The 57,671-nt window shown below is 58.0% G+C and carries 47 protein-coding genes (2 of these 47 only partly in view); 38 read left to right on the top strand and 9 right to left on the bottom strand.

Annotated features, from left to right (window positions below; translation table 11 throughout):
• The 8 genes from smc to rpsP form a co-directional block, all read left to right on the top strand.
• On the top strand, nucleotides 1–2,343 hold the 3' portion of the coding sequence (gene smc / locus IEU99_RS01865; RefSeq protein WP_128889590.1) for a chromosome segregation protein SMC. The gene continues 1,110 nt to the left of window position 1, outside the view; only the last 2,343 of its 3,453 coding nucleotides appear in the window; the start codon falls outside the window, past its left edge; its stop codon occupies nucleotides 2,341–2,343.
• A gap of 17 nt (nucleotides 2,344–2,360) precedes the next feature.
• Nucleotides 2,361–5,702: a hypothetical protein gene (locus tag IEU99_RS01860; protein ID WP_128889591.1), complete on the top strand. Its 3,342-nt coding sequence runs from the start codon at nucleotides 2,361–2,363 to the stop codon at nucleotides 5,700–5,702.
• 49 nt (nucleotides 5,703–5,751) lie between these two features.
• Entirely contained in the window at nucleotides 5,752–7,305 is a 1,554-nt protein-coding gene (gene ftsY, locus IEU99_RS01855) for a signal recognition particle-docking protein FtsY (protein ID WP_371869460.1), read from the top strand.
• A 176-nt stretch (nucleotides 7,306–7,481) separates the two neighbouring features.
• On the top strand, nucleotides 7,482–8,765 hold the full coding sequence (locus IEU99_RS01850) for an ammonium transporter (RefSeq protein ID WP_128889592.1): 1,284 nt from the start codon (nucleotides 7,482–7,484) through the stop codon (nucleotides 8,763–8,765).
• A gap of 54 nt (nucleotides 8,766–8,819) precedes the next feature.
• On the top strand, nucleotides 8,820–9,158 hold the full coding sequence (locus IEU99_RS01845) for a P-II family nitrogen regulator (protein ID WP_128889593.1): 339 nt from the start codon (nucleotides 8,820–8,822) through the stop codon (nucleotides 9,156–9,158).
• Complete coding sequence (locus tag IEU99_RS01840; protein ID WP_128889594.1) at nucleotides 9,155–11,260, top strand: [protein-PII] uridylyltransferase; 2,106 nt, start codon at nucleotides 9,155–9,157, stop codon at nucleotides 11,258–11,260. The genes IEU99_RS01845 and IEU99_RS01840 overlap by 4 nt, the downstream gene beginning before the upstream one ends.
• 39 nt (nucleotides 11,261–11,299) lie before the next feature.
• A complete protein-coding gene (gene ffh, locus IEU99_RS01835) occupies nucleotides 11,300–12,889 on the top strand; it encodes a signal recognition particle protein (protein WP_128889595.1) in 1,590 nt (529 codons plus the stop codon).
• 239 nt (nucleotides 12,890–13,128) lie between these two features.
• A complete protein-coding gene (rpsP, locus tag IEU99_RS01830) occupies nucleotides 13,129–13,620 on the top strand; it encodes a 30S ribosomal protein S16 (protein WP_128889596.1) in 492 nt (163 codons plus the stop codon).
• 53 nt (nucleotides 13,621–13,673) lie between these two features.
• Here the strand turns inward: rpsP and IEU99_RS01825 are convergent, their stop codons facing one another.
• Nucleotides 13,674–14,036, bottom strand: a complete 363-nt coding sequence (locus IEU99_RS01825) for a cupin domain-containing protein (RefSeq protein WP_123959974.1) — start codon at nucleotides 14,034–14,036, stop codon at nucleotides 13,674–13,676.
• Between the two features lie 108 nt (nucleotides 14,037–14,144).
• Between IEU99_RS01825 and rimM the strand changes: the two genes are divergently transcribed.
• The 12 genes from rimM to IEU99_RS01765 all read left to right on the top strand — a co-directional run bounded on the left by rimM (nucleotide 14,145) and on the right by IEU99_RS01765 (nucleotide 24,988).
• The gene (gene rimM, locus IEU99_RS01820) at nucleotides 14,145–14,711 is read left to right on the top strand and encodes a ribosome maturation factor RimM (RefSeq protein ID WP_128889597.1); all 567 of its coding nucleotides are present in this window, start codon (nucleotides 14,145–14,147) and stop codon (nucleotides 14,709–14,711) included.
• A gap of 3 nt (nucleotides 14,712–14,714) precedes the next feature.
• The gene (trmD, locus tag IEU99_RS01815; protein ID WP_128889598.1) at nucleotides 14,715–15,587 is read left to right on the top strand and encodes a tRNA (guanosine(37)-N1)-methyltransferase TrmD; all 873 of its coding nucleotides are present in this window, start codon (nucleotides 14,715–14,717) and stop codon (nucleotides 15,585–15,587) included.
• Entirely contained in the window at nucleotides 15,584–15,952 is a 369-nt protein-coding gene (locus tag IEU99_RS01810) for a hypothetical protein (protein ID WP_308488190.1), read from the top strand. The genes trmD and IEU99_RS01810 overlap by 4 nt, the downstream gene beginning before the upstream one ends.
• 54 nt (nucleotides 15,953–16,006) lie before the next feature.
• Nucleotides 16,007–18,331, top strand: a complete 2,325-nt coding sequence (locus tag IEU99_RS01805; RefSeq protein WP_128889599.1) for a Tex family protein — start codon at nucleotides 16,007–16,009, stop codon at nucleotides 18,329–18,331.
• Between the two features lie 177 nt (nucleotides 18,332–18,508).
• Nucleotides 18,509–18,850, top strand: a complete 342-nt coding sequence (gene rplS / locus IEU99_RS01800) for a 50S ribosomal protein L19 (RefSeq protein ID WP_123934483.1) — start codon at nucleotides 18,509–18,511, stop codon at nucleotides 18,848–18,850.
• Between the two features lie 188 nt (nucleotides 18,851–19,038).
• The gene (gene lepB, locus IEU99_RS01795) at nucleotides 19,039–19,779 is read left to right on the top strand and encodes a signal peptidase I (protein WP_229718335.1); all 741 of its coding nucleotides are present in this window, start codon (nucleotides 19,039–19,041) and stop codon (nucleotides 19,777–19,779) included.
• Entirely contained in the window at nucleotides 19,780–20,424 is a 645-nt protein-coding gene (locus IEU99_RS01790) for a ribonuclease HII (protein ID WP_128889600.1), read from the top strand.
• 13 nt (nucleotides 20,425–20,437) lie between these two features.
• Nucleotides 20,438–20,743 carry a DUF2469 domain-containing protein gene (locus tag IEU99_RS01785; RefSeq protein ID WP_128889601.1) on the top strand — a complete coding sequence of 102 codons (306 nt, stop codon included), beginning with the start codon at nucleotides 20,438–20,440 and terminating at the stop codon, nucleotides 20,741–20,743.
• A 346-nt stretch (nucleotides 20,744–21,089) separates the two neighbouring features.
• On the top strand, nucleotides 21,090–21,440 hold the full coding sequence (locus IEU99_RS01780; protein WP_128889602.1) for a YraN family protein: 351 nt from the start codon (nucleotides 21,090–21,092) through the stop codon (nucleotides 21,438–21,440).
• Nucleotides 21,427–22,923, top strand: coding sequence for a YifB family Mg chelatase-like AAA ATPase (locus IEU99_RS01775; protein WP_128889603.1), 1,497 nt, complete (start codon nucleotides 21,427–21,429; stop codon nucleotides 22,921–22,923). Before IEU99_RS01780 ends, IEU99_RS01775 begins: the two co-directional genes overlap by 14 nt.
• Nucleotides 22,920–24,074 carry a DNA-processing protein DprA gene (gene dprA, locus IEU99_RS01770; RefSeq protein ID WP_128889604.1) on the top strand — a complete coding sequence of 385 codons (1,155 nt, stop codon included), beginning with the start codon at nucleotides 22,920–22,922 and terminating at the stop codon, nucleotides 24,072–24,074. The genes IEU99_RS01775 and dprA overlap by 4 nt, the downstream gene beginning before the upstream one ends.
• Nucleotides 24,075–24,085: 11 nt before the next feature.
• Nucleotides 24,086–24,988 (top strand): tyrosine recombinase XerC, encoded by a 903-nt coding sequence (locus tag IEU99_RS01765; RefSeq protein WP_128889605.1) that lies wholly within the window; start codon nucleotides 24,086–24,088, stop codon nucleotides 24,986–24,988.
• Nucleotides 24,989–25,023: 35 nt separating this feature from the next.
• Here IEU99_RS01765 and IEU99_RS01760 read toward each other — a convergent pair whose 3' ends face one another.
• Nucleotides 25,024–25,533: a murein hydrolase activator EnvC family protein gene (locus IEU99_RS01760; protein ID WP_128889606.1), complete on the bottom strand. Its 510-nt coding sequence runs from the start codon at nucleotides 25,531–25,533 to the stop codon at nucleotides 25,024–25,026.
• Nucleotides 25,534–25,904: 371 nt separating this feature from the next.
• On the opposite strand from IEU99_RS01760, the gene rpsB reads away from it, so the two are divergent.
• Both rpsB and tsf read left to right on the top strand, forming a co-directional pair.
• Nucleotides 25,905–26,735: a 30S ribosomal protein S2 gene (gene rpsB, locus IEU99_RS01755; protein ID WP_128889607.1), complete on the top strand. Its 831-nt coding sequence runs from the start codon at nucleotides 25,905–25,907 to the stop codon at nucleotides 26,733–26,735.
• Between the two features lie 254 nt (nucleotides 26,736–26,989).
• Nucleotides 26,990–27,817, top strand: coding sequence for a translation elongation factor Ts (gene tsf / locus IEU99_RS01750; protein ID WP_128889608.1), 828 nt, complete (start codon nucleotides 26,990–26,992; stop codon nucleotides 27,815–27,817).
• 53 nt (nucleotides 27,818–27,870) lie between these two features.
• Here the strand turns inward: tsf and IEU99_RS01745 are convergent, their stop codons facing one another.
• Together IEU99_RS01745 and IEU99_RS01740 are read right to left on the bottom strand one after the other, a co-directional pair.
• A complete protein-coding gene (locus tag IEU99_RS01745) occupies nucleotides 27,871–31,284 on the bottom strand; it encodes a UvrD-helicase domain-containing protein (RefSeq protein ID WP_164931149.1) in 3,414 nt (1,137 codons plus the stop codon).
• A 1-nt stretch (nucleotide 31,285) separates the two neighbouring features.
• The gene (locus IEU99_RS01740) at nucleotides 31,286–34,087 is read right to left on the bottom strand and encodes a PD-(D/E)XK nuclease family protein (protein ID WP_128889610.1); all 2,802 of its coding nucleotides are present in this window, start codon (nucleotides 34,085–34,087) and stop codon (nucleotides 31,286–31,288) included.
• A gap of 296 nt (nucleotides 34,088–34,383) precedes the next feature.
• On the opposite strand from IEU99_RS01740, the gene pyrH reads away from it, so the two are divergent.
• From pyrH to IEU99_RS01725, 3 genes are all read left to right on the top strand, one after another.
• Nucleotides 34,384–35,070 (top strand): UMP kinase, encoded by a 687-nt coding sequence (pyrH, locus tag IEU99_RS01735; protein ID WP_229718370.1) that lies wholly within the window; start codon nucleotides 34,384–34,386, stop codon nucleotides 35,068–35,070.
• A 230-nt stretch (nucleotides 35,071–35,300) separates the two neighbouring features.
• On the top strand, nucleotides 35,301–35,858 hold the full coding sequence (frr, locus tag IEU99_RS01730) for a ribosome recycling factor (RefSeq protein ID WP_123959988.1): 558 nt from the start codon (nucleotides 35,301–35,303) through the stop codon (nucleotides 35,856–35,858).
• Between the two features lie 157 nt (nucleotides 35,859–36,015).
• Nucleotides 36,016–36,894 (top strand): phosphatidate cytidylyltransferase, encoded by an 879-nt coding sequence (locus IEU99_RS01725; RefSeq protein WP_128889612.1) that lies wholly within the window; start codon nucleotides 36,016–36,018, stop codon nucleotides 36,892–36,894.
• Between the two features lie 62 nt (nucleotides 36,895–36,956).
• On the opposite strand, the gene IEU99_RS01720 is transcribed toward IEU99_RS01725, so the two are convergent.
• Complete coding sequence (locus IEU99_RS01720; RefSeq protein ID WP_128889613.1) at nucleotides 36,957–37,322, bottom strand: LapA family protein; 366 nt, start codon at nucleotides 37,320–37,322, stop codon at nucleotides 36,957–36,959.
• 144 nt (nucleotides 37,323–37,466) lie between these two features.
• Between IEU99_RS01720 and rlmN the strand changes: the two genes are divergently transcribed.
• Entirely contained in the window at nucleotides 37,467–38,564 is a 1,098-nt protein-coding gene (gene rlmN, locus IEU99_RS01715) for a dual-specificity RNA methyltransferase RlmN (protein ID WP_128889614.1), read from the top strand.
• A gap of 101 nt (nucleotides 38,565–38,665) precedes the next feature.
• Here rlmN and IEU99_RS01710 read toward each other — a convergent pair whose 3' ends face one another.
• Nucleotides 38,666–39,109 (bottom strand): DUF2631 domain-containing protein, encoded by a 444-nt coding sequence (locus tag IEU99_RS01710; protein WP_128889615.1) that lies wholly within the window; start codon nucleotides 39,107–39,109, stop codon nucleotides 38,666–38,668.
• A 323-nt stretch (nucleotides 39,110–39,432) separates the two neighbouring features.
• On the opposite strand from IEU99_RS01710, the gene dxr reads away from it, so the two are divergent.
• From dxr to IEU99_RS01680, 6 genes are all read left to right on the top strand, one after another.
• The gene (gene dxr, locus IEU99_RS01705; protein WP_164931150.1) at nucleotides 39,433–40,596 is read left to right on the top strand and encodes a 1-deoxy-D-xylulose-5-phosphate reductoisomerase; all 1,164 of its coding nucleotides are present in this window, start codon (nucleotides 39,433–39,435) and stop codon (nucleotides 40,594–40,596) included.
• Between the two features lie 31 nt (nucleotides 40,597–40,627).
• Entirely contained in the window at nucleotides 40,628–41,842 is a 1,215-nt protein-coding gene (locus tag IEU99_RS01700; RefSeq protein ID WP_128889617.1) for a M50 family metallopeptidase, read from the top strand.
• A 239-nt stretch (nucleotides 41,843–42,081) separates the two neighbouring features.
• A complete protein-coding gene (ispG, locus tag IEU99_RS01695; RefSeq protein WP_128889618.1) occupies nucleotides 42,082–43,257 on the top strand; it encodes a flavodoxin-dependent (E)-4-hydroxy-3-methylbut-2-enyl-diphosphate synthase in 1,176 nt (391 codons plus the stop codon).
• A gap of 62 nt (nucleotides 43,258–43,319) precedes the next feature.
• Entirely contained in the window at nucleotides 43,320–45,182 is a 1,863-nt protein-coding gene (locus IEU99_RS01690) for a penicillin-binding transpeptidase domain-containing protein (RefSeq protein ID WP_128889619.1), read from the top strand.
• 37 nt (nucleotides 45,183–45,219) lie between these two features.
• Complete coding sequence (map, locus tag IEU99_RS01685) at nucleotides 45,220–46,092, top strand: type I methionyl aminopeptidase (RefSeq protein ID WP_371869459.1); 873 nt, start codon at nucleotides 45,220–45,222, stop codon at nucleotides 46,090–46,092.
• Between the two features lie 3 nt (nucleotides 46,093–46,095).
• Nucleotides 46,096–47,535, top strand: a complete 1,440-nt coding sequence (locus IEU99_RS01680; RefSeq protein ID WP_128889620.1) for a cobyric acid synthase — start codon at nucleotides 46,096–46,098, stop codon at nucleotides 47,533–47,535.
• On the opposite strand, the gene mtr is transcribed toward IEU99_RS01680, so the two are convergent.
• Nucleotides 47,532–48,914: a mycothione reductase gene (gene mtr, locus IEU99_RS01675; RefSeq protein ID WP_128889621.1), complete on the bottom strand. Its 1,383-nt coding sequence runs from the start codon at nucleotides 48,912–48,914 to the stop codon at nucleotides 47,532–47,534. The genes IEU99_RS01680 and mtr overlap by 4 nt on opposite strands.
• 6 nt (nucleotides 48,915–48,920) lie before the next feature.
• Nucleotides 48,921–50,099 carry an alpha/beta hydrolase gene (locus IEU99_RS01670; protein WP_128889622.1) on the bottom strand — a complete coding sequence of 393 codons (1,179 nt, stop codon included), beginning with the start codon at nucleotides 50,097–50,099 and terminating at the stop codon, nucleotides 48,921–48,923.
• 352 nt (nucleotides 50,100–50,451) lie between these two features.
• Here IEU99_RS01670 and mqo point away from each other — a divergent pair, with 352 nt between their 5' ends.
• The 6 genes from mqo (at nucleotide 50,452) to IEU99_RS01640 (ending at nucleotide 56,740) form a co-directional block, all read left to right on the top strand.
• Nucleotides 50,452–51,954: a malate dehydrogenase (quinone) gene (gene mqo / locus IEU99_RS01665; protein WP_128889623.1), complete on the top strand. Its 1,503-nt coding sequence runs from the start codon at nucleotides 50,452–50,454 to the stop codon at nucleotides 51,952–51,954.
• Nucleotides 51,955–52,018: 64 nt separating this feature from the next.
• Nucleotides 52,019–53,095 carry a magnesium chelatase ATPase subunit I gene (locus IEU99_RS01660; RefSeq protein WP_128889624.1) on the top strand — a complete coding sequence of 359 codons (1,077 nt, stop codon included), beginning with the start codon at nucleotides 52,019–52,021 and terminating at the stop codon, nucleotides 53,093–53,095.
• 1 nt (nucleotide 53,096) lies between these two features.
• The gene (locus IEU99_RS01655) at nucleotides 53,097–53,861 is read left to right on the top strand and encodes a vWA domain-containing protein (protein ID WP_164931151.1); all 765 of its coding nucleotides are present in this window, start codon (nucleotides 53,097–53,099) and stop codon (nucleotides 53,859–53,861) included.
• A 113-nt stretch (nucleotides 53,862–53,974) separates the two neighbouring features.
• Nucleotides 53,975–54,739 carry a DedA family protein gene (locus tag IEU99_RS01650; RefSeq protein ID WP_128889625.1) on the top strand — a complete coding sequence of 255 codons (765 nt, stop codon included), beginning with the start codon at nucleotides 53,975–53,977 and terminating at the stop codon, nucleotides 54,737–54,739.
• A 16-nt stretch (nucleotides 54,740–54,755) separates the two neighbouring features.
• On the top strand, nucleotides 54,756–55,376 hold the full coding sequence (gene cobO / locus IEU99_RS01645) for a cob(I)yrinic acid a,c-diamide adenosyltransferase (protein WP_128889626.1): 621 nt from the start codon (nucleotides 54,756–54,758) through the stop codon (nucleotides 55,374–55,376).
• Entirely contained in the window at nucleotides 55,370–56,740 is a 1,371-nt protein-coding gene (locus IEU99_RS01640; protein ID WP_128889627.1) for a cobyrinic acid a,c-diamide synthase CobB, read from the top strand. Before cobO ends, IEU99_RS01640 begins: the two co-directional genes overlap by 7 nt.
• On the opposite strand, the gene IEU99_RS01635 is transcribed toward IEU99_RS01640, so the two are convergent.
• Nucleotides 56,737–57,671, bottom strand: the 3' portion of a protein-coding gene (locus IEU99_RS01635; RefSeq protein WP_128889628.1) for a protein adenylyltransferase SelO family protein. Its footprint extends 373 nt past the window's final position; 935 of the gene's 1,308 nt are visible here — the last part of the coding sequence; the start codon falls outside the window, past its right edge; it ends in the stop codon at nucleotides 56,737–56,739. The genes IEU99_RS01640 and IEU99_RS01635 overlap by 4 nt on opposite strands.

Genomic DNA, 57,671 nt, shown 5'->3' with positions numbered 1-57,671 from the left:
CGCGAGCACATGGCTCAGGTGCGTGCCATTGCCGATCACCGCGAAGGCGTGGTGCGCTTATTGGCTTCGCAGGAGTCCATTCAGCAGCAATTGCAGGCGGCGACGGCAGAATCTCAACGCTTGCATGAGCACCTGGCGGAGCAGCGTCGCCAATTGCGCGTCGCTGCAGATGAGCTTGCACATAGCGAACGTGATGCCCAGCAGCATTCTTTAAAACCCCTCCAAGAAGCCGCTGATTCTACGGCTTTGGAAGCAGCCGCCGCTGAGGAGCGCCTGGAGCAACTTCGCGAGCGCCGAGGAACCTTAGAGCGCACGATTTCGAAGTTGGAGTCGCGCATCGAAACGCTCGAGGCGAATGCACCCAAGCCTAGCGTCCAGGGTGATTTTGCTCCTTTAGCGCAGTTTCTTCGCGCAGAACCCGATGCGCAGGTGGCTCTTTCGGCAGCACTGGGTGCTTTTGCACAGGCAGTGGTAGGCGACCCCACTGCGCATTCTTGGGACGATGTGGCACGAACGGTAGTAGTGGAACAAGGCCAGGCAGATGCGTGGAGCATCGATGTGGATTTGCCTCCGCAGACCTCTTGGCTAAAAGATCACGTTCACGTTGATGATGCTGTGTCCTTGGCCGTGTATCGCTTGCTTGCCGACGTCGCACTGTGCCCCTCAACTGCTGAAGCTCAAGCCTTGGTGTCTGAAGATCCCCGGGTTCGTGCCGTCACTCGCGACGGCGTGCTCGTGGGGCAGGGCTGGATTGTCCTTGGCCGCGGGGAAAGAACTGCCTTGGATGTCGCCGCACAGGTTGAGCAAGCACGTGAAGAATTGGCCCGCGCCAATGAATCGCTTGAGTCTTTATCGGGTGTGTTTGCCGGTGCGAAGCAAGCGGCCGAAGAATCCCGCGTGGCTCAGGCCAAAGCACAGGTGGCATTGCGAGAAGCAGTGCAGCGAGATCGTGCGCTTCAACAACAACAGGAGCAATTAAGCTCGCGGCAGCATGTACTGCAGCAGCAAGTTGAACGCACGCAGCAGCAGGTGGCTGCGGCAGAGGAGCGGATCAAAGATCTTGAAGCTGACCAGGCAGCCACAGCGGATCGTTTGGCTCGTGTGGAAGATGTAGAAGATGAGCCTTCGACTGATGCTCGTGATGAGGCCTCGGCGGCATTGGCGCAAATTCGTGCCATGGAGATGGAGGCTCGGCTGAATGTTCGAGGCGCTGAGGACCGTTTAGAGCAGGCTCGGGCGAATGCGGCGGGGTTGCGTCGAAAAGCTAGCTTTGCGCAGCAAGCCAAACAGCAGCATGAACGTGAGCAGCACAAACGCGCGCACCGCGCCCAATTGGCGCATACCGTGGTGGAATTAGCAGCCCAGGTTGCCCAGCGCACGGACCGCGCCTTAGAGGAAGCGACCCATAGGCGCAGCCAACTGCAGCAGCGTCTTGAGGTGCAAAAAGCGGCCGAACACAAAGCGCGCCGGGATGTTGAGGCGCTACGTGAGCGTGTCGAGCGCGCGGCACAGCGACGCCACGAGACGGAATTGGCAGTGGGGCAAGCCGCCGTTCGTTTAGAAGAAGCTCAAACAAAATTGAGTGAGCAAACCGGTGTTCCCGCTGAAACTATTCGGGCGGATTTTGCCCCAGCGGAAGATTTCGACCTTGAGGCAGAGCGCGAACGCCTGCAGCAAGCCGAACGCGATCTGCGATCTTTGGGCAAGATTAATCCTTTGGCGCTTGAGGAGTTCAAGGCTTTAGAAGAGCGCTACGAGTTCTTATCGACGCAACTGGCCGATGTGGAGCAGGCTCGTCGTGATTTGCGAGGAGTCATCAACGATGTTGATGCGAAAATTCTGCAGCTTTTTAGCGATGCCTGGCGTGATGTTGAAGCGGAGTTCCCGAAGGTCTTTTCCACGCTCTTTCCTGGAGGCGACGGGCGATTAGTGCTCACCGACCCAGACGATATGCTCAGCACCGGCATCGAGGTGGAGGCCCGCCCGCCGGGGAAGAAGGTCAAGCGTTTGTCGCTGCTTTCTGGTGGCGAAAAGTCGCTGACTGCCCTTGCCATGCTGGTGGCCATTTTCCGGGCGCGCCCGAGTCCTTTCTATGTGATGGATGAGGTTGAGGCCGCGCTGGATGATGTGAATTTGCGGCGTTTGATTGCGTTATTTGAGCAGCTTCGCCAAGATTCGCAGCTCATTGTGATTACTCACCAAAAGCCAACCATGGACATAGCAAATGTGCTGTATGGAGTCACGATGCGTGGTGATGGCGTCACCCGAGTGATTTCTCAGCGCATGTCGCGCGCACCCGAGCAAGGCAGTAGTGTTACACCGTTGCCAAATGCTTCACACTAAATAAGGACGGTTCATTTATGGGCGATGCAGGCCATCCGATTGCTGATCTCAACGACTCTTTGCTGGGGTGGGCTTCTCAAACCGAGCTGGAATTGTCACAGCAACTCAGCGATTGCACCATCGTCGCAGATCTCCATTTGGCAAGTGATGAGCTCGAGCGCATCGAAAGGCTCTATGGCATCTTCTTATCGCGCCAGCTCGCAGCCGGTGCAAGTCTTGCGCCCCTGTTGCTCATCAGTCCTGCCTTAACGTTAACCACCCTGGTTGATCGTGCATTTAAGCTTGTCGACGCCCCACGCTTCGCCCAAGAATACGCCGCAGGTTTGGGCATTGATGCCGACATTGACCTCGCGGCTTTATTGCCGCAACTGCTTGAAAAGTTCGGCTTCGAAGATCTCGACGTGGATCCGGTAGAGCTGTTGTGCTTGCACGCAGGCATCATTCGCAATGATGTGCCCGGCCTGCTTGAGGCCCTTGATTTTGAGCGCCCCCTGCCGGAGTTGGTGCAGCTTTCGCAGGCAAAGATGCCAGAGGTAGCCCAAAGGATTGCCCGTGGTGTGGAAGCGCTTCGCGCATTCGCCATCGCGCATCCGGATTCTTGGTTCGACCGTGACCGTTCTTCGCTGCCTCCACTGCCTGCCGCTCTTGCAGAAGCTTTGGCTGCGGAATTGCGAGAACGCCCGATTGGCACCGAAGACCGTGATTCGGTGGTGGGTGTGGCCAATCGCGAGATGCGTCCGCGCATCCTTTTCGATACGCAGCGCAATAAAGTGTGCCTGCGTTTGCCTGAACAGCGCGTGCCGCGTCATGCCGACGGCAGCTTCGGTGAGGTGAATTGGCGGGTCAGCATGGAGGGCACCACGAAGGTGTACCGCACGGCCAACCCTTGGCACACCGCGAGCGGTTATGCCGATACCCTCGATGTGAGCATCGATCATCCTGTCCGCGAGGTCACGGTGCAGGATTTGTCCAATGGCATTACCTGGACGGTTCCGGTGCTTGGCGAAGACGCCGCACTCGTGTTCAGCGCCCGCGGTGCCAACATGAGCGATAAGGCTTCCCTGCACTATGCCACGATGCTCGTGGTTGCCCCGAGTGATGCGGTCGTTAGCGACGTTGTGCATGGAAGGGAGCTCGAACCCAGCAGCACCTTTGGTGTGCAATGGGAGGGCTGGACGGTGCGAAGCTTCGATCTTTCGCACGCATCGTCACTTGCAGTGACCCAAGCTGGCGAAACGCCCAGGATGGAGCGAGTACGCAGCGTCGATACGCGCCAACGCGTGCGCTTTATCGCCCCTGAGCCTTTCGAATTTCTCAAGTCTGCCTCCGGCCTTGCGGTGCACAATGCCTCCTTGGTGGCCGAATTTCCTCCCACGCCCTCTGGCCAGGAAGAAGTGTGGCAACTGTCCATCTCCTCCTATGGCGGCGTGGGACATGCTGGTGAAGAAATTGCAGCGCCGGAAGAGTTGGCCATTCCCGCCGAAGGTGGCGCTTTCGCGGTCTTCGACCCTGAGCTTTACGACGCCCCCTGGGTCGGCGAATATCTGGTGCGCTTAAGAGGACCGCGCAATGAATCCTTCCGCCATGAATTCGCCATCGTGGAGGGGCTGCGTGCCTCGATCGCCATGCAGGGCGTAAGCAAACACCTGAGAATCCCTACCGCCGGCGGTCTGAGCGAGACTACGTTGACGGTGAAGTCGGGGGAGAAGCCCTTCGATGTCAGCCCGCGCCAGATTGAAGTCTCGACTGATCAGCCCAGTGCTCAGTGCGTGATTTCTACTGAAGAGGGCGATCAATTGCCGCTTCGCTGCACGCCTTCGCGTTTGGTGTTTGAGCTTCCCACCGTCAGCGAGCCTGCGATGTGGCGTGCCCGTCGTTTGCAGCTCGACCCTTCGGATATTGCCATGGACGCGATGTTGCGGGTGCGTGCTGGCGGCACGATGAAGGATGCGAAGGTGACGGTCCGTAACCATCACGGTTCGCCGCTGAAAACCACGCGTCTGCAAAGCGATGACCACATCACCTACTTTGCGCCACTTGCAGCTTTGGCGGGGCAGTCCGCCAAGTTGCCCACCGGGCGTGTGGATCTGGAATGGACGGATCCAACAGGTGCAAGGATTTCGGTGGCCATCGCCGATGTGGCCGCGAGGCCTCAACCAGAGGTGCGCTTGGAGCAAGCAACCCTGTTTGCCGATGCCGAGGCAGTGTGGGTGTGGCCATCGACGGCACCGTGGGAACCTGCGCGTGCTTTTAGCCTGGATGACGGCCAGGTGCAATTGCCAGACAATTACATTGACGCTGGTGATTTGCTGGTTCAGCCATTTGCCATGGACCCCTTCATGACGCTGATTGCGCCAGTCTCGCCGAGCGCTCACGCACAGCGCATTGAACAAGAGGGCTACTTCTTAAGCGCTGATCCTAAGTTGCAGGAGTTGGCAGCATTTTTGGCAGGCGAACAAGAACATGCCCCAAGCGATCCGGCAATCATGCCGGTGCTGTGGGATATGGTCACCACCGGTGTGGCTGTAGGGGAGAGCGCCCGCGGCGTTCGCGAGGTCTTTAGCGCTCATCCTTCGGCTGCACTCAGTGGTCTTTCTGCCTCCTTGGTTCCCGCGCACCTGCAACCCGGGCGCGTGGTGGAGTCCGGTTTGGTGCGTGCACGCTTTGGGCTTGCCGACGACCTCACGCCGCATCGCGTCCCGTGGATCGGCACCTTGGAACTGCTCGGCTCTTTAGCAGAGGGCCAATCCTCGCGTGCGCTGCTTCAGCAACTTCGCGCGCTTGCCGGAGAAAACCTCATCACCGCCTTGCAAACTGCTCGCGACACCACCCTTGATAGTGCGTGCATTGATAAATCCACCGTTGCTATCGCTGGCATGGACGCCGCCCAGCAGGAGGCGCTGCTGGAGATGTTCTTCTCGCGTTCGAAGATTGTCCCTGGTTTGCTCATGGACGATGCCACTCGTTTATTGGCGGTGTTCGAGACGTTCAATCACCGCGAAGCGCTGAGCGGCTTGCTGTCTGATGAAGGCCTCATCAAATCCTCGGTGACCTTGCTCAGGACGCTTCGAAGCGCCAATAAGCAGCTCTATGCCATGGCGCGCGTGCGCTTTGACAAGCTCGATGGTGTCGATACTGAAGCGAGTGAAAACCTGTGGGCGCTCGCGCCGGTGGTTTCGATGGTGCTGGCACTGGTGGCTCGCATGCAGGCGCACGGGATGATTACTTCGAATAAAACTCTGGATGCCGCAACCCCAGGTTGGGCAGCGATGGCAGATATCGTTCCTGATTTGGTCACTGGTGATTTAATTGCCGCCGATGCGGTGGTGGTGGCTTTAAGCAACGCCAGTGAGGAGTAAATGGGGTGCCAAGGTGTTTTCATGAGGAGTTTTTGCCACACTTAAGGGCATGAGCACCGAAATGATGATGTACCTTGGCATCGCCGTTGTAGCGTTGCTGCTGCTAATTGCCCTCGTTGTATGGGGGCTTAAGCGCAAGCGTTCGAAGACGATCAGCTTTGAAGCTCCAGAACAAAAAGAGCTTTCCCAGGCAGATAAATCCGGCAATTATCAGGCAACCGGCGGTTTTAATTTCCAGCCTGCTGCCAAAGAGCCGGTGCTGCGCGATGATCAGTCCGTGCCAGCCAAGCAGCAAGAAGCTAAGGCACCATTCGATTTGCCGCAAGCGGCCCGTGAACAAGACGGCGAACCGGCACCCTTCGATTTGCCTGATACTCCTCGCGAGGAAGAAGCGCCCGCTCCTTTCGATCTGCCTGAAACCCCGCGTGAAGAAGACGAGCCCTTCGATCAACCGGATCAGGATGCCGAAGCTGTCGAGCAAGCACCTGAGTCTGAAGAACAACCTGAGCTAGAAGATACATTCCAGGAGCTCGAGGAATTCGAAGAAGATGAAGCCGAAGAAGAGCCACTCGAGCATGCTGACCCCGAGCAGCCGATTGCTCCGGTTGAGACTGAGCCAGCAGTCGTTGAACAAGAGGCTGATCAGGTTGTAGAAGCCGAAACGTCTCCCCGCGAAGAGATTGCTCCTGCTGCAGGGCGCATTGGCAAATTGCGTGGGCGCCTCTCGCGTTCTCAAAATGTCATCGGTAAGTCCGTGCTGGGCATGCTCACCGCCGGCGATCTGGATGAGGATGCCTGGGAGGATATTGAGGCGCAGCTTATTCAGGCTGATCTCGGTGTAAATATCACCACCAAGGTGGTTGATCAATTGCGCGAGAAGATCGCCGAGCGCGGTGTGGAAAGCGAGCAACAAGCCCGTGCGATGCTGCGTGAGTGCCTCATTGATGCCTGCAAGCCCGATATGGACCGATCGATTAAGGCGATGCCTTATGAGGGTAAGCCCGCGGTGGTGCTGGTGGTTGGTGTCAATGGCACCGGTAAGACCACGACTACCGGCAAGTTGGCTCGAGTTCTTGTTTCGATGGGCCACAAGGTCACCCTCGGTGCTGCCGATACCTTCCGTGCCGCTGCAGCGGATCAATTGGAAACGTGGGGTCGTCGTGTAGGCGCGAAGACGGTGCGTGGTGCAGAAGGCGCCGATCCTGCTTCGGTGGCGTTTGATGCCGTGGCTAAGGGCGTGGAAGAGCAGGCTGATGTTGTGGTGATCGATACCGCCGGCCGTTTGCATAACTCCTCGAACCTGATGGATCAGCTTGGCAAGGTCAAGCGTGTGGTGGAAAAGAAGGCCAAGGTCGATGAGGTCTTGTTAGTGCTCGATGCCACCACTGGCCAAAACGGTTTGACCCAGGCTCGCATCTTTAGCGATGTGGTGCAGATTTCCGGTGTGGTGCTGACCAAGCTCGATGGCACCGCCAAGGGCGGCATCGTCTTCCAGGTGCAAGAAGAACTCGGTGTTCCGGTGAAGTTGGTTGGCCTTGGAGAAGGCGCCGATGATCTGGCTCCCTTCGAGGTTGAAGGCTTTGTAGATGCCTTGTTGGGCTAATTACTAGCCGGCTCAATAACACCCTGTGACCTGTCAAAAGTCGCAGGGTGTTTTTCTTATGCCTCGGGGGTAACCCTAATTTCTATCACTTGATAGTAATTGAGTTTCTATCGTGCTACAGTTTTTGCAGACCTGCACAATTCCAAGGTGTGCGAGGCAATGAGAGGAGCACGTATATGGACACAGGAAATGCTGCTTGGATGCTGATATCGGCCTCACTCGTGCTGCTGATGACGCCAGCGCTGGCACTGTTCTATGGCGGCATGTCACGCCAAAAGTCGGTACTGAACATGATGATGATGAGCTTCGGCGCCGCCGGAGTCGTGGGCATCATCTACGTCCTCTGGGGCTGGTCGATGTCCTATGGGCCAAGCCTTGCGGGAATTATCGGTAATCCCTTCGCAGCCTTCGGGCTTAGCGATTCCTTCGACCAAAGTGGCACGGCGATCGTCGGCGAGCAGGGATACCCCCAAATCATCGACGTTGCCTTCCAGCTCACCTTCGCCGTGATCTCCACGGCACTCATTTCGGGTGCACTGGCTGAACGAGTCCGCTTCGGCACCTGGCTGTGCTTCGCAGGCGGCTGGGCTACCTTCGTGTACTTCCCAATCGCCCACATGGTCTGGAGTGGTGGCCTGCTGTCGCACGCCAGCGAAAGCCTGTCCGGCTGGATCTTCGGTGTTAGCGATGGTCAAGCCAAGATCGAGCCCATTGACTTCGCCGGTGGCGTGGTAGTCCACATCACTGCAGGCACCGCGGCCTTGGTGCTCGCCATCGTGGTGGGTAAGCGTCATAGCTGGCCACACCGTCCGCACAACCTTCCCATGGTGATGCTCGGCGCAGCACTGCTGTGGTTTGGTTGGTTCGGCTTCAACGCAGGTTCGGCTTTCGCTGCTGATGGCCTTGCCGGTTTGGCCTGGATCAACACCACCGTTGCCACCGCGGCAGCAATGCTGAGCTGGCTGCTTGTCGAGCGCCTCCGTGATGGTCACGCCACCTCTCTTGGTGCAGCTTCGGGCGTCGTCGCCGGTCTGGTCACCATCACCCCGGCCGCCGGTGTGCTCACGCCGGTGTGGGCCATCGTGATCGGTGCCATCGGTGGCGTGGTCGCAGCCTTCGGTGTCGGCCTGAAATTCCGCTTCGGCTACGACGACTCCCTCGACGTGGTTGGTGTCCACCTCTTCGCAGGACTCTGGGGCACGATCGCCGTTGGCCTGGTCGCTACCGACGATGGGCTGCTGACCGGCGGTGGGGCAGATGGATTCCGTTTGCTGATCATGCAAGCCCTCATCGCCATCGTGGCAATGGTGTGGTCTGGCCTGGTGACGTGGCTGCTGGCCTGGGCTTTGCAGAAGACCATGGGCTGGCGAGTAGAGAAGGAAGCAGAATTTGATGGCATCGACCAAGCGCTGCACGCAGAAAGCGCCTACGAGCAATCCGCCCAGCGCTATGCGCACTAGACTATTGGCAATCACCGCTATACAAGGCGTTAGAACAATCCGAGGAGTTTGACCATGAAGCTGATCACCGCCATCATCAAGCCGTTTACCTTGGTGGATGTGAAAGATTCCTTAGAACAACTCGGCATTCACGGCCTGACTGTTTCTGAGGTCCAAGGGTATGGCCAGCAAAAAGGCCACACAGAGGTCTACCGTGGCGCCGAGTACGCGGTGGATTTTGTGCCCAAGCTCAAGCTCGAGGTCGTCGTCGACGATCAGCTTGTCGACGACACCCTCGACGCCATCGTGGAAGCCGCCCGAACCGGCAAGATCGGCGATGGCAAGGTGTGGGTCAGTCCTGTAGAGACGCTGGTGCGAGTGCGCACCAATGAGCGTGGCACTGCAGCGCTTTGATCAGCCCCGCCGAACGTCGAAAAGCTGCGGCTGACAAAGCCTATGAGCTGTTGGGCGGTATCGACATACCGCCCGGCGCCGCACTCGTTGCCACCGGGTCGCTGGCAACAAACACCATGGCTCCGCACTCGGATATCGACGCGCTGCTGATATGCGAGCCAGGCATCGAGGTCCCTGAATCCCTGTGGTACCCGCTGTGGGAATCGAAGATGCGCGCCGATACCGCGGTACGCACCGTCGATGAATGCGCGCAAGTAGCGGCCTCCGATATCACCGCGGCCTTCGGAATGCTGGAGATGAAGCACCTGCGCGGTGAAGAAGCACTCACGCAACGCGCCAGGGAAGCGGTGCTGCAGCAGTGGCGAGTGATGGTTCGGAAAAATTTCGAGCAGATCCTCGATACGGCCATCGCTCGCTGGCGGCGTTCAGGTTCCGTGGTGAGCATGACTCGCCCGGATATTAAGCACGGTCGCGGTGGATTGCGCGATATTCAATTAATTCAAGCACTTGCCCTCGGCAACGTCTGCGACCCGCCTCAGCTTGATGCGGAAATGCAATTGCTTCTCGACGTTCGCACGCTCTTGCACCACACCACCCGCAGAGCACGCGACGTCCTCGACCCGGAATTTGCCGTCGATATCGCCATTGAGCTGGGATTTGAGGATCGTTATAGCCTGGCTACCACCCTGGCGCACAACGCTCGCTCCATCGACGCGGCCTTGGCCAAAGCCTTGCAACAGGGCAGGGACTTAGTTCCTCGCCGGTTCGTGCGAGCCCAGCCGCGCAAGCCTATCGACGTCGACGTGGTGGAAGTAGCAGGCGAAGTGGCCTTGGCGCGCAAGGCGCGTTTAGAGGATCCCTGGTTGCCGCTTCGCGTTGGTGCCTCCTCAGTGCGCACCGGTTTACCCATTGCTAAAAACGTGTGGAAGCAACTTGAGCAGACCCCCACGCCACCGCAGCTATGGCCCAAAAGCGCTGTTACTGATTTTTTTGCCGTGTTGAGCTCTGCTGAACACACCATCCGTGTGGTGCGAGAACTCGACGAGCACGGACACTGGTCCAATGTGGTTCCGTGGTGGGATGCCATCCGCGACCGGATGCCACGAGAACCCATCCACATCCACACCATCGATCAACACTGCCTGGAAGTCGTGGCGCTGTGTGCCCAGCAAGGTGTGGAAGTGCCGCGTCCGGATCTTCTAGCCTTGGCGGCACTGTTTCACGATATTGCTAAAGGCCAAAACCGACCGCACGCAGCCTTAGGCGCAGAATATGTCACCGAAATGGCAGCGCGGCTGCAATTGCCCCTCAGGGATCAGCAAGTGGTGTCCACCCTGGTGGCAGAGCACACCACCATCTTTGAGCTGCTGCAGCACAACGACCCTCAAGATCCAAGCCTTGCCGAGCAATTCTTGGACTGCTTGAACTTCGACCCCCTTGCGCTGCAACTCATGGAAGTGCTCGTCGAATCCGATAGCAAAGGCACAGGCCCTGGTGTGTGGACGCCGATGCGGGCTCATAACGTAGCCCAGGTGTGCCAACAGGCACGCAGCAACCTCAACCAACTGTGCTTTATTGCGCCGCATATCAGCCACCAAGCTTCGCTTGCCTTGATTCCCGATGCCACCTCCAGCAATGAAGCAACGGTGCAATGGTCAGGGGAGTATCTGCGCGCGATCGTGAGAGTCTTGGCGTTGATTGCCGCAAAGAACTGGAATATCACTCAAGCCGCCCTGGTGGTCGACGATGACGGGGTGCGGGCAGAATTTCAGGTTCGCAACCACACAGGTACCGCATTTGACCCCGTCGAATTCAACCAGGCCTACAACTCAGGAGTCTTTTCCTCATTGCCGGACCTCGACCCAGGCCCTGTGGCCACCGCGTGGCAAGGCGATGTGCTTGAAGTGCGCACCTTAGACCGCAGGGCAGCGCTCGGCGCGTGTATCGGGGCGTTACCCGAGGTGCAGTGGTTAAGCCAACAGTTACGTGGCGGCACAATGATTGCCCAATGCAAGCTTGTCGACGGCTTCGATCGCGCCAAGGTGGAACGTGACGTGACCCGGGTGCTCTCGAACGGCTACCATGGGTACGTTCAACCCTGATCCACTTTTTTGAATCAACCCGCAAGGAGCGTGCAAAACGTGTTCGAGTCTCTCTCAGATCGCCTCAGTGGAGCGCTATCCGGCCTGCGCTCTAAAGGCAAGGTCACCGAGGCGGACATCAATGCCGTCGCACGCGAGATCCGCCTCGCGCTGCTCGAAGCCGACGTTTCGCTGCCGGTGGTTCGTGGATTTATCAAGCGCATCAAAGAACGTGCTCTCGGCGTAGACGTTTCCAAGGCACTGAACCCTGCCGAACAAGTGATCAAGATCGTCAACGAGGAACTCACACAGATCCTTGGTGGCGAAACTCGTCGCCTGAATCTGGCTAAGACACCACCGACGGTGATTATGCTCGCCGGCCTCCAAGGTGCAGGTAAAACCACCCTGGCAGGTAAATTGGCGCACCACCTTGCAAAGCAGGGACACACCCCCATGCTGGTGGCCTGCGACTTGCAGCGCCCAGGTGCCGTTCAGCAGTTGCAGATCGTTGGTGAGCGCGCCGGGGTTCCTACCTTCGCTCCCGATCCCGGTACCTCGATCGATTCCAGCGACCACGAGATGGGCACCTCCCACGGTGATCCTGTCGCGGTTGCCCGCGAGGGTATTGAAGAGGCGAAGCGCCGCCAGCATGACATCGTGATTGTCGACACCGCTGGTCGTTTGGGTATCGATGAAACCTTGATGACCCAGGCGCGCAATATCCGCGATGCCGTCAATCCGGATGAAGTCCTGTTCGTGATCGACTCGATGATCGGTCAGGACGCTGTTAATACCGCCGAAGCCTTCCGCGATGGTGTGGACTTCACCGGTGTTGTATTGACCAAGCTCGATGGCGATGCCCGCGGTGGTGCCGCGCTTTCGATCCGTGAAGTGACCGGCAAGCCGATCATGTTTGCCTCCACCGGTGAGAAACTCGATGATTTCGACGTCTTCCACCCCGAGCGCATGGCCAGCCGTATCCTCGGCATGGGCGATATTCTCACCCTGATCGAGCAGGCTGAGCAGAAGCTCGACCAAGAAGAAGCGCTGAAAAATGCTCAAAAGCTTGGCAGTGGTGAGCTCACCCTCGACGACTTCCTCAACCAAATGCTCATGGTTCGTCGCATGGGCCCCATCGGCAACATTTTGAAGATGCTGCCAGGTGGCAAGCAGATGTCGCAGATGGCCGACATGGTTGATGAAAAGCAGCTCGACCGCATCCAAGCCATTATCCGCGGCATGACTCCTGCCGAGCGTGAAAACCCGAAGATCTTGAACGCTTCTCGACGCAAGCGCATTGCCAATGGTTCCGGTGTTGCTGTCTCGGAAGTGAACCAATTGGTTGAGCGCTTCTTCGAAGCGAAGAAGATGATGGGCAAGATGAGCAGCCAATTCGGCATGGGCGGTGGCGGACGTAGTGCCACGAAGAAAAAGCCCAAGGGCCGTAAGGGCAAAAATGGCAAGCGTAAGCCTGTGAAGAATAAACCACGTCAGCCTCAGATGCCGGGTATGCCAGGCATGCCGGGCATGGGTGGCGGCATGCCGGATATGGCCGAATTACAAAAGCTTCAGCAGCAAATGGGTGGAATGAAGCTGCCCAAGGGGATGGAAAATATCGACCTCGATAACTTGAACTTCGGCAAGAAGTAAAAAACCACAGTGGGGCGTCGACAAGCAATTGCGGCGCCCCTTTGGGGATCTTGGCGCAAAAGGTGTATAGTGCCAAGGGTTGTGGCTTTTTAAGCCGTGCAACTACAAGCAGACACCGTCAGCGTCTACGGTCGCCCGGTGGTCACCTGCTTGAAAAATCCAAGGGATAAACCGGCTGCGCCGCGCATTGGTGCAGCGTCTGTATTTCCCCGTGACCAAGAAGTAAAGGACTTAACACAATGGCAGTCAAGATTAAGCTGCAGCGCCTGGGCAAGATTCGTACCCCGCACTACCGCGTGGTGATCGCTGATGCCCGTACCCGTCGCGATGGCAAGGTCATCGAGAACATCGGCATCTACGAGCCCAAGCAAGAGCCCTCCTTGATCAAGATCGACTCCGAGCGCGCTCAGTACTGGCTCGGCGTTGGCGCACAGCCCACCGAGCCCGTGCTCGCCCTGCTCAAGGTGACCGGCGACTGGCAGAAGTTCAAGGGCATCGACGGCGCCGAAGGCTCCCTGAAGACCGCCGAGGCAAAGCCCTCCAAGCTTGAGCTGTTCAACCAGGCACTGGCTGAGGCCAACGAAGGCCCCACCGCTGAGGCCATCACCGAGAAGAAGCGCAAGGCCAAGGAAGAGGCTGAGGCTAAGGCCGCGAAGGAAGCTGAAGAAGCTGCCAAGGCTGAGGCTGCTGAGGAATCCGCTGAAGAAGCAAGCGAAGAAGCTGCTGAGTAAGCATTCCTGAAGAAAACACACCGCGATCTTCATTGCAAAGATCGCGGTTTTTCTTAACTTGAGGTGTGCATCTGCAACCCCAACACCGCGTCTTGTTCAGCGCGCACCCAGTGCGGCTCCATTTTCGGCAGATACAACATCTGGCCAGGAGTCAGGGTGATCTGCTGGCCCTGCCAGCCAAATTCCAAGGCGCCCTCGAGGCACTGCACGGTAATAGGCCATGCCGCCTTATGTTCTCGCAGCTCCTGGCCTGGGCGGAAACGAAACAGGATCACATTGCAGCCTTCGGCTTCTAGTACCCGCTGCACGCTGGGCACTTTTCTATCAGAAGGCGCGGGGGCGTCATTGGCGCTAAACAGGCCGGGCACATGCTGCTGAGCGGCCTGGCCAAAAGTCTCTGGAGTGTTGGTCTGCATAATGTACGAGCTTAATTCGCTTCACGCGCTGTAACAGTCCACGTGGTGGAGAACACCCAAGCTGAGCCTGTGCTTCAACACAGGGTGTGGGCTGCTAGCTTTGAGGGCGTGAAAGCTAGCGAAGATCAGGTACAAATCGGCCGTGTGATTAAGCCTCACGGTATCCGTGGCGAACTGGTGGTAGACCCCACCACCGATGACCCCCAAGGGCGTTTTGCCCCAGGTGAGGTGCTGCGCGGTGTACAAACCGGCAAGGAGCTTTCGCTCACCGTCAAAGCCATGCGAGCGCACCAACAACGCTTGTTGGTCAGCTTCGAAGAAGTCCCCGACCGCACGGCAGCCGAGCGTCTGCGGGGCGTGCGATTTTTCGCAGCACCCATCGAAGAAGATGAGGCTTTTTACGACCATGAGCTCGAGGGCTTAAGAGTGCTCAACGTTGGTGCTGTCGACGCCGAAGAAGCCAACGCACGCGCTTATGAAGGCGCGCAGCCTGAACCCGAAGACATCGGTGAGATCGCCCGCGTCATGCGCGGGCCTGCCCACCGCTTGCTCGTCGTGGCACTAGATGAAGGCGGCGAAGCCATTGTGCCCTTCGTTCACGAGATCGTCCCGATCGTCGATCTTGATAACGAAGCCATTGTGATCACACCCCCCGATGGCCTTCTGGAGCTATAGATCATGGCGCTTCGTATCGATGTGGTGAGCATCTTTCCGGAATATCTCGATCCATTCCGCCACGCCTTGCTTGGCAAGGCAATTGAGCAGCAGATCTTAAGCGTAGGGGTGCACGATCTGCGCCAATGGGCCAGCGATAATCACAAGTCGGTGGATGATTCGCCCTATGGTGGCGGCCCCGGCATGGTGATGAAAGCCGAAGTGTGGGGTGCAGCCCTTGACGATGTTGCAGCCCATACCGGCCCTGCGGCCGATAAACATTTGGTTTCTGCCACACCGCATCTCTCACGCCCCAGGCACGACGCCCTTCAAGGCATCGAACAAGTTGGTTATCCCGAGCACTCCCAGGCAGATGAGCGTCCTTTATTGCTCGTGCCCACGCCGGCGGGAACCCCTTTTACTCAAGCCGATGCCCAGGCCTGGTCAAATGAACAGCACATTGTGTTTGCTTGCGGCAGATACGAAGGCATTGATCAGCGAGTCTTCGAAGATGCGGCACGACGCTACCGGGTACGGGAAGTATCGATCGGTGATTATGTGCTCATCGGTGGGGAAGTAGCAGCACTCGTGATTGCAGAAGCAGTGGTGCGATTGATCCCCGGGGTCTTGGGCAATCGCCAAAGCCACGAAGAGGATAGTTTTTCGGATGGTCTTTTAGAAGGGCCAAGCTATTCCAAACCACGCCAATGGCGAGGCCTTGCCGTGCCCGAGGTCTTATTGTCTGGCAACCACCAACTAGTGGCGCAGTGGCGCAGGCAAGCCTCTTTGCAAAGAACATTCGAACGCCGCCCAGATTTGCTCGATAGTGCGGACTTAAGCCCTGAAGACGTAGCCTTTCTTCAGACATATCAACAACAGCGCAGCAAGGAGCAATGATGAAAGCTATCTCCACTGATATGCAGGTGCTGATGAGCCCACGTGATTGGCAGCATCTGGCGCAGGTTATGCCAGAGATTCTTAAAAAAGCTGGGTACCAGGTGGAGCAGATCCACGCAGAGGAAGTCGATCTCACCTGCGAGCCAGACAATATGCTGATTACTCAATACCAGCAGCAGCATGGTCAATTGGCGCCGAGTCTTAGGCTGCATCGCCTAGTGATCAATGGAGCAAGTGACCTTGATCTACGCGCTGCTACGCGCGCGGTGGCGGAGAGCTTCCCTCCGGATACCTATTGGTATGGCACTTCCAACCACGGACACACCGAGCCGGGAGTCAATGCTGCCTGTGCCTGGCAAGACTGAAGCTTTCGGTGGCAAGGCTGAAGCCTTCGGTGGCGGGGCGCTAGAATCGCACGAATGACATCGCGCATCGCATCCCTCATTGCTAAGGAATTGTCTACAACGCCTCCGAAAATTGAGGCTGCCATCAACTTGCTCGACGAGGGCAACACTGTGCCATTTATTGCCAGGTACAGAAAAGAAGTAACCGGTGGCCTCGATGATTCCCAACTGCGCCAAATCGAAGAACGCCTGGTGTATCTGCGTGAACTCGAAGCCAGAAAGCGCGTGGTGCTTGAGGCTATCGAAGAACAAGGCAAGCTGGATCAACACCTCAAGGCCTTGATCGAAGAATGCGACACCAAAGCTCGGCTGGAGGATCTGTACCTTCCGTTTAAAAAACGTCGAAAAACAAAGGCCGATAAAGCCCGTGAGGCGGGGCTTGAGCCCCTCCTGGATCAGCTCATCGCTCAACCCGAAGCCCAGGCCGAGGCTCTGGCCGAGGGCTATGTCGGCGCCGAGATCGCCGATACGAAAGCCGCGCTTGATGGCGCCCGCGCGATTTTGATTGATCGCCTCGCCCTCGATGCGGACCTGGTTGGCCAACTGCGTCAGAAGATGTACGAGGAAGGCCAGTTGCGTGCCAAGGTCACTGAGGGCAAGCAAGACCTCGGTGCCAAATACCGCGACTACTTCGATTTCGAAGAGCCTTTTACCCAGCTTCCAAGCCACCGCATCCTCGCGCTGCTTCGTGGGGAACAAGAGGGAGTGCTGAGCCTGGAGATGGACGCCGGAGACGACGCCATCTTCGAACAACGCATCGCAGAGCACGCGGGCTTGGACACCTCCTCGCCGTGGCTGCACAAGGCCGTCCACTTTGCCTGGCGCACGAAATTACAAGTTTCTGCAGGCTTAGATGTGCGGATGCGTCTGAAGGAATTTGCCCAAGAGCAAGCCTTGGATGTGTTTGCGAAGAATCTTCGCGATGTTCTCCTTGCCGCACCGGCAGGCGAACGCGCCACCTTAGGGCTCGACCCCGGCTACCGCAATGGTGTGAAGTGCGCAGTGGTGTCTTCAACCGGCAAGGTGCTCGAAACGCTCATTGTGTATCCACACAAGCCACAGCAACGATGGGCTGAGGCCGTAGAACAGCTCGCCACCGCCTGCGCTACGCATCGTGTGGAGCTGATTGCAGTGGGCAATGGCACCGCTTCGCGCGAAAGCGAAAAACTCGCCCAAGAAGTAGCGGATCTGATTCACAAAGCCGGTGGCCAACGCCCAACCCCGGTGGTGGTGAGCGAATCAGGTGCCTCGGTCTATTCGGCTTCGGCCCTTGCCGCCCAGGAATTTCCCACCATGGATGTTGCGCTGCGCGGAGCAGTATCAATTGCGCGACGGCTCCAAGATCCCTTGGCGGAGTTGGTCAAGATTGATCCCAAGGCCATTGGTGTGGGGCAATATCAGCACGATGTTCAACAACAGGCTCTAGCGCGCACCTTGGATGCAGTCGTAGAAGATGCCGTGAATGCGGTTGGTGTAGACGTCAACACCGCCTCCGCGCCACTGCTGGCCCGAGTTGCAGGGGTAACGCCGAGTATTGCCGAGCACATTGTGGCCTACCGCGATGAGCATGGCGCTTTCGAAGGCCGCGAGCAGTTGCGCAAGGTTCCACGACTTGGGCCAAAAGCCTTTGAGCAATGTGCAGGCTTTTTAAGGGTCAGGGGCAATAACCCCCTCGATGCCTCGGCGGTGCACCCAGAAGCCTATGGTGTGGTTGCGGATATGGCTGCGCACACTGGTTTAGAGGTATCTGCCTTAATTGCTAATACTTCGGTGCTGCGTTCTTTGGATCCTCAGCAATTTATCCGCGGCGATTTTGGTGAACCCACCATCAAAGACATCATCGCCGAGTTAGACAAACCTGGCCGAGATCCTCGACCAGAATTTAAAACGGCCCAGTTCCAAGAAGGCGTTGAAACGTTAAGCGATCTCCGCGAGGGCATGATCCTCGAAGGGACAGTGACGAATGTGGCTGCCTTCGGCGCCTTTGTCGATGTCGGGGTGCACCAGGATGGGTTGGTGCATGTCTCTGCGATGGCGAATCATTTTGTGTCGGATCCGCATGATGTGGTGCGATCCGGCGAAGTGGTGAAGGTCAAAGTGCTCGAGGTTGATGTTGATCGCAAGCGCATCGCCTTGAGCATGGTGCTCGATCAGGATTCTCCACAGCAACGTCGAGGAGCAAGGCCTCAGGCCAAAGCCGACCGACAGCGCGGCGCCAACCCCAAACACAGCGCCAAGCCCAACGCCAGGGCCAAGCAATCAGGCAAGAAGCAGCAGCGCAAGCAGGCACCGGTGGCTAATTCGGCTATGGCTGAGGCATTGAAGCGCGCTGGGCTCTAGAGGATTTTGCGCAAAGCCCAGGAGCTGGCATAATGGCTCGAGTTGTTCGCTTTGTGCTGTGCGAGAGCGCAAAGAGGGCTGCACATTTTGCTCCGGGCACGAACCAGCCGAGCGCCCCGTATAACAAGGGGAGATGCCGCTAGGGTCCTCTGTCCTAGAAACACATAAGGAATATTCATGAACATTCTTGACAAGGTCGATGCAGCGTCCATGCGCGACGATATCCCGGACTTCCGTCCCGGCGATACCCTCGACGTGCACGTAAAGGTGATCGAAGGTCAAAAGACCCGTACCCAGCTCTTCCGCGGCGTTGTGATTCGTCGCCAGGGTGCCGGCGTGCGTGAGACCTTCACCGTACGCAAGGTCTCCTTCGGTATTGGTGTGGAGCGTACCTTCCCGGTACACACCCCCAACATCGACAAGATCGAGGTCGTTTCCCGCGGCCGCGTGCGTCGCGCCAAGCTGTACTACCTGCGCGATCGCAAGGGCAAGGCAGCCAAGATTCGCGAGCGCCGCTAAGAGCGCATTGCTTAAAAAGACCCCTCCGGGGGTCTTTTTTTATTGCCAAATCACTCAGGTATCAGGCTTGAGCTGCTTGTCATAGGCGTTGGGGTGAAGACCAGGAATCTAGGAGGGCTTGCTCATTCGATGCGGATGGGATCTGGTTGGGGCAGGGGGACGTCGAAAAGCGAGGAAGCGGTGCTAGAGTGCAAGCCGTGAGTGAAGCCGAAAACCCCAAGGCCGAGAAGAAGCAACTTCCTTGGTACGTAGAAATCCCGCTGGTGATGTTTGTAACCCTGGCGGTTATTGTGTTGATTCAAACCTTCGTTGGCAGGCTCTATGTCATTCCAAGTGCCTCGATGGAGCCGACGTTGCATGGCTGCGCGGGTTGTACTGGGGATCGCATCATCGTGGATAAGCTCACCTACGATTTTTCCGATCCCAAACCGGGCGATGTAGTGGTGTTTAAAGGCACCGACTCCTGGAATGAGGGCTTTGTTAATCAACAATCCCAAAATCCCGTGACCTCCAAATTGCGCAATATCGCCTCCTGGGTCGGTTTGGCTTCAACGGATGAAAATGACCTGGTCAAGCGTGTGATTGCCACCGGTGGGCAAACGGTTCAGTGCCTTGAAGGAGATCAAGGTGTAAAGGTTGATGGCAAACTCATCGATCAATCCTTCGTGCAAAACCCACCCTCGAATCCTGTGCAAGGACCTGGGGGCTCTGAGGCCTGCGGTGGACCATATTTCGGCCCGGTGAAAGTGCCAGAGGGCAACTTGTGGGTGATGGGCGATAACCGAACCAACTCGGCAGATTCGCGCTATCACATGGGCGATCAGTACCAAGGCACCATTCCCGAAGACAATGTCATTGGCAAGGTCCGTTGGATCGTCTTCCCCTTCAACCGCATCCAAAGCGTCGATGCCTACGACCTCCAAGGCTAAGTGCGCACGCTGAAGCAATTGCGCACCTTCGATGTTGCGCTAGACAAAGCAGGCCTGGGGCCGGTCGCGGGAGTAGACGAGGCCGGCCGGGGAGCATGTTGTGGCCCTATCTCGATCGCCGCCTGCATCCTGCCACCGAAAATCCTGCCTGCCCTGGATGGTCTCACCGACTCCAAAGCCCTGTCACCTGCTCGCCGCAATTCGCTTTTCGACGCCATCCGTACCCACGCACTGGCGTATTCCATCGTGCATATCTCGGCTCAAGACATTGATGCCCATGGCATTCAACATGCCAATATCTCAGGAATGCGTCGCGCGGTGGCACAGCTTCACATACGACCCGGCTCCGTGCTCAGCGACGCCATGCGGGTAGAAGGCATGGAAACTGCGATGCTGCCGATGATTGGTGGCGATGCGGCCTCACGCAGCATTGCTGCTGCGAGCGTGTTGGCAAAAGTATCACGGGATAGGGCGATGGAGGCATTAGATCTTCGCTTCCCCAACTATGGATTAACAGCCCATAAGGGATATGGGACGAAGTCGCACATGGACGCGGTGCGCCGCCACGGTGCAAGCGAAGAACATCGTTATAGTTATGCCAATGTCCAGGCAGCACATCGCCACTGGCTAGAGCAGAACACCTAAAAAGGGGAGCACCATGAGCGCCGAAGACCTTGAAAACTATGAGGCAGAAGTCGAGCTTTCTCTCTACCGCGAATACCGCGATGTGGTGAGCCAATTCTCCTATGTAGTTGAGACGGATCGCCGTTTCTACCTCGCCAATGCGGTGGAATTGATCCCGCATACCGAAGGCAATGAGGTCTACTACGAGGTGCGCATGTCGGATGCATGGGTCTGGGATATGTACCGCGCAGCTCGATTCGTCCGTTATGTACGCGTGATTACCTACAAGGACGTCAATATCGAAGAGCTCGACAAACCCGATTTCGTGCTTCCCGACTAATTCCACCTCCTAGCACCAAGAGCGCGGCCAGGTGAGGTGCCTGCAGCCTCGCGCAGACAGGCGCTTTATGGGGTGGGCACTTGTCGAGCACCCTCGCGAGTACTGCTAAAAGCCGCGGATTTTTCGGGCGCTTAGGCCTTTGAGGTTCCCTAAGCGCCCATTTTTCTTTGTGCTGTGGAATTGTCCGCCAATCATTGCTGGGTGTTTGCCACCCGTGGTCGAAGTTATCCACAACTGCGACGCCCTTTTCCTTGAGGTATTGGCAAGAATCCTCCTGCTTGCCAAGACTTGAACTGCAACGGCACCACCAGGTACCAGCACGAAACGCTCAAGGGGGAAAACGTAAATGCCAACGGCAAAGAGCATGCAATTGGGTAAAGATGGTGAACATCGAGCCGCCCAAGACTACGAGACAACAGGGTTTGTGGTACTCCAGCGCAACGTCCTCACACCGTTTGGAGAGCTTGACTTGATCGTCGCTCGCGGTGAGGACGTGCGGATTGTCGAGGTAAAAACCCGCAGCAGCGCCGCATTCGGGGCCGAGCACTCGGTGAATCAGCAGAAATTTCGCCGCATGAAACGCGCCGCCGCGTGGTGGATGAGAAGACACAATATTTACTCGGTGAGCTTTGATGTTGTGGCCATTACCGCCGGCAATATCCAGCGATTTGAGGGGGTAGACCGTGGCGCTTGCTAAGACCTTAAGCGCCGCACTCAGCGGAGCGCAGGCCAATGTAGTTCGCGTCGAAGCCAATATCGGTCCCGGTTTACCTGGCACCTTCATTGTTGGGCTTGGCGACGCAGCCGTGGGCGAAGCCCGCGACCGACTCAAAACCGCCGCCGCGAATGCGAGGCTTTGCTGGCCTAAAACGAAGGTGATGGTCAATCTCTCTCCAGCGAGCATGCCCAAACATGGCACGATGATGGACCTTGCCATCTGCATGGCTATCCTCGGCGCCGGAGCCGAACGCTTTGATATCGAGCACGTGCTCTTCCTCGGAGAGGTAGGCCTCGATGGCCGGATCGCCGGGGTGCGTGGCGTTGCTGCCGGAATACTGGCTGCAGCAGATGCGAAGGTGCATATTGCGGTTGTGCCTCAAGCGAATGCTGAAGAAGCCGCATGCGTTGCCCCAGAGCACCTCACCGTCTTAGTCGGCGACAATATCGCGCAGGTGGCCAAGTGGTGCCAAGGGGAGGTCACCCTCGAACAAGCCCGGTCCACACAGCATGTGCCAACGCGCCACCTGAACATGCTCGATGTGGTGGGACAACAGCAAGCCAAGCGTGCTGCCATGATCGCTGCTGCCGGCGGGCATCACTTTATGATGATCGGCCCACCAGGTTCGGGGAAATCCATGATCGCCAAACGCTTTGCTGGTTTGCTACCACCACTGCCACCGGAACAAGAACGCGAATGCCGCGCCATCTGCTCAATTACGGGCGAAGAATTTTCCGGCCCGCCCTTTGTGGCTCCGCACCACAGCGTGAGCAAAGCATCCCTCTTGGGAGGCGGATCTGGACTACCCAAACCTGGTGCGGTAACCAAGGCGCATCGAGGCGTGTTGTTTTTAGATGAGGTCAGCGAAATAGCAGCCGGGGTACTCGATGCGTTACGCGTGCCGCTGGACCGCGGAAAAGTTGAGCTACTGCGAGCCAATGGCAGCATGAGCTTCCCAGCCCAATTCCAGCTTGTGCTAGCTGCAAACCCTTGCCGTTGTGGCGCAGCAGAGGCTCGCGACTGCGAATGCAAGCCGCAGCAGCGGGCAAGGTATTTGCAAAACCTTTCTGGGCCTTTGCGTGATCGCCTGGACATGGTGGTGCGCACTGAACCGAAGGGCAGTCTGAGGGAACTCAACGGCATGAGTAGTGAAGAAATGGCTCAAGGCGCAGCGCGAGCAAGGATGCGCGCGCAGCAGCGCTTTGCATCCATGGGAATGCATGCCACCAATAATGCACGGGTCCCGGCGGGGCGGTTGCGAAAAGATCTCCAAGCAGCCCCTGATGCTATGGCGCTGTTAGAAAGCTATTTGGCCGTGGGTGCCTTAAGCCAAAGAGCCGTGGATCGAACCCTCAGGCTGGCCTGGACGATTGCAGATCTAGCGGCATCAACAACGCCGAATATCGATCACGTTGCAGAAGCGTTGGAATATAACGCCACCATGCAGGAGTTGATCGCATGAGTCGTCGACAAGCTTGGGCATATGTCTCCCGAACCATTGAAGGACCAAGCCGAGACCTGCAAGCATTGCTTGCCCAAGGCCGAGATATCGAAGCCATTGCCTGCGGCATCAAGAAACGAGAACAGTGGTGTGGTGCGCTGTTGAAGCAAACGCAATCTCGCTACGCAGAGGATCGATCGCGTGAAGATCTCGCCACCATACAAGCACTCGGCGGCAGGCTGATCACCCCTGAAGATGAAGAGTGGCCCTGCGAGGCCTTTGACCAAGCCTTCGGATTTGCCGCCTCGGGTGCTAGTGAGCACTCCCGCTCCTATGCCGACGATGCCGTGGCACCCCATGCCCTCTGGGTGCGCGGCCAACACCTTGGAGCTTTAAGCCAACAGGCCATCGCGATGGTTGGCACCAGGGCAATTTCCTCCTATGGGCGCAGCGTGTGCAGCAGCATCGGGGAATATCTCGCCCAGCAACACTGGACCATTGTTTCCGGAGGTGCCCTCGGCGTGGATACAGCAGCGCACCAAGCGGCGCTGGGCGCAGGTGGGGCAACGGTCGCAGTTGCTGCATGCGGGCTCGATCGCTCCTATCCAGCCCGCAACGGAAAGCTCTTTGAGCAGATGCTTGAACGCGGCGCTGTGATCAGTGAATATCCGCCGGGTATGTCGCCACATCGGCATCGCTTTTTAACCAGAAATAGGCTCGTGGCGGCCCTGAGCGCAGGGGTTGTAGTGGTAGAAGCTGCGTGGAGAAGCGGTGCCTTAAATACCTTGTTGTGGGCTCAAGCTTTAGGCAAAGTCGCTATGGCCATTCCAGGTCCGATTAGCAGCGTGAATTCCCTTGGCTGCCACGAGAAAATCAAAAGCGGCGATGCGCAAATGGTGTGTTCGGGACAAGAAATCCTCGAGCTGACCCAACGCCTCGGCAGCGTCGATGCCACCGCGCAATACGAACTCGACTTCGCCGCTGATCCAATCCAACGCCTACCGCGCAATGAACTCCGCGTGTTCGATGCACTTTCCACTCGACCCCAGGGCGCCGAAGACATTTCCCAACAATCAGGTTTAAGCATGGCGCTCTGCATGCACTTGCTGGTCACCTTGGAACATAAAGGCTTAATCCAACGCGAGGGCGCGAGGTGGTTGCGAGCACAGTAGGCTAGGTGCCCATGAGCACCACGCAAATGCTTGAGCTTATCGACGACTACGCCGATCATTTGCGCTACGTACTTGGTAGATCCGAGGCCACCATCCGTGGCTATCGATCAGACCTGCGCGCCTTCGCCAACACCCGCCCAAGCCTTGAGGCCATGACCCTTGAAGATTGTCGCGATGCACTGGGCGAGGCGGTGGAAGCAGGTGCCTCCCGAGCGACGCTGGCTCGGCGTACCGCTGCGATGAAAGGATTTAGCTCCTGGCTGTTTGCCCAGGGCTACCTCTCACATGACGTAGCGGCGCGGCTGCAGGCCCCGAAAGTGGGCAACCACCTGCCAAAAGTGCTCAATGAACACACGGCTGCCCAAGTGGTGCACAAAGAAATTGGCGAGGATGCCACGCCAGCGAAGCAAGCAGAACTGCTGCGCGACCTTGCCATACTCGAATTGCTCTACGCCACAGGCATGCGCGTGGCTGAACTCGTCGCTTTGGATATTGCAGATGTGGATTGCTCAACGCGCATCGCCAAAGTTACAGGCAAAGGCAATAAACAGCGCATGGTGCCCTTTGGCAGGCAAGCAGCAGCAGCTATCAAGGCATGGCTTGAGCATGGGCGTCGCCACTTTGTGGATCCCAGCAGCGGCAACGCGCTATTTTTGGGCATTCGTGGAGGTCGGCTCAACGTTCGCCAGGTGCGCAGACTCGTGCAAGCCCAAGGTGATCGCGCCGGGGTAGAAGGTTTAGGGCCGCACGCGTTGCGCCACAGCGCAGCAACCCATCTCCTTGATCACGGTGCTGATCTGCGTGTGGTGCAAGAGCTGCTTGGGCATTCCTCCCTGCAAACCACCCAGATTTACACCCACGTCAGTGCCGCACGGCTACAGGAGGCATTCAAGCAAGCCCACCCTCGTGCCTAAAACCCACACGATGCAGGTGGGGAACAGGTGAGGATCTAGGGCCGAGCGGGTGTGGCTTCGGCGTGTATGGGTTTGAGCCTGATCACGGGTATATCAAGCAGGGACAGGGGATTGATATAGCTTTTCGGCCCTGTTTTGATCCCCCAATGCAGCCCAGGGTGAGTGCCATCTGTAGCCACAAGCGTGCCGATCACCTCTCCTGATTTCACGGAGTCGCCTTTCGCCACCACCGCCTGTATGGGCTGGTAGGTGCTACGAAGCCCGTCAGGATGATCGATCGATAACACTGGTGTGCCGGCCACCATGCCCGCGAATGCCACCACACCATCCTCGGTGGCCAGAATTGGGCTTCCTGGTGCAAGTGCAAGGTCGACCCCGCGATGCCCCGGAAGCCAATCGTGTTCGCCGACGCGAAAACCTTGAAGCACTCTTCCTGGGGCATTGGTGCCGGTGGCGGGGGAGACGTAGGCGATGGCTGCTGGGGGTGCGCCAAATACGCTTGCTAGGAGCAGCGCAAGGGCGATGAGCTTTGAGATGTTCCGCATGCCCCAAGGGTGTGCTGCGGGTGCACGGTTTTCTATTCGGCCCTGCTTTGCCTGTGGAAAATGTGATGGGTGGTGTTGGTGGTGCTCAAGGTTTCACAATTGGAAAAAGATTTTGGAATTCCTGCAGGCAGCAGATAAGATCGACCCTCAGCAGTGTGCCTGCGCAGTCTTGTGCTGTGCAATATAGGCCGCTGACTACGCGCGACCGCGAAGGTATCAGCCCTTTCATAGGTGAGTACCACCGGCGGCCACGAGGTCCCATTACGCCTGTTGAGCGTGTTGGGTGTGGCCTATGGAGCGTCGGTAGCCAGGGCGCGGGGAGAACCCGCGCAAGTACAGATAACCGAACCACATACTTGAAAAGGAGCACCATGGCTGTTGTAACCATGCGTGAACTGCTCGATGCTGGTGTGCACTTTGGCCACCAGACCCGTCGTTGGAACCCGAAGATGCGTCGTTTCATCTTCACCGACCGCAACGGCATCTACATCATCGACCTGCAGCAGACCCTGACCTACATCGATGAGGCCTACGAATTCGTCAAGGAGACTGTTGCTCACGGCGGCACCATCCTCTACGTCGGCACCAAGAAGCAGGCTCAGGAAGCTGTGAAGAACCAGGCTGAGCGCGTTGGTATGCCTTATGTGAACCACCGCTGGCTCGGCGGCATGCTCACCAACTTCCAGACCGTGTCCAAGCGTCTGCACCGCATGAAGGAACTGCAGGCAATGGACGCTGCTGAGGGTGGCTACGAGGGCCGCACCAAGAAGGAAGTTCTGATGCTCACCCGTGAGCGCCAGAAGCTCGAGCGCGTGCTCGGCGGTATCGCCGACATGACCAAGGTGCCTTCCGCAATGTGGATCGTAGACACCAACAAGGAGCACATCGCCGTCAACGAGGCACACAAGCTCAACATCCCCGTAGTTGCCATCCTGGACACCAACTGCGACCCGGACGTTGTGAACTACCCCGTGCCCGGCAACGACGACTCCATCGGCTCCATCGACGTGCTCACCCGCGTGATCTCCTCCGCTGTTTCTGCTGGTAAGCAGGCTCGCGAGGAGCGCCAGTTGGCTGCACAGAAGGAAGCTGCCGGCGACGCCGAGAAGACTGAGGTTGCCGCCAAGGTTGAGGCTTCCGAAGAGGTTGCTGCCAAGGTGGAAGCCCCCAAGGCAGAAGCTGCAGAGGCTAAGTCTGAGTAATAGCTAGCTCATGCCAGTAACCAAAGGCCCCAACCTCACGCGGCATTGTGCTGCTTGGCTGGGGTCTTGCATGTTGTTATACGCATGACAAGGCACGGCACTGCAACAGTGCGAGCTGTTGCAAAAAGTATGTGGTTGCGCCGTAACCACGCAACACTGAAACATCACCAAGCCAGCGCATCTTGTCGCGTTTGGTTAGTGTAAACAGTGACCACAACGTACAACATCCCTATACAAGGAGGGTCGCCCCAAATATGGCGAACTACACCGCTGCTGATGTGAAGAAGCTTCGCGAGCTAACCGGCTCCGGCATGCTCGACTGCAAGAAGGCACTCGAGGAAACCGACGGCGACTTCGACAAGGCTGTTGAGATCCTGCGCATCAAGGGCGCTAAGGACGTGGGCAAGCGCGCTGAGCGCAACGCCCTTGAAGGCCTGATCGCTGTGTCCGGCAACACCATGGTCGAGATCAACTCCGAGACCGACTTCGTTGCTAAGAACGCTGAGTTCAAGGAATTCGCTCAGAAGGTTGCCGACGCTGCCGCTGCAGTGAAGGCTAACTCCCCCGAGGAGCTTGCTGCTGCTGAGGTCGATGGCAAGCCCGCTGGCGAGGCTGTGCAAGAGCTCTCCGCCAAGATCGGCGAGAAGCTCGAGCTGCGTCGTGCTGTGACCCTCGAGGGCGAGAACCTCTCCGTGTACCTGCACCACCGTGCAGCCGACCTGCCTCCGGCAGTTGGCGTGCTGGTTGCTTACACCGGCGAGGGCGAAGAGGCCAAGGCTGCTGCACACGCAGCCGCAATGCAGGTTGCTGCCCTCAAGGCTCAGTACCTGACCCGCGAGGATGTTCCTGCTGAGGTTGTAGAAAACGAGCGTTCCATCGCCGAGCAGATCACCCGCGACGAGGGCAAGCCCGAGCAGGCTATCCCGAAGATCGTTGAGGGTCGCCTCGGTGGCTTCTACAAGGACGTCGTGCTGCTTGAGCAGGCTTCCGTTGCTGATAGCAAGAAGACCGTCAAGCAGGTCATGGATGAAGCTGGCGTTACCCTGACCGGCTTCGTTCGTTACGAGGTTGGCCAGCACTAATTCCTGGCTAACAGAGCTTTTTGCCCGCCCCTTGGGGCGGGCATTTGCTTTGCTTATCGACGTTCCACGCGCACCTGTGGGCCGTTGTGGCCAAGGAAAATCAGCTCACAGCGGGCGACGCGAATGCCCTTGGCCTTTTCCACGATCCGCGCGTACACCTCGAGCTGCAAGAAGTAGCTGCTGATGGTCTCAGGGGTAGCAACGCGATCGGTTTTATAATCCGCGATGACCCACTCGTCGTTTTCGTCGAGATACAGCACATCGATGATGCCTTCGACAGCAACGTCATCGATGCGGTCGAACACTGGGAGTTCGCGATAGGCCTTCTGAGACCGCAAGCTTTGCTGATAAGGCTCGGACGCAGCGAAGCATTCAACGGCACTGACCACATCAGTGATTGCTTGTGCATCGAGGTCGTGAATTGGCGCGATGGCCTCTGCAAGTGCCTGGGCGTTTTCGCCCTCTGGCAGCAGCTCCATCACCTCGTGCACCGCGGAACCAAAGGCCGTACCACCGGCTGTTTTTAGCTCGGTATTGCCATGAATCTTGGTGTGGCCATCGTGCCCGTTTGCCAGCAATGCGCGTAACCTCGCGCCGGTGGCAAGCGTTGCCGAAGTGACCTGTTCTGCCTCGGGCTCGGCGACTTCTTCAGCGTGGGCGATGGCGGTCACCGAAATTCTCGGCGCCTGCTGCGCGGCGCGAGCAAGGTGTTCTTGCAGGTTGGCCACGTGACGCTGTGCCTGATCAAAGTCCAGCTCCTGGGGTGCCTGCGTGTCTTTTGCCAGTGTCTGACTGCCACCAGGCAACTTATCAGCACTGACCATTGGCAAGTGGTGGGGGATGTTTTGGATGGCGTCATACAACATGGCCCCGTAGAACTTCGTAGAGGCTTTGCCTTTGGATTTCAACGCAAGTTCCAGCGGAATGGCCAAAGTATTGCGTGCTCGGGTGGCAGCTACGTACAGCAGGCGGATCGCCTCAAATTGAGCCGCGAGCTTTTCGTATTCGTACATGGCCTCATAGCCGGCAGTGGTGAAGCTGCCCAGCTTGAACTCGAGCACTTGGCTCTGCTTGTCTAGGCCTTGCGCCGGCACTTGATGCGACTTGTGGTGCGCCATGCCGGCCATAATCACCATGGGGAACTCGCGGCCCTTGGAGCGGTGAATCGTCATCACGCGGACGCCCTTGGTGCCATTGTCTAACACCGGTTCCGCCACACCTTGGGAACTTGCGGCTTGCTGTTCAGCCCAGTGCACGAATTCCCGCAAACCAAGGCCGGTGCTTGCAACGAATTCCTCTGTAATCTGCAGCAGCAGGCTCACACGAGGTAAGTTCGCGCGCTGGCTGTGATCGGATGCTAATGCCTCGCGCACCGCGGAGGATTGCACCAGCTCTGCCATGAACACATGCAGTGGCACTTTCCGAGTTCGCAGGTGTTGCTGCTGTAGCCACGTTTTTGCTTGTGACACCGGGTGATCTGCTGGAGGATCATCTAGCTGGTGATACTGGGCTAGTTCGCGGTCGCTGCAGCCGAGGATGGCCGAGCGTAGCGCAGCAACTTGGGTGAACTTATCGGCTGGGTCCGCGATGGCGCGCAGCACGGTGAGCAGCTCATTGATCTCTGGGGCGTTGAAGAGTTGAGTCGAGCCTTCAGAGACATAGGGAATGCCCTCGGTTATAAGGAGATCGATCACGCGGCGCGCGATGGTGTGCGTGGGCACCAGGATGGCGATGTCTTCCAACTCCAGCGGGGCAGTGCCTCCCGGGGCGTCCTTGAGGTACTCGCCAAATTCATTAGCCATGGTCGCCTTGATCAACGAGGCAATATCGGCCATCTCAATTTCGCGGTGTGGGCTGCTGTCTGAGCCCATGGTGCCGATAGCCTCTACGGCTTCTTCATTGCGCAGGATCAACACCTGGCCTGGCCGGTCCCCGGATGAATCCGGGTACTCCATCGGCACATAATCCACTGCACTTGGGGCCTGCTCCGACTTTTCGGCCGTGTGGGCAGCTTGGGCGAACAGTTCTCCGAACATCAGGTTCACGCCATCGACAACTGCTGGCGCTGAGCGGAAATTGTTGGCCAAGTGCACGACGCTGTGGCCCTGCTCGCCATAAGAGGGAAAGTTCTCTCGGGCGTGCATGTAGGTATCCAAGTCCGCGTTGCGGAAGCGATAGATGGACTGCTTGGGATCACCAACTAAGAACAGCTTGCCGGGGCTCGGGTGTTGCCCAGCACCCCGAGCGATATGTTCGAGGATCTCAAGCTGGGCTGGGTCGGTGTCTTGGAATTCATCCACGCAGATGGTGTGGAAGCGCTCGTGTAAGGCTTGAGCGATCTCCGGCTTACGCACCAGACGCTGGGCCAGATAGATCATGTCGTGGAATTCGATCATGCCGGTGCGACAGCGCTGCTGTGCAAGCTCTACGGTGCGGGCCGCCAAGACGGCACGGACCTGGGTCAATGCGCGGTGGACTGGGCCTAGGCGCTTGATCTCTAGATTGTGGAGCTCATCCCGGATGGTGTCTTTGACCTGCTGAGGTGACATCCCATTCCAGTGCTTGGCAGCACCGCCGCGGAAATCCATGCGAGGCTCTACAAAGCGCTCTGGATGTGCCCCGTCTTCCAAATGGCGAAGTAACTCGCCGTGGAGGGGAGCCACCACGTTCATAAAGAGCTTGTCCGCGGGGTTAGTGCACAACCCTGCGAGTTCTTCTACGCGTTGGAGCATGCCACGCAGGTAATCCACGGTGAGGTGACCACCTGGGTGGATCGGTTCGATCAGAGTTTGGTCGAGTTCACCCCAGTGCGCATCCATCCACCCCACAACATTGCCAAGTTGGTTGACGCGGACTTCATGAGCGGTCAGGCATTCGAGTGCGCCGCGCAGATCCGCGCCGCTGACAGGAACGGGTAGGGCGTCGACGAGCTTGGTGGTCTCTGCGTGCCCCTGCATGGACGCGCTCAGCAGCGCGAGGGTGTCGCTAATGCGCTCGGCGCTGGCGACGTCGGCAAGCAAATCATTGGACTTTTCCACCCTTGGTGGCAAGCCTGCCTCAAGCGGGAAGATCTTGAGAATGCGCATGCAAAAGGAGTGCAGCGTTTCGATCGCAGCGCCAGGGAGCGCTTCAAGGGCTTCGCTGGCGCGTTGTTTGGCCTGCTCAACATCGGAGAAGGTGCGTGCGCTGGCGTGCTTGATATCTAATTGGCCGGTTTGGGCGATCTCAGCGAAGTTGCGTCGCAGGCGTGTAACCAGCTCCGCTGCGGCGGATTCGGTGAAGGTGATGGCCACAATGCGCGAGATTGGCACGCCGCGTTCGATAACCAACGTGATGATTCTGCTGACCAGTTGGAAGGTTTTGCCGGAGCCGGCACCTGCCTCGACAAAGATGGATTCATCAACCTGGTTCGTAATCAGGTGACGGTTGAAATTGTCCATGTTGTTGGGATCTGGTTGTTGCACCACGTTATTGCTCCTGGTCTTCGGCGATGTCAAGCGGGGTGAACCCCAACAATTGCAGTTTGGATGCGGCGGCGGCTGTGCTGGCTCCAAGGCGCACGGCGCGTTCATTCATGATCGGATTGCCCGAAATCTCATAAGGCGGGAAAGCACCCTCGGCAATAAACGAGGTGATCTTGTTCAGCCGGTGTTCTAGTTCCGCCTGCGCGTTGGCGTCGTAGATAATCCGGATGAGCTCGAAGTCCTCATTGAGGAAGAAGAGGTAGCCCGAGGTAATGGTGATTGGGTAGCCATTGACGTTGATCTTGGCTACTTCCTTGGCTAGCTCTGCCAGTGGGCCTTCCGTGATTGCTCCTGCCAAGGCCTGTCGGATGGCTTCACCATAGGCAGCGAGCTGGAAGCGATAGCCGTGTTTGGCATTGCCCGTGTACTCGTCGCCGCTGAACGCCGCCTTGTACTTTTGGGGGTTGCCGGATTTGTAGTCTAGGACGGCGAGCACTGCTTGCTGGCTTTCGTGGTCGATGTGCAGATCAACACGGTCGATCACGCCACCAAGGGTGAGGGTGTGCCCATTGTCCAAAGGGATCTTCAACGGTGGCGAATCGGCGGCGTCGTGGACGCGACCAAACGGCACCTCAACACCAATAGGTCGCCATGTTTTTGATCGTGCGATTTCGAGTTTGACAAAGGCATCGCTGATTCGCAGCACCTCAGATTGGAAGGCCTGCCACATGACGTCTGGGATGGAGGAATCGCGGCGTGCATCGAGCTCTTCCACCGCGATCTCGCGCATGCGCAGCACGCCTGCATTGAAGTCCACATCGCTATAGCGGTGCTTCAGGGAGGCGACATCGAGCCACATTTCGCGGATCCAGCGTTCAAACACGCGGTGGTAGACGGTGCCGCGATCTCGGGCATCGATCTCGGCAGCACCAAAGGAATCCTCTAATACCCTTTGGCCAAGGATGCGCTCGATAAAGAACACGAGCGGATCTTGGGTAAAAAGCTCAAGCGCGGAGGTCGATAGCTGCTGTTCCAGTACCGCCTTGCTATAGCCTGGGCCGATCCAACCATTAAAGGCAGCGCCATCGCCTGCCCATTCGCCTTCGTGGCGGGCCAGCATGGTGTGCGTGAAGCGCTGCACCTGGTCTTTGGTCTCAGCCCCAAGACCACCTGCGAGCAGGTTGAGATCAAACTCGGTTGCCGGCAGCGCTTTAGCCTGGTGCCATTCTTCAATCAACGGGCCGTGATGCTGTATTTCGCCATCGGCCCAGGGGGAGCGTTCCACCACTGCAGATCCCTTAAGCAAGCTGCGCGGATGGCTAACCAGCACCCTGCTCGAGGCAGTGAGTGCGTGACGGAAGGCGCGTTCGCGCCGATCCAGGAATGCCTTGGAAGTGTTGCCGGACTGCTCGGGGGTGATGGCAGCGTTGGTTCCGAGCGATCCGGGAAGTGCATCATCACTGGCCCCGCACACGATGCAGAGTTGCAGGGATCGACCCACCAAGCCTTCGAGGCTAGTGAGTTGCACCATGCCCTGTTGGGTGGAGGCTAAGGGGGTGCGGAGAGCTTGATCGCTGAGCTCGGCGAGCATCACCGCGCTGGCATCAAGTTGGTGTTGGCGCATGGTGTCGAGCAGTCGATTGAAAAATGCCTGCTCTTCTGCATTCATCTTGCGCAGCAGGGATCCACGAAGCTCACCGAGTGCCTCGGCAAGGCCTGCCAAGCTTTCAGCTTGGTGGAGTGCTTCCAGTTGCTGTGCCAAGTCATGAACAAAACGTTTGATCTCCGCCACTGTCTCGTGTTCATCTGCTTCTTCGATCCAATCCTCACCCTGGTTCAGGGTGGCAAGCCCACGGGAGGCGAAGTCGAAGGCGCTCATGCTCGGGGCATCTTTGAGGATTCCGGAGGCAAGCAATGCAGCGATTTCAGGCCGCGGCATAAGCGTGGGGTCCAGCAAGAGCAGTTGTCGAATTCCGCGGGCAAAGGGCTCTTGGGCCCAGGTGTGCGGATTGAGTGCGCTAAAAGGAATGCCGGCGCGTTCTAGTGCCTGGTGCAGTGTCCCCATCTGGCTGTGGCTGCAGTAGGCTATCGCGATGGCGTGCAGCGGTACACCATTGGCTACTGCTTCTAGTACCTGCGCTGCTGCAAAGTCTGCTTCGTCGCCATCAGAGACGAAACTGTGGTGCTCAACTACGGTCTTTTCAGTTACCGCGGGGAATTCCACCCGGTGCAGGGCATCATTGGGAAGCTGCTCGATAAACCATTCGCTTAGCGTGTCAAAGGCAATGTCGCCGGCTAAGACAAATTGCGTTCCGCGCTCGGGGGCGCGCTCAATTAGGAATTCAGCCACATCGGGCAAGGTGAACCACTGTGTTGCGCATTCCTCGCCGATTGTGTGCGCAAGTTTGGCTACGGCAGCAGGCAGGCGGGTATCACCATGGGCGTCGCGGCGCTGTTTGGGCAGGTTCAGCAGGGCCAGCACGGCGTCGGCAAGCGCTTCGCGAGTAACCGCCTCATCATTGATAGCTTGGCGGTGGAACTCGGTTTCTTCTGCATCGTCTTGGAGCGCGGCGGTAACTTTGACGGCTACATCGCGAAGTTGCAGCGGGCGGCGAGGTGCTAAAAAGCGCCCGGATTCCATTAAGTACTGACGGATCCCGCTGACCTGCACCCCGGCCCAGGCCCCAGCCTTGCTGATCTCAGTGATCACATCGTCGCGGGCATGTTGGCCACAGAGCACCACGATCTCAGCCTCGGGGTGTGCTTGGCGGATGGATTCTAAAGCTGCGTTGAGCGATTGCTTCATCGTGTTACCTTGGCGTCGATCTTCAGCCTCTGGGGGCTGTGCATGGGCTTTGAACTAGTACATAGGTTACCTGGCTACCTCCGATAAACCCCCGAAAGAATCGAACACCTGTTCCTTTTTTGGCGGCTTCTTGGCTCTGGTGACGTTGAACACGGCCACTTGGGACGTCGATAAGCTCAAAGCAAAGCACTGTAAACTGGTGCCCGAATTCGCTGCCCTTTGCGCAGCAACCTCAATAACAAAGGAGTCCATTCACCGTGAACAGTGCAGAAAACCGCACCGCCTATAAGCGCGTCATGCTCAAACTAGGTGGCGAGATGTTCGGCGGAGGGGAAGTCGGCATTGACCCTGACGTGGTACAAAATGTTGCTCGCCAAATTGCTGAGGTCGCGAAATCTGGTGTGGAAGTCGCAGTGGTCATCGGTGGCGGCAACTTCTTCCGCGGCGCACAGTTGCAGCAGCGCGGCATGGATCGCTCCCGTTCGGACTACATGGGCATGCTCGGCACCGTGATGAATTGCCTGGCATTGCAGGATTTCTTGCAGCAAGAAGGCATTGATTGCCGCGTGCAAACCGCTATTAATATGGCCCAGGTTGCAGAGCCATACCTGCCGCTTCGCGCCGATCGCCACCTGGAAAAAGGCCGCGTGGTCATCTTCGGTGCCGGTATGGGTATGCCGTATTTCTCCACCGACACCACCGCCGCTCAGCGCGCACTGGAAATCGGCTGCGAGGTGCTGTTGATGGCCAAGGCCGTCGATGGTGTGTACTCCGATGACCCCCGCACCAACCCCGATGCGGAGCTCTACACGGAGATCACCCCACGCGAGGTGATTGAGAAGAACCTCAAGGTTGCCGACGCCACCGCCTTTAGCCTGTGCATGGATAACAATATGCCCATTTTGGTATTCAATTTGCTTACCCAGGGCAATATTGCTCGAGCAGTTTCGGGTGAACGCATCGGAACGCTGGTGCAATCCTGATACGCTAAGAGCACTTTGCTTAGGGTGAAAAGGGGCAACATCTTGCCCCTTGACGCTTGTCGACGTACCCAAGCCTCCAAGCCCACAGGCTTCGGAGGGCAGTGATGAGGTGCATCGGCAATGCGCGATTGCCTTTGGAGCACGGCTGCGCGGGATCCATTGTTCCAGCGCAGCGCTAAGAAAAATATAGAGCGAATAACAACCAACGACTGTCCTTGTAAGGAAGAGCCATGATTGACGAAGTCCTCTTTGAGTGCGAAGAGCACATGACCACCTCTGTGGATCGCACCCGCGATGAAATGACCAATATCCGTACCGGTCGCGCCAACCCCGCCATGTTCAATGGCGTGATCGCAGACTATTACGGTGTGCCTACCCCCATTACGCAGATGGCCACCATCTCTGTGCCTGAGGCGCGCATGCTGCTGATTAAGCCTTATGAGATGTCCTCGATGGGTGAAATCGAAAACGCAATCCGTAACTCGGATCTTGGCGTCAACCCCACCAACGACGGCCAGGTGCTGCGCGTGACCATTCCGCAGCTTACTGAGGAACGCCGCCGCGACATGGTAAAGCTGGCCAAGTCCAAGGGCGAAGACGGCAAGATTGCGATCCGCAATGTTCGCCGCAAGGGCATGGATCAGCTTAAGAAGATCCAAAAGGATGGCGACGCCGGCGAAGACGAAGTGCAGGCGGCTGAAAAAGAACTGGATAAGGTGACTGCCAATTACGTCGGGCAGATCGACGAGCTGGTGAGCAAGAAGGAACAGGAGTTGATGGAGGTTTAATTCGCCTCCTGTGCATCACCTTCTCACCGGGCAAGTCGCTCGCGGGCACGCTGCACGCACCCTTGATCGGTAGAGATAGACCCAACCGAGACCTTATTCAGGGCACGCCCTCGCAGCCTCGTGGGGGCCGCCCTAAAGCAAGCAGGAGCCTTGAGCCATGAACCGTCCACCAAAAGGGCTGGAACACTTACCCAAGCCCCGAAACTCCGCAGGCCGTGACTTAAAAGCAGCCATCGGAGTAGGTGTCGGTCTTGGCGCCATCGTGCTGCTGTGTATTTTCGTCATTCCCTTCGGCTGGTACCCACTGGTAGCCCTGGCCATTGCCCTTGCCACCTGGGAAGTGCACGCAAGGCTCAGCGAAGCCGGCTACCTGGTCCAACGCTGGGTGCTCATCCTAGGCGGGCAGCTCATGTTGTGGTCGAGCTGGCCTTTTGGCACCAAAGGGCTTGTTTCTGCCTACGTAGCCGCAGCCCTGTGCCTCATGTTTGGCAGGCTCTTTCACTACGGGCCTAAAACACCGCCGAAGAACTATCTTCGCGATACAGCCGTTGGCATCTTTGTGCTCACATGGATCCCACTGTTTGGCAGTTTCGCGGCAATGCTCTCGCTGTTCGGCACAGACCAAGCCTCTGGCGCGATGTTCATCGTCACCTTCATGCTGTGCGTGATTGCCTCTGATACCGGTGGCTATATCGCAGGGGTGATGTTTGGCAAACACCCCATGGCTCCTGCCGTAAGCCCGAAGAAATCCTGGGAGGGCTTTGCCGGCTCAATCTTCTTCGGAGCAATCGCTGGCGCACTCACCGTCTACTTCCTGCTTGATTATGTCTGGTGGTGGGGCCTGATTCTCGGCGTGGGACTCGTTATTTGCGCAACCCTCGGTGATCTTGTGGAATCACAATTCAAACGCGAACTGGGCATCAAAGATATGTCCAACCTGCTTCCCGGCCACGGCGGCATCATGGATCGCCTCGACGGCATGTTGCCTTCGGCGATGGTGACCTGGCTGGTGCTCAGCACCGTCACCACAATCTAGGAATCAACTACCCAAAAGGCGGCCATCTGGCCGCCTTTTCGTGTTGAAGGAATAGGGGAGGATTAGCCCTTCTTGATCTGTCGGCGCAATTGCACCATGCGGATAATGCCGACCATCGCCATGATCAAAGCGCCGGCAATCGCGGCCAATAGGAATCCCACGCCAACAGGAACCGAGAAATTCCAGGCGAAGAACTGAAGATCAACCTGGTCTTGGTTTTGCATGATAAAAATCAACAGCACGATCATCAGCAGCGCGCCAATGATCAGTGATACCCACGTGCCACCAGCAAGGGAACCTTTTACTTTCTTCGAGTCCTGCTGCTGGGCGGTATCGCGCTCCTGGGGTGTGATCTCGCGGCTTGCAGGAGCTTGATTCGCGTTGGTGCTTGAGGGCTGAGAGGTCTGTGCATCGAAACGTTCTTCCATGTCTTTTATTAAACGCCAAGGACATTGCTAGCGCTAATAGGCAAGGATCTTGGAAGCATTCGCACGTACAAAATTGCGTGCTCGGCTGCTGCACGTTCTTTGGTGTTGGTCTCTTGGGCGCGAGATGACACAATAGCCATCATCATGGCAACTCCCATTCAGCTAAATTTCTCCTCCCCGCGCCGTGGCATGCCACCGAAGCACTTTGCCGATCTCAGCCCCCAAGAGCGCATCGACGCACTTGCTGAGCTCGGTCTACCCAAATTCCGCGCGAATCAGATAGCCAAGCACTACTACGAGCGCAAAGAAGCAGATCCTTCCACCATGACCGACTTGCCGGCAGCAGCCCGCGAGCAGGTCCGGCAGGCACTGTTTCCCACGCTGATGACCCCGGTGCGCAATGTGGCCGCCGATGATGGAGAAACCCAAAAAACTCTATGGCGTCTCCACGACGGCACGTTGCTTGAGTCTGTGTTGATGCGTTACCCCAACCGCGCCACGCTGTGTATTTCATCGCAAGCTGGTTGCGGCATGGCGTGTCCATTTTGTGCCACTGGCCAAGGTGGGCTTGACCGCAACCTCTCCACAGCCGAGATCGTGGACCAGGTGCGCGAAGCTGCGGCCACCATGGAAAAGGAAGGCTCCAGGCTGAGCAATATCGTCTTCATGGGTATGGGCGAGCCGCTGGCGAACTATAAGCGAGTAGTAAGCGCGGTGCGCCAGATTACCCAGCCTGCGCCAGACGGGTTTGGTATTTCTCAACGCAACGTGACGGTGTCTACCGTTGGGCTTGCGCCCGCTATTCGCAAGCTTGCCGACGAACAACTCTCCGTCACTCTCGCCGTCTCCTTGCACACGCCTGACGACGAGCTGCGCGACACACTCGTGCCAGTGAATAATCGCTGGTCTGTGGCAGAAGTGCTCGATGCCGCCGCCTACTACGCAGAGCAATCGGGCAGGCGAGTCTCTATTGAGTATGCACTGATTCGCGACATCAACGACCAGGGATGGCGCGCCGATATGCTGGGCAAGAAATTGCATAAGGCCTTGGGCTCAAAGGTGCATGTGAATCTGATTCCTTTGAACCCCACGCCTGGATCCAAGTGGGATGCCTCGCCGAAGGAACGTCAAGATGAGTTCGTCCGCCGGGTGATTGCTCAGGGCGTGCCGTGTACCGTTCGCGACACCAAAGGCCAAGAAATCGCCGCGGCCTGTGGCCAGCTTGCTGCCGACGAGCGCTAGGGGCTGCATCCTTCCTGCTGCTGAAAGCCTAGGGAAATAGCAAAAACGCCGTCGCCCCCACGTTCACTGTGGGGGCGACGGCGTGAAAGCTTTAATGCTGCTTATAAAGCCTTGTCGTTCTCGCGCTGGATCTCACGCAGGTGAGCAACGCGGCTGGGCTCAATGTTCAAAGCGCGAAGCTCGGAATCCTTAAGCTGCGCATAAGGGCCAGAAACAGTGGACTGCAGGTATGCCCAGTCGGGCTCCTTGTGGCCGAGCGGCTGGTTGTGTGCAGTCAGGGTGCGCTGCTGCTTGCCAAAGCTGGGCTTGAACAGTTGGATCAGAAGGCCAACGGCAATCAGGATGGCGAAGGTGAAGAGATAAATCGTTTCAACGTGTCCCTCGTGGTTACCAAAGTTGTAAGCCAGCAGGAAGAACACAGAGATCCAGCCGGAGAGCTGAATGGCGTGTTGTCCGATATCATGCCAACCCCAAGCTGCGGAGGGCTCGTCCAAAGTGGACACGCCGTTGTGCACCGAAGGGGCGATCTCGTGGGAACCTGCCACGTTCTTCTCCTTATGTTGGAGCTCCCTTGGCCATTGAGCTTCAAGCGCAGGGGAGCGCGAATGTTTGTTGTATGGCTATATTTTGGCACATGTGGCCATGCACATGCGAGAAGCTCAGGCCATAACACGGCAGTTTTGTAACCCAGTTCACCTCGGCGTGGCGCGAAACGCCCGGGTTGCTCGCTGGCCTGCGCAAAGTGACAGATTCACCGGCATGGAGCTCAAACCAAAGTAGTATCCCTTAAGGGGGTAGCCATTGGGGTGAAAGTCCAAGCGTCCCTGAGAAAACATGACAAAGCAGTGGGCATGGAATAATGCCCACTGTGACTCAGCGGATTCTTATTCTTGGTAGCACTGGCTCTATTGGCACCCAGGCACTCGAGGTCATTGCCGATAATCGCGATCGCTTCGAAGTGGTTGGCCTCGCCGCAGGATCAAATGCGGAGCTATTGGCCAAACAAGCCAAACAATTCCAGGTGCCGGCAAGCGCCGTCGCCGTAGCCGATGAGGCAGCAGCGCAGCGACTCAGCGATGAACTCGGCGCACCCGTGCGCAGCGGTGCCGATGCCGCAGCCCAACTGGTGCGCGAAGTAGCAGCCGATACCGTCTTAAATGCCTTGGTTGGATCCATGGGCCTTGATGCCACCATGGCCACCATCGAGGCCGGCGAAACGCTGGCTTTGGCCAATAAAGAATCCCTCGTTGCTGGAGGCCAATTGGTCATGGCCGCAGCGAAACCCGGCCAGATTGTCCCGGTGGATTCCGAGCACACCGCGATGGCGCAGTCGCTTCGAGCAGGCAAACGCCAGGAAGTTGATCGCTTCGTGCTCACTGCCTCCGGTGGACCATTTCGTGGCTGGACCCGCGAGCAGATGTGGGACGTGACCCCGGAGCAAGCAGCGCAACACCCCACCTGGTCGATGGGGCAGATGAATACCTTGAACTCCGCCACCTTGGTGAATAAAGGCCTTGAGCTGATCGAGGCAACCTTGCTTTTCGACGTCCCTGCCGACCAGATCGACGTGGTGGTACACCCACAGTCCATCGTGCACTCGATGATCACCTTTTGTGATGGCGCCACCATCGCACAGGCCTCGCCACCATCGATGAAGATGCCCATCGCCCATGCGCTTGCCTGGCCTGATCGCGTGCCACATGCGCAGCCACAATTGGACTTCCAACAGGCTTCCACATGGGAATTCTTCCCCGTAGAGCCGCAGTTCAAGGCCATTCCGCTAGCCCGTGAATCTGCTGCATCCGGTGGCAGCTACTCAGCGGTGTATAACGCAGCCAATGAGCAGGCCGCCGAGGCCTTCTTGCAAGGCCGTATCCGATTCCCCCAAATCGTCGATGCCATCGCCGAGGTGCTCGACGGCGCAGGTGATTTTGCAGGCTCCGTGGGCAGCATTACCGAAGTACTAGAGCACGAGCGCGAAGCGCGCCGGCGTGCAGACGTGGTCGTCGAAAAGCTTGCTGGCCTAAGCTAGAGGCCTTTGCGGATCAAAAGAAGGAGAATCAGTGGGGTCTTATTTGCTTGGCGTGGCGCTCTTTGCGCTTGGTATCGCCGTGACCATTGCACTGCATGAGCTAGGCCACCTCATGGCAGCGCGCTCCTTTGGCATGCGAGTGCGCCGCTACTTCGTCGGCTTTGGCCCCACGGTATGGTCCTGGCGCAAAGGTCACACCGAGTACGGCCTTAAAGCGGTGCCGCTGGGTGGATTTTGCGATATCGCCGGAATGACCAATCAAGATGAAGTCACCGCTGAAGAAGCACCCCACGCCATGAGGAATAAGCCCTGGTGGCAACGTGTGATTGTGCTGCTCGGCGGCATCATCATGAACGTGCTGATCACCCTGGTGCTCATTTACGGTGTGGCAGTGGGCAATGGCCTGCCCAACCCCAACGTGGATCTGCGCGCCCACGTCGGCGAACTTGGCTGCGTCCCAGCACGGCAGATCGACGCCCGCACCCTCAGCGAATGCCAAGGCACAGGCCCTGCAGAAGAAGCGGGCCTTCAGGTAGGCGACACGATCTTGGCCGTGGAAGGCCAAGCAACGCCTGACTTCCCATCGGTAGCCGAAGCCGTTCGCGCATATCCAGGCCAAACCATCACCCTGGATATTGATCGCGATGGCCAAACGATGCAGGTGCCAGTGCAGGTAGCTGCCGTGGAACGACTCACCACCAGCGGGGAATCCAAAACAGTCGGCGCCATCGGTGTGAGCTCTGCGCCACCAAAAGATGTGATTCTGCAATACGGGCCTGCCGAAGCCGTACCGGCAACCCTGCGGTTTAGTGGTGAACTGCTCAAGGCCACCGGCCAAGGGCTCGCGGCCTTCCCCGCAAAAATCCCCGGAGTGGCTGCCTCCATCTTCGGTGCCGAACGCGATAAAGAAAGCCCCATGAGCGTGGTCGGAGCTTCACGCGTTGGTGGTGAACTCGCCCAACGGGATTCGTGGGCAACCTTTTTGATGTTGCTGGCGAACCTCAACCTCTTCCTAGCCCTGTTCAACCTAGTGCCACTGCCGCCACTAGACGGTGGACACATTGCCGTGGTCTTGTACGAGGTCATCCGTGACCGGATACGCAAGATGCGTGGCCTTGCCCCTGCAGGTCCTGCCGACTACACCAAACTCATGCCGCTGACAGTGACCGTGGCCGGCCTATTGCTCACCATCGGCGTGGTGGTCATCATCGCCGATGTGGTAAACCCGGTAAGAATCTTCGGCTAGCGGCAGCCCGGCTGTAGCAACCGGTCTGCGCTGCTGCCCGGCTGTGGCAACCGGACTGTGCTGCTGCCGGCTGTAGCAACCGGACTGTGCGCGAGGCGACACAGCCTGCACCTCAGCTCAAGCCATCAGCGGTGCTAGACTGCTACAACGATTCCTGCACCACATCAAAACCCGCCAGCAGGGGCTCAGGCAAGAACACACACGCCTCAACACCTGCTGGATCAGCAAGGAGCAAACTTTTGACTTCCACGAGTGGACAACCCATCGGACTCGGCTTGCCAGATGCACCCCCGCCAGTACTTGCCCCAAGGCGAAAAACTCGCCAATTGATGGTGGGCAACGTTGGTGTTGGCTCCGATTACCCCGTATCGGTGCAGTCAATGACCACCACCAAAACCCACGACGTTAACTCCACCCTGCAGCAGATCGCGCAGCTTACTGCCACCGGCTGCGATATCGTGCGCGTGGCGTGCCCCAAGACGGTCGATGCTGAGGCGCTACCGATCATCGCCAAGAAATCGCCCATCCCGGTGATCGCCGATATCCACTTCCAGCCGAAGTACATCTTTGCCGCCATCGACGCCGGCTGTGCCGCAGTGCGCGTGAATCCCGGCAATATCAAGGAATTCGATGGCCGCGTCAAAGAGGTGGCCAAGGCGGCCGGCGATGCCAATATCCCGATCCGCATTGGCGTGAACGCGGGTTCTTTGGATAAGCGCCTCATGGAAAAGTACGGCAAGGCAACCCCGGAGGCGTTGGTGGAATCCGCGCTTTGGGAGGCCGGCCTCTTTGAAGAGCACGGCTTTGGCGATATCGCGATCTCGGTGAAGCACAACGACCCAGTGATCATGGTGGAGGCCTACCGCCAGCTTGCAGCTCAATGCGATTATCCGCTGCACTTGGGTGTGACCGAGGCCGGGCCGAAGTTCCAAGGCACCATCAAGTCCGCCGTGGCCTTTGGCTCCTTGCTTGCCGACGGCATCGGCGACACCATCCGTGTGTCTTTGTCTGCCGATCCCGTGGAAGAGATCAAGGTGGGCGATCAAATTCTGCAGTCGCTGAACTTACGCGAACGCGGCCTGGAAATTGTCTCCTGCCCCTCCTGTGGCCGTGCGCAAGTGGATGTGTACTCGCTGGCAGAAGAAGTCACCGCAGCGCTCGAAGGCATGGATGTGCCGTTGCGTGTTGCAGTGATGGGCTGTGTGGTCAACGGCCCCGGTGAGGCTCGCGATGCAGACCTCGGCGTGGCTTCTGGCAACGGCAAGGGACAGATCTTTGTGAAGGGCGAAGTGATTAAGACTGTGCCCGAATCCCAGATCGTGGAAACCCTCATCGAAGAGGCCATGCGCATCTGCGAAGAAGAAGGCATCGAGATTAAAGAAGGCGCAGGCCCGCAAGTCAAGGTCACTCGCTAGACTTCCGAAGTCATTGGTGTTGCACCGTCGATCTGTGGATCGGCGGTGTTAGCCTTTTTCGCATGAAAAAACCCTGGCAGCGAGCGCTTGCAACCACCGTCATCGCCAGCATGACCGTCTCGCTTGCCGCTTGCACGCCAAAACCGGCATCGGCCAAACCAGTGGTTGAAGAATTCATTGAAGAACTCAGCCAGCAACAATTCCAGCAAGCCGCTGCCTTATCTGATGATCCCGGCGCTGCGGATACCTTGGAACAGTCCTGGAAAGGCCTTCAGGCCGAAGGGATGCAGGCTGAGCTTGTCGACGTCGACTTAAACGACTCCATTGCCACCGCGAAGGTGCGGTACCACTGGGATTTACCAAGGGATCGCGACTTCGTCTACGAGTCCGACATGACCTTAAATCGCATCAACGATCGCTGGTCTATTCGTTGGCAACCTGCCGCGTTGCACCCCAAACTGGGTGCCAACCAGCACCTGGAACTTCTAGCCGTCAATGCCGAGAAAGCCAGTGTTGTTTCCTCCGACGGTGCAGATGTGTTGGTGCCGGGCACGATCTATCGTGTGTTGATCGAACCTGAGCAGATTGGCGATCCAGGCACCATTGCTCGAAGCCTGGTGGCGCAGCTTCAAGCCGCCCATGGTTTTGATGACACTGTGCGCGTACCGGATCTCAAGGAACTCGAAAAGACCATCAGGGATGCCAAAAGCACCTACTCGGTGACCACCTTGAGCAAAGAAACAGGGGAGCGGCTCAAAGGCTCTCTGGAGGCATTGCCGGGAGTTCGGATGAACCCCGAGGCAGCCATGGTCAATACCGATCCCAATTTCGCCCCGGATGTGGTTGCCAGGGTGACCTCACTAATTTCTGATGACTTGGAAGGCCAGAATGGCTGGAAAGTTGCTGCCGTTACCTCCGATGGTGCTGAATTAGAGCAACTCGAATATCACGCCCCGGATCCCGCTCCCTCGGTAGAGATCAGCTTGGATCACTACGTGCAGCGAGCAGCCGAGGAGGCAGTCAATCTCCGCGCCGATAAAAAGGCAGTGCTTGTGGCAGTCCGGCCGTCAACTGGTCAGATCTTGGCCATCGCACAAACGGATAAAGCGGATGAAGACGGCGACATTGCCTTAACCGGTATGTATCCCCCCGGATCTACCTTCAAGATCATCACCGCATCCGCCGGTATTGAGGATCAGGACTTAAACCCTGGCAGCATCGTGCCGTGCCCGGGCAGCATGAATATCTATGGGCGCGTGGTGAATAACTACAACGGCTTTTCCTTGGGCAACGTTCCGCTCCAACAGGCCTTTGCCAGGTCGTGTAACACTACCTTTGCCGATATTTCCACCAAATTGCAGCCCGGCCAGCTTGAAGATGTAGGAAAAGAATTCGGCATCGGCGTGGACTATGACATCCCCGGCATTGCCACCGTCACCGGCGATATTCCCCACGGGGATACTGAGCTGTCCCGTACCGAAGCAGGCTATGGCCAGGGCGAAGTCTTGGTGAGTCCTTTCGGTTTGGCCATGGTATCGGCCACCGCTGCCACCGGGCACACCCCGGTGCCGAAGTTGATCTCAAGCCGTGAAACCAAGGTCAAAGGCGAAGGGCACAACCCGAAGCCTGCGACCATCGAGCAATTGCGCGACCTGATGGGGGCCGTGACCGCCGGTGGCGGCACAGCCGCAGGTATGAGCCAACAGGGCGGCAAAATCTTTGCAAAGACCGGTGAGGCTGAAATTAATAACGGCTCGCACGCCTGGTTTACCGGCTACCGAGACGACGATATTGCCTTCGCCACCTTGGTTGTTCTTGGTGGAGGCTCGGAAACAGCCGTGGCAGTCACAGATAAATTCTTTAGCACCCTGGATGAATTGCGTGCCGGGGGTTCACTGCCGCCAGCAGATCAACCCCAACCCTAACGTCGAAAAGCTAGGCCTCGGCGCTAGCATGGTGGGCATGGCTACTCGCGCACCACTGACCCCTGGAACTCCAACGCCGATTCGCACCGTACCGAAGCAGATTCCGCGCCCGGAATACGTGTGGAAAGACACCGTCCAAGAAGCCATGGGCGAGCCTTTCGTGCAGACTCCGGAAACCATCGAGGCAATGCGCGAGGCTTCAAAGATTGCCGCCAACGCGCTCCAGGTTGCAGGGGCTGCCGTGGCGCCGGGTGTGACCACCGATGAACTCGACCGGATTGCGCATGAGTACATGCTCGATCACGGTGCCTACCCCTCGTGTTTGGGATATAGGAACTTTCCTAAGTCCGTGTGCGTGAGCCTCAACGAAATCGTCTGCCACGGCATCCCGGACACCACGGTGATTCAAGACGGCGACATCGTCAATATCGACGTCACTGCCTTTAAAAACGGCGTGCACGGCGACACCAACGCCACCTTCCTTGCCGGCAACGTCAGCGAAGAACACCGTCTGCTTGTCGAGCGCACCAAGGAAGCCACGATGCGAGGCATCAAGGCGGCGAAACCCGGCCGGCAGATCAACGTCATTGGACGAGTGATTGAAAGCTATGCCAGGCGTTTTGGCTACTCGGTGGTAGAAGACTTCACCGGCCACGGCATTGGCACCACCTTCCACAATGGCCTGGTTGTCTTGCACTTTGACTCCGAGCGCTATACCAACGAATTAGTCCCCGGCATGACCTTGACCGTCGAACCAATGCTGAATCTTGGTGGCTTGGACTATGAGATCTGGGAAGACGACTGGACAGTACAAAACACCGACCACCAATTCTCCGCACAATTCGAGCACACCATCTTGATCACCGAAGATGGCAACGAAATCCTCACCCTGCCCGACGAGAACATCTAAGCCATGGGCAAGGCGGTGCTCATCGCCGGCTGCACCTCGGATGCCGGCAAATCTGTGGTGGTGGCAGGTCTTTGCCGGGCGTTGGCTCGGCGCGGGATCAAGGTGGCGCCCTTTAAGGCACAAAACATGTCCAATAACTCCGCCGTCACGCCCGAAGGCGGAGAAATTGGCCGTGCCCAAGCACTCCAGGCCGCAGCCTGCGGGCTGAAACCCTCAGTGGCGTTCAACCCCATCCTGCTCAAGCCCGGCTCAGATCGCAGCTCCCAGTTGGTGGTTCTAGGCCTTGCCACAGGCAACGTCAACGCCAAAAACTACATTGAGCACCGCAGCCACCTTCGGCAGGTCGCCGCAGAAGTTTTGGCAGAACTGCGCGAGGAATATGACGTTGTGGTGTGCGAAGGCGCCGGATCACCTGCAGAAATTAACCTGCGCGAAACTGATGTAGCCAATTTTGGTCTGGCCGAAGCCGCAGACCTAGCGGTGTATCTTGTTGGCGATATCGACCGTGGGGGAGTGCTTGCGCATTTTTACGGCACACACCAGATCTCCGAGCCAGAAGACCGTGCCCGGATCAAAGGCTTTATCGTCAACAAGTTCCGCGGGGACGAGTCCATCCTGCAACCAGGCCTTGACGCCCTTGAAGCGATGACGGGTGTGCCCACCATTGGCGTGTTGCCCTTTGTCGATGGCCTATGGATCGATGCCGAAGACTCCCTGCAATCTGCCATCGGCAATAGCATCGGCCCCAAGCACCCACCCTTAGGCAGCGAGCGCCTCCAGGTGGCAGCGATCCGCCTGCCTCGAATTTCCAACGCCACAGATGTTGAGGCCCTGGCCTGCGAACCGGGTGTGAGCGTGCGCTGGGTAGACGATCCCGCCTCCGTGCTCGATGCAGATCTCGCCGTACTACCAGGATCCAAGGCCACGCTGAGCGACCTCGCCTGGCTTTCTCAACGCGGTATCGCACAAGCTCTGTTGCAGCGTGCATCCGAGCATCGCCCGATTCTAGGAATTTGCGGTGGCTTTCAAATGCTGTGCAAGCAGATCAGCGATCAGGTGGAAGCCGGGGAAGCCCGACCCCAGGAGGGGATGGGGATCTTCGATGTGGATATTGAATTCCGCGAGCCTAAAACTCTTGCAACGCATGCCAATGGTGCTTACGAGGTGCACTACGGCCAAATCACCCGCAGCACTGAACAGCCCTGGATCGGTGATGAAGGCGCGCGCAAAGCCACGACCTTCGGCACCCATCGGCACGGACAAATGGAAGATGATGCCTTCCGGCGTGCATTCCTTCGACACATCGCCCACGCCAACAACAAGACGGGCTTCGTGCTCAGCGAAACAACAAGCTTTGCTCAAGAAAGAGAGCGCCAACTCGATCTTCTCGCGGACGTGATCGAGCGGCGCTTGGATGTAGCGAAACTGCTCAGTGAGCTCTAGCTAAAGTCCAGTCCCAACAGGGCGTTCTCGCTAAGCTCCGGCAGTGCCGGGTGGATCCAGTACTCATCTTTTGCCAGACGCTCGGCATCGATGCCGAAGTTCATCGCGGTGATGATCTGCTGAATCAGCGTGGATGCCTGCGGGCCCATAAAGTGTGCACCCAAGATCTGCTTGCTGTGCTTATCGGCAATGATCTTGGCAAAGCTGCTGTCATCTTCCATGGCCCAGCCATAGGCAACATCGCCATAGCGCTGCACCTTCACCGTGATATCCAGACCCTGCTCGCGAGCCTCGTCTTCGGTGAGGCCAACGGTGGCAATCTGCGGGTTGGTAAACACCGCCGCAGGCACATGCTCGTGGGGAAGCTTCTGCAAATCCTCAGGGTGTTCGAGGTTGTGCTTAATGGCGCGCATCTCAGCGTTGGCAACGTGCTTGAGCTGGTACGGGGAGGAGACATCGCCAAGTGCCCAGATTCCCTCGACTGAGGTGCGACCGTACTCATCGACCTTGATGCGGCTGCCATCCATTTCGATGCCGGCCTTATCCAGATCCATCTGATCACCATTGCGGGTGCGCCCGGTAGCAACGAGGAGGAGTTCACCTTCGACCTTGGTGCCATTTTCCAAGGTCACTTCCACGCCGGCATCGCTTTGAGCCGCAGAAGCGATATTGGAACCAAGGTGGGTTTCCATCGTCTTCTTGGTCAGCTCAGTAAAGGCATCGGATACCTCTGAGTCGAGGTGGCGCAGGAGCTTTTCGGAACGGTTGACGATCTTGACTTCCACGCCCAGGGCATCAAACATGTGCGCAAATTCCATGGCGATATAGCCGCCGCCGTAGACGATCATCGACGAAGGCAGCTCGGGGATGCGCATGATGTTTTCGTTGGTGTAGTACTCGACCCCGGAATCCGAAATGGTATCCGGAATAAAGGGGCGCGCACCGGTAGCAATGACGATCTCATCGCCGGTGATTTCTACTTCCTTTTCACCCTGCCCGGTCAGAATGGTCTTTGGCCCAACAAAACGTGCGTGCTGATCATAGACGTCGATATTGGGGGTCTTCGGCCCGCGGCGGTATTCCTCACCACCATCAGCGATCGGGTCTACGCGCTTATCAAACACGCGGGAGACAATGGAAGGCCAGTCGATGTGTTCAATCTTGGCGCTAATACCGAACTTCTCGGCTTCCTTGATAGTGCGAGCGACCTCAGCGGCATACACGAACATCTTGGTGGGGATGCAACCAACATTGAGGCAGGTGCCTCCGAAGCGCCCCTTTTCCACGATGGCGATGGACTTGTGGTGGTTTTCTACTCCGGGGATGGAGTTACCGGAACCGGTGCCGATAATGATGAGGTCATAATGCTTGCTCAAGATTGCTCCTTAATGCTCGGTTGATGTGTGCCTGCCTTGGGCATCTGCGTTCTTATTCGCCAGTGTGTCTGGCAGGCCTAGTTCCTTCAACCACTTTAGGCAGGCTTGTATTGCATCGCTGCGGGGTTGGTCACTGGATAAGAAGACATCGTGAACGGCATCCTCGATGGAAACGACAGTGACGTCTTGGCCTAAAAGCGGGGCTCGCCTGCGAATTTGCTCAACATCGAGGACGGTATCGGCACGCTTTGCTTCTTCTGCAAACCGCGGCCGAAAATAGGAACGTTTGGCATGCAACGTGAGCACCGGGGCGCCCACATCGATTGCGCCGGCATGAATCCGTTGCTGGGCTGTATCAACTGCCTTGATCCACTCCGGGTATTTCTTATGGCCCCGGATGGGTTTGAGGTGGAGATCATAATGCCACTCGCCTTCGGCACTGGCATGCAACGAGCGCCCATAATTGCTAGGCAGCTTGCCGCCGAATCCACCACGCAGGATCCTTTGGCCTGGCTGAGAATGCAACACTTTGCGCAAAAGCTTGACCATAAAAGGCGGGAACTGCATGTCCAGCCATGGCGAATTCAAGATCAGTGCCGGAATTGCCCGGTGCCTTGCCGGATCCTGGGTGCGCAGATCATCCATCCACAAGCTGGCAATCAGCCCGCCGGTGGAGTGCGCCACCGGCACCAGTTGAGGGTGTGTGGCAAGCAGTGCTGCCGCCACGGCGTTGAGCTCTTGAAAATATAGGTGCATATCGCTGACGTAGTGCCAGCGCTGCCCAATAAGGTGTGCTCGGCCCGATTTGCGTAGATCAATGCCGTACACCGCGAAGCCTTCCTGGTGGAAGCGCTTTGCGATGTGCTGATGAAAGAAGTAATCGGTCATCCCGTGGATGATCAATAACGCCGGACGCTTGGAAAAATCATCGCAAGCGGCTGGCAGGTAGCGAACAAGCACCGCCGCCACGTGGCCTTCGCCATCTGGGTCTTGTCCAAGATTGAACGTGCGTGCTTGAAAGCCCGGCCCAAGGGCATCGGGGTACCAGGGAGTCGCCTCAGCCCTCTGCGCCTTCTTGGCCTGCTCCGCGGCCTGGGAACTGCCACTGCTGAAGTACTCGGCCTTTGCTGTCGACGCGGGCGCCGGGCCGTGGGCTTCGGGCGGATCTGCCCGGTGTGCGTGATTCATGCTTGCCCATGCTAGTGCCCTTCCGATTCGTATTGTTGGGTGCCAGAATCGGGTTATTGGGTCGTGGGACGTCGAAAAGCTGCCCCAAACGGGGGTGTTGGGTGTGGACGTTGTTCTTCCATATCAGGCATTAAAAAGTGCATCTATCCGCAAGATTGCGGGCATGGGTGCCCTCTGATCGGGTGCTGAGGGGTAAAATGGGCAGACAGCAAACCGAAGCTCAGGCCTCAATGGTGAAGCGGCAATCTCCCGAAAATCACCCCCGAGGCGCAGCTTAGAGTTTGAACAAGATGAAGGGTTTTCCCAGGCCGCACGCGGTTTCGAAGACGCAAGAGTTCAAGGAAGTTTGAAGATGTCAGTTTCCAAGAAGACCACCCCCAAGGTGAGCGACGAAGTCGACGTTGTCCTCATCGGCGCCGGCGTGATGAGCGCGACGCTGGGCGCCATGCTGCGTACCCTGCAGCCCGATTGGTCCCAGATTGTGTTCGAGCGCCTGGATCGCCCAGCCGAGGAATCTTCCTCGCCGTGGAACAACGCCGGTACCGGCCACTCCGCACTATGCGAGCTGAACTACACCCCGGAAGTCAATGGCAAGATTGATATTTCCAAGGCACTGGGTGTCAATGAGAAGTTCCAGGCATCGCGTCAGTTCTGGTCTTACCAGGTCAATCAGGGTGTGTTGCCCACCCCGCGCGAGTGGATCAACCCGGTTCCGCACGTTTCTTTCGGTCGCGGCGCAGATCAGGTGGAGTACCTGAAAAAGCGTTATGACGCTCTCGCCGGTCACCCCCTTTTCCCGGGCATGGAATTTACCGAAGACCGCGAGAAGTTCGCCGAGATGCTGCCATTGATGGCAGAGGGACGCCCTGCCAATGAAAAGGTGGCAGTGAGCTGGACCGATGTCGGAACCGACATTAACTATGGTGCGCTAACCAAGCAGTTCCTCAAGGATGCAGAGTCGAAGGGCACCGAAATCCGCTACGGCCACGAGGTTCGCGATATCAACCGCGATGGCTCCGGCTGGAAGGTGGAAGTAAAAAACGTCCACAACGGCGATGTGCAGGTCGTGCGCGCGAAGTTCGTCTTCGTCGGTGCCGGCGGCATGGCATTGCCCCTGCTGCAAAAGTCCGGTATCCGCGAAATCCGTGGCTGGGGTGGATTCCCCGTTTCCGGTGAGTGGCTGCGCTGCACCAACCCGGAGATCATCGAACGCCACGCAGCGAAGGTGTACGGCAAGGCCTCGGTGGGTGCACCGCCAATGTCCGTTCCGCACCTGGATACCCGCGTGATCGACGGTGAGAAGGGTCTGCTCTTTGGCCCTTATGCTGGTTGGACGCCTAAGTTCCTCAAGCAGGGCTCCTGGTTCGACCTGATCAAGTCCATCAAGCCCACCAACCTGCTGTCGTATGCAGGTGTAGGTGTGCAGGAAATGTCGCTGACCAAGTACCTGATCACTGAGGTGCTCAAGGGACGTGAGGCACGCATGGAATCCTTGCGTGAGTTCATGCCCGAGGCTCGCGATGAGGATTGGGAGCTCGTTACCGCTGGTCAGCGCGTGCAGGCCATCCAGCCGGTGGTTGGCCCGACCTTCTCCAAGCTGGCGTTCGGCACCTCGCTGATTAACTCCGCCGACGGCACCATCGCTGGTCTTTTGGGTGCATCTCCTGGCGCTTCGATCGCACCTGCGGCCATGCTTGAGCTGCTGGAGCGCTGCTTCGGCGATCACATGGTTGAGTGGGGCGACAAGATCAAGGAAATGGTCCCCTCCTACGGCGTGAAGCTCGCTACCGATCAGAAGCTCTTCGAAGAGATGTGGGAGTACACTCAGAAGACGCTGCAACTCGATCAGGACTAAGCACTGCCTGTCCTTGGTCGATATTGCAAACGCCAAATTGTTGTCGACCAAGGAGCCCGCACTCGTGGCAGACTCGCGCACCCTCTTTCCCTTCTCGGCCGTCGTTGGCCAGGAACGCTTGCAACTAGCGCTCATCCTTAGCGCAATCCAACCCCGCATCGGTGGGGTGGTGATTCGAGGGGAGAAAGGCACCGCGAAAACCACCACGGTGCGGGCTTTCGCACGTTTGCTTTTCGACGCCCCACTGGTCAATCTCCCCATCGGCGCAACCGATGACCGCGTGGTTGGATCCATCAACATGGAAACGGTGCTCACCACAGGCAAGGCCGAGTACCAACCGGGCCTGCTCGCCGCAGCCGATGGGGGAGTGCTGTACGTGGACGAGGTCAACTTGCTGCCCGATCACCTCGTGGATGCACTCCTGGATGCTGCTGCCACCGGCGTGGTCACGGTGGAGCGCGATTCAGTCTCCTTTAGCTCATCTGCCAACTTTGTCTTGGTTGGCACCATGAACCCCGAAGAAGGCGAACTGCGCCCTCAATTGCTCGATCGCTTCGGTTTGGCCGTCGACGTCACGGCCTCTCGTGATGTGGAGGTGCGCGCGGAAGTGATGCGCCGACGCCTGGCCTTTGAGGCGCAGCCGGAGGCTTTTATCGCCCAGTGGGCATCGGAAGACGCTGCCTTAGCTGAGCGTATTCGCACAGCACAAACGCGGCTTGAATCCCTGCAACTTTCCGATGTGAACCTCGCGCGCATTGCCCACCTGTGCGCGTCTTTTGACGTCGACGGCATGCGAGCCGATCTGGTGATTGCGCGCACTGCTTTGGCACACGCCGCGTGGCGCGGAGCTTCGGAAGTAGAAGACGAAGATATTCGCGTAGCTGCTGAATTGGCGCTGCCGCACCGCAAGCGCCGCAATCCTTTTGATGAGCCTGGCCTTGATCAAGAACAGCTCGATAACGCTATGGACGAGGCACAGCAGGAGCATCCGGATGAATCGGAGCCCCCGCAGCAAGAAGAGCAAGAACAAGCAGAGGAGCAACAGCCTCCGGAATCACCTGAGCAGCAAGAGTCCGATGATGCTCCCACCCAGGACGGCAAGGAGGATAGCGCCACACCTGGCGCTCCCTTTCGCGCCTAGGGTGTTTCGCCGCAGTGGTATCGGCGAAGAAGGCCTACCGGGGAGGCGCTCAAAAGCGTATTCAGCCCAAGGCGCCAGCGTGCGCGCCATCAAGGGCGGCCACGGTTTGCATCTTGTGGGCACCGTTCGCGCCGCAGCAGAGCGTGGTGCCGTCATTGACGGCAACCTCCTTCGGCTCCAAGGGCGTGACCTACGCGGGCAACTGCGAAGGGGCATGGAATCGAATCTGATCGTCTTCCTTGTCGATGCCTCTGGTTCGATGGCCGCTAGAGATCGCCTGGAATCCGTGACAGGTGCCGTGCTGTCCATGCTTCAAGATGCCTATCAGCGCCGCGATAAGGTGGCGGTGATTTCGGTTCGTGGTGCAGCACCGGAGTTGGTGTTGCCGCCTACTGGTTCCATCGATGTTGCCGTGCGAAGGCTTGAAGGTTTAAAAACCGGTGGGCGCACGCCCTTAGGCGAAGGCCTCATGGCAGCCCATGAGTTGATCTTGCGGGAATACCGCAAAGAGCCCGGACGCAGAGCATTATTGGTGGTGCTTTCCGATGGCCGCGCCACAGGAGCGGCAGGCTTGGAGGGAGCACGCAAAGCAGCCGCCACTATCGCCCAGCGTGGGCTTGCCGGCAGCGTGGTGGTTGATGCGGAGCAAGGCAAGCGAATCAAGCTGGGCCTTGCCAAAGAGCTCGCGGTACAGCTCGGCGGTATCTGCGTGCAGCTCGAAGAGCTCAATGCCGAGGCGCTCAGCGAGGTTGTTGCTGCGGTTTAAGCGTTCACGCGCTTTTTGGAAAACCAGACGCTGCAGCAGGAGTGGGAATGCAAGAGCGCCGCTTGGGTCGAGCGAGGCTGGTTTGCTGTGGCTTGTCACCTATACTTCCCAGCGTGAAAGAAAAGCATCAGGGTGAACAGCCAGCGCACAACGCCCCACAGCAAAACAAGCCAAGCGAGGAAAACCCGCTTGCCATGCTCACAGCCAATCCCTCAAAGGCTGATTATTGGTGCCTGGGGTTGATGCTGGTGGCTGGGCTTTATGGCCTGGCCATTATGCCCCTGCGTGCTTGGATGCTGGCAGAGATTTCACGTTTGCCCTGGTTGGTGGCACTCACCGGCTCGGGTACGGGTACTGCTGCTTTGGGCTCGGCCATTAAGGTCGGTGAGGATCTGCCCGTGTTGTGGCCGATCGTGGTGGGCGCGCTGATGTTGATTAAGTTCAACTTCGTCTACTGGTGGGCAGGCAAGCTCTGGGGCCGAAAGATCATCAATATGTGGGCGAGTTCTTCTAAGCGTGCTGCACGCAATTACGCCCGTGCTGAGCGGGTTGTAGACAAGGTCGGCCCCTTCGGTTTCTTCTTGGCCTATGTGCCCATCCCGCTGCCGATTGGCCTGGTGGTCTTTACCGTCGCCGGTATCCGAGGCATGAAGCTTTGGTGGTTTTTAATTCTCAACTACATTTCCGCCCTGCTGTGGCGCGGAGCCTATTTTTGGTTCGGCTATGCAGTGGGCGAACCAGCGGTGGACTTGCTCAAACAGTACGCAAAGATTTCCAACTATGTGGTCATCGCTATCGTGGTCTTTGTTATTTGGTCGGCAAGGAAAAACCCGACTGGTGGAATGAAGGCACAAGGCGGCGCCAAAGAAGGCGCCTAGGAGGACCACAACACTTATGGCACAAGGCAAACTTGATCCAGCAAATATCCCCGACGACGGCCTGACTACCCGCCAGCGTCGCAACCTGCCCATCACAGCGGTGCACACCGGCACCGGCAAGGGCAAGTCCACCGCCGCCTTCGGTATGGCCATGCGCGCCTGGAACCAGGGCCTGAACGTCGGCGTGTTCCAATTCGTTAAATCCGCCAAGTGGCGTGTGGGTGAGGAAAGCGTATTCAAGCGCCTAGGTGAACTCCACGAGCAAACCGGTGAAGGTGGAGCTGTGGAGTGGCACAAAATGGGCGAGGGGTGGTCTTGGTCGAAAAAGCAGGGCTCTGAAGAAGATCATGCCCGCGATGCCGCAGAAGGCTGGGAGGAAATCAAGCGCCGCCTTGGCAACGAGGCTCACGATATCTACGTGCTGGACGAATTTACCTACCCAATCAAGTGGGGCTGGATCGATGTTGATGACGTGGTAGCAACGCTCCAACACCGCCCTGGCAAGCAGCATGTGGTGATCACCGGGCGCGACGCGGATCCGAAGCTGATCGAGGTTGCCGATCTTGTTACCGAGATGACCAAGATTAAGCACCCCTTTGATGCCGGACGCAAAGGCCAAAAGGGCATCGAATGGTAGATGCGGCTCCTGGTGTAGTGATCGCTGCAACCAGTTCCGGCTCTGGTAAAACCACCATTGCTACTGGGCTGATTGCCGCTTTGGCTCAACGCATGCGCGTCGCCCCCTTTAAAGTCGGCCCCGACTATATTGACCCTGGCTATCACGGCATGGCCGCTGGCCGTCGTGGGCGAAACCTCGATACCGTGATGTGCGGTCGCGAGCTGGTCCAAGGGCTGTATACCCATGGTGCTTCAGGGCTTGATATTGCGGTCGTAGAAGGCGTGATGGGGCTTTTCGACGGCCGTATCACCGCCCACAGCAACCAGACCTCGGCTCTTGCCGAAGGTTCAACCGCAGAGGTGGCAGCCCTCCTCGGGCTGCCGGTGGTGTTGGTGGTGGATGTGCGTGGCACAAGCCAATCGGTTGGGGCCATCGTCCGTGGCTTTGCCACGGCGGAAGATTCGGTGCGCATCGCCGGGGTGATCCTGAACAAGGTGGGTACCCCGCGCCACGCTGAGGTATGCCGTCAAGCAGTAGAAGCCCAAGGTGTGCCAGTGCTCGGAGCGATCCCGCGCGTGGATCACGCAGAGGTGCCTTCGCGCCACTTGGGGCTCGTGACATCCGGGGAGCTGGCTCAAGCACGCGAGGCAATTGACGCCATGGCGCACATGGTGGAGGAATACGTCGATATCGATGCCGTGGTGGCACTTGCCCGGGCACCCAAGCCAGTGGCTGCATGGAATCCCGGCATTGAGCCGGTGGCTGCCAAACCTACTATCGCCATGACCGGCGGGCCTGCGTTTTCTTTTACCTACGCTGAGCATGTAGAGGTCTTACGTGCCGCAGGAGCACAGGTAGTCGATTTTGATCCGCTGCACGAGGATCTCCCTGCCTGCGATGGGTTGATTATCCCTGGGGGTTTCCCGGAGGAACACTGCGCAGCGCTGGCCTCCCGCGAGCCCTTGCGCACTCAAGTGCGAGAAGCCATCGAACAGGGCATGCCGGTGCACGCCGAATGTGCAGGGCTGCTTTGGCTGCTCGACACCTTGGGTGATCACCCGATGCTCGGGGTGATCCCTACCTCGGCGGCGATGGGGCGCAGGCTCACGCTGGGGTATCGCGAGGCCGTCGCCCTTGCAGATTCCCTGTTGTATCGCGCAGGTGAGCGAGTCGTGGGCCACGAGTTCCATCACACGCAATTGGAATCTCAACGCGTTCAAGATTTCGCCCCGGCCTGGGGCTGGAAGCTATGGGATGGCAAACCCGCACAAGAAGGATTCGTGCGCGAGAACATCCACGCCTCCTACCTTCATGTGCACCCGGCTGCTACGCCGCAGGCCGTGCACAGGTTCGTGCAGGCTGCTGCACATTTTCGTGCCTAGGTGCCACAGTAGGTGACATAAGGCGCGGGATTCTCTGGTGCCTTGGCCACCGGCGCATTGAAGGGGTCGCGAGCATAACCTAAGTGTTCACGGACAACGTCCCAGTCCTGCCTTAACGCGGCCTGAATCACCTGCTCCACAATGTGGTTGCGGGGAATCCAATTGGGCATATGCTGTCGCATCATGTCCCGATCCGGATCCAGCGCCTGCCAGCGCTGGATCCAAGGCTGCAGCCACTGGTCTGCGCTTTCGGGATTGTTACGCAGCTTGAGCATGAGGCTGTGATAGTCGGGATTGTGGTGTTGAAGTAACACCAGGAGATCGTCGAGAAGCTCCTCTGCCTCAGGTGATGGCTCCAGCCCAAGTACTAAAGCCATCTCCTTAATCCAGGCGTTGCGGTAGAGCTGCGGAAATTGCTGGACCAACTCGTTGAGGGCATCGACTTCGAGGATGCCCACGAAGCATTCGGCAAGCCGCACCATATTCCAGGCGGCGATATGCGGCTGGTTGCCAAAGCTATAACGACCTTGCTGGTCAATGGAAGAAAACACCGCGTTGCCATCAAACCGGTCGATGAAGGCGCACGGCCCATAGTCGAGGGTTTCACCGGTGATGGAGCAGTTGTCGGTGTTCATCACCCCGTGAACAAACCCGATGCGCATCCACTGAGCCACCAGCGTCGCCTGCAATTGCATCACGCGAAGCAACAAGGCCTCGGCGAGTGCTGCATCAGTGTCCGCCTGCACACCCAAGACCTGTGCGCTATAGCGCAGTACCTCAAGGACGTGCTCCCGGCCGCGAATGGCAGCTAATTGGAAGGTGCCTACGCGCAGGTGCGAATCCGCCACGCGCAGCAACACCGCGCCGGGCTGGAGTGTTTGTCGCGCGATGGTTTCCCCGGTGGTGATCACGGCCAAACCGCGGGTGGTGG

This window comes from Corynebacterium pelargi (genome assembly GCF_014635485.1).
Lineage (GTDB): Bacteria > Actinomycetota > Actinomycetes > Mycobacteriales > Mycobacteriaceae > Corynebacterium > Corynebacterium pelargi.
The sequence above is the reverse complement of the archived record's forward strand: the minus strand, read 5'-3'. Positions and strand labels throughout refer to the sequence as shown.

What these genes read in the sequence shown, in the direction of transcription:
- IEU99_RS01860 (WP_128889591.1), top strand. Translation starts at nt 2,361, where the DNA reads ATGGGCGATGCAGGCCATCCGATTGCTGATCTCAACGACTCTTTGCTG.
- ftsY (WP_371869460.1), top strand. Translation starts at nt 5,752, where the DNA reads ATGAGCACCGAAATGATGATGTACCTTGGCATCGCCGTTGTAGCGTTG.
- IEU99_RS01850 (WP_128889592.1), top strand. Translation starts at nt 7,482, where the DNA reads ATGGACACAGGAAATGCTGCTTGGATGCTGATATCGGCCTCACTCGTG.
- IEU99_RS01845 (WP_128889593.1), top strand. Translation starts at nt 8,820, where the DNA reads ATGAAGCTGATCACCGCCATCATCAAGCCGTTTACCTTGGTGGATGTG.
- rpsP (WP_128889596.1), top strand. Translation starts at nt 13,129, where the DNA reads ATGGCAGTCAAGATTAAGCTGCAGCGCCTGGGCAAGATTCGTACCCCG.
- IEU99_RS01825 (WP_123959974.1), bottom strand. Translation starts at nt 14,036, where the DNA reads ATGCAGACCAACACTCCAGAGACTTTTGGCCAGGCCGCTCAGCAGCAT.
- trmD (WP_128889598.1), top strand. Translation starts at nt 14,715, where the DNA reads ATGGCGCTTCGTATCGATGTGGTGAGCATCTTTCCGGAATATCTCGAT.
- IEU99_RS01810 (WP_308488190.1), top strand. Translation starts at nt 15,584, where the DNA reads ATGATGAAAGCTATCTCCACTGATATGCAGGTGCTGATGAGCCCACGT.
- IEU99_RS01805 (WP_128889599.1), top strand. Translation starts at nt 16,007, where the DNA reads ATGACATCGCGCATCGCATCCCTCATTGCTAAGGAATTGTCTACAACG.
- rplS (WP_123934483.1), top strand. Translation starts at nt 18,509, where the DNA reads ATGAACATTCTTGACAAGGTCGATGCAGCGTCCATGCGCGACGATATC.
- IEU99_RS01785 (WP_128889601.1), top strand. Translation starts at nt 20,438, where the DNA reads ATGAGCGCCGAAGACCTTGAAAACTATGAGGCAGAAGTCGAGCTTTCT.
- IEU99_RS01780 (WP_128889602.1), top strand. Translation starts at nt 21,090, where the DNA reads ATGCCAACGGCAAAGAGCATGCAATTGGGTAAAGATGGTGAACATCGA.
- dprA (WP_128889604.1), top strand. Translation starts at nt 22,920, where the DNA reads ATGAGTCGTCGACAAGCTTGGGCATATGTCTCCCGAACCATTGAAGGA.
- IEU99_RS01765 (WP_128889605.1), top strand. Translation starts at nt 24,086, where the DNA reads ATGAGCACCACGCAAATGCTTGAGCTTATCGACGACTACGCCGATCAT.
- IEU99_RS01760 (WP_128889606.1), bottom strand. Translation starts at nt 25,533, where the DNA reads ATGCGGAACATCTCAAAGCTCATCGCCCTTGCGCTGCTCCTAGCAAGC.
- rpsB (WP_128889607.1), top strand. Translation starts at nt 25,905, where the DNA reads ATGGCTGTTGTAACCATGCGTGAACTGCTCGATGCTGGTGTGCACTTT.
- tsf (WP_128889608.1), top strand. Translation starts at nt 26,990, where the DNA reads ATGGCGAACTACACCGCTGCTGATGTGAAGAAGCTTCGCGAGCTAACC.
- IEU99_RS01740 (WP_128889610.1), bottom strand. Translation starts at nt 34,087, where the DNA reads ATGAAGCAATCGCTCAACGCAGCTTTAGAATCCATCCGCCAAGCACAC.
- pyrH (WP_229718370.1), top strand. Translation starts at nt 34,384, where the DNA reads ATGCTCAAACTAGGTGGCGAGATGTTCGGCGGAGGGGAAGTCGGCATT.
- frr (WP_123959988.1), top strand. Translation starts at nt 35,301, where the DNA reads ATGATTGACGAAGTCCTCTTTGAGTGCGAAGAGCACATGACCACCTCT.
- IEU99_RS01725 (WP_128889612.1), top strand. Translation starts at nt 36,016, where the DNA reads ATGAACCGTCCACCAAAAGGGCTGGAACACTTACCCAAGCCCCGAAAC.
- IEU99_RS01720 (WP_128889613.1), bottom strand. Translation starts at nt 37,322, where the DNA reads ATGGAAGAACGTTTCGATGCACAGACCTCTCAGCCCTCAAGCACCAAC.
- rlmN (WP_128889614.1), top strand. Translation starts at nt 37,467, where the DNA reads ATGGCAACTCCCATTCAGCTAAATTTCTCCTCCCCGCGCCGTGGCATG.
- IEU99_RS01690 (WP_128889619.1), top strand. Translation starts at nt 43,320, where the DNA reads ATGAAAAAACCCTGGCAGCGAGCGCTTGCAACCACCGTCATCGCCAGC.
- map (WP_371869459.1), top strand. Translation starts at nt 45,220, where the DNA reads ATGGCTACTCGCGCACCACTGACCCCTGGAACTCCAACGCCGATTCGC.
- IEU99_RS01680 (WP_128889620.1), top strand. Translation starts at nt 46,096, where the DNA reads ATGGGCAAGGCGGTGCTCATCGCCGGCTGCACCTCGGATGCCGGCAAA.
- IEU99_RS01670 (WP_128889622.1), bottom strand. Translation starts at nt 50,099, where the DNA reads ATGAATCACGCACACCGGGCAGATCCGCCCGAAGCCCACGGCCCGGCG.
- mqo (WP_128889623.1), top strand. Translation starts at nt 50,452, where the DNA reads ATGTCAGTTTCCAAGAAGACCACCCCCAAGGTGAGCGACGAAGTCGAC.
- cobO (WP_128889626.1), top strand. Translation starts at nt 54,756, where the DNA reads ATGGCACAAGGCAAACTTGATCCAGCAAATATCCCCGACGACGGCCTG.
- IEU99_RS01640 (WP_128889627.1), top strand. Translation starts at nt 55,370, where the DNA reads ATGGTAGATGCGGCTCCTGGTGTAGTGATCGCTGCAACCAGTTCCGGC.